55 protein-coding genes, 1 pseudogene and 2 other annotated features (2 of these 58 cut by a window edge) are annotated in these 57,671 nt (G+C 37.8%); of the genes and pseudogenes, 9 read left to right on the top strand and 47 right to left on the bottom strand.

Features of this window, described 5'->3' with window-relative positions; genetic code table 11:
• Positions 1-754, top strand: the 3' portion of a protein-coding gene (locus ACHZEU_RS21090; protein WP_279495626.1) for a polysaccharide deacetylase family protein. The gene continues 98 nt to the left of window position 1, outside the view; only the last 754 of its 852 coding nucleotides appear in the window; its start codon lies off the left edge, out of view; its stop codon occupies positions 752-754.
• Positions 755-827: 73 nt separating this feature from the next.
• Here ACHZEU_RS21090 and yajC read toward each other — a convergent pair whose 3' ends face one another.
• From yajC to ACHZEU_RS21055, 7 genes are all read right to left on the bottom strand, one after another.
• Positions 828-1,094, bottom strand: a complete 267-nt coding sequence (gene yajC, locus ACHZEU_RS21085; protein ID WP_004226696.1) for a preprotein translocase subunit YajC — start codon at positions 1,092-1,094, stop codon at positions 828-830.
• A 253-nt stretch (positions 1,095-1,347) separates the two neighbouring features.
• Positions 1,348-2,493 (bottom strand): tRNA guanosine(34) transglycosylase Tgt, encoded by a 1,146-nt coding sequence (gene tgt, locus ACHZEU_RS21080; RefSeq protein ID WP_016991901.1) that lies wholly within the window; start codon positions 2,491-2,493, stop codon positions 1,348-1,350.
• A 57-nt stretch (positions 2,494-2,550) separates the two neighbouring features.
• Positions 2,551-3,591 carry a tRNA preQ1(34) S-adenosylmethionine ribosyltransferase-isomerase QueA gene (queA, locus tag ACHZEU_RS21075; RefSeq protein WP_279495627.1) on the bottom strand — a complete coding sequence of 347 codons (1,041 nt, stop codon included), beginning with the start codon at positions 3,589-3,591 and terminating at the stop codon, positions 2,551-2,553.
• A gap of 17 nt (positions 3,592-3,608) precedes the next feature.
• Positions 3,609-4,613 carry a Holliday junction branch migration DNA helicase RuvB gene (gene ruvB, locus ACHZEU_RS21070; protein ID WP_004226692.1) on the bottom strand — a complete coding sequence of 335 codons (1,005 nt, stop codon included), beginning with the start codon at positions 4,611-4,613 and terminating at the stop codon, positions 3,609-3,611.
• Between the two features lie 18 nt (positions 4,614-4,631).
• Positions 4,632-5,252 carry a Holliday junction branch migration protein RuvA gene (gene ruvA / locus ACHZEU_RS21065; RefSeq protein WP_048395174.1) on the bottom strand — a complete coding sequence of 207 codons (621 nt, stop codon included), beginning with the start codon at positions 5,250-5,252 and terminating at the stop codon, positions 4,632-4,634.
• A gap of 111 nt (positions 5,253-5,363) precedes the next feature.
• The gene (locus ACHZEU_RS21060) at positions 5,364-6,143 is read right to left on the bottom strand and encodes a phosphotransferase (RefSeq protein ID WP_054550030.1); all 780 of its coding nucleotides are present in this window, start codon (positions 6,141-6,143) and stop codon (positions 5,364-5,366) included.
• An 88-nt stretch (positions 6,144-6,231) separates the two neighbouring features.
• Positions 6,232-7,263, bottom strand: a complete 1,032-nt coding sequence (locus ACHZEU_RS21055) for a LysM domain-containing protein (protein WP_279495628.1) — start codon at positions 7,261-7,263, stop codon at positions 6,232-6,234.
• A gap of 141 nt (positions 7,264-7,404) precedes the next feature.
• Between ACHZEU_RS21055 and ACHZEU_RS21050 the strand changes: the two genes are divergently transcribed.
• Positions 7,405-7,938 (top strand): transcription repressor NadR, encoded by a 534-nt coding sequence (locus tag ACHZEU_RS21050; protein ID WP_054550028.1) that lies wholly within the window; start codon positions 7,405-7,407, stop codon positions 7,936-7,938.
• Between the two features lie 127 nt (positions 7,939-8,065).
• On the opposite strand, the gene ACHZEU_RS21045 is transcribed toward ACHZEU_RS21050, so the two are convergent.
• The 40 genes and pseudogenes from ACHZEU_RS21045 to ACHZEU_RS20850 all read right to left on the bottom strand — a co-directional run bounded on the left by ACHZEU_RS21045 (position 8,066) and on the right by ACHZEU_RS20850 (position 50,254).
• Entirely contained in the window at positions 8,066-8,458 is a 393-nt protein-coding gene (locus tag ACHZEU_RS21045) for a thiol-disulfide oxidoreductase DCC family protein (RefSeq protein WP_404803732.1), read from the bottom strand.
• A gap of 24 nt (positions 8,459-8,482) precedes the next feature.
• Positions 8,483-9,361: a prephenate dehydratase gene (pheA, locus tag ACHZEU_RS21040; protein ID WP_048395164.1), complete on the bottom strand. Its 879-nt coding sequence runs from the start codon at positions 9,359-9,361 to the stop codon at positions 8,483-8,485.
• Between the two features lie 165 nt (positions 9,362-9,526).
• Positions 9,527-9,982 carry an ACT domain-containing protein gene (locus tag ACHZEU_RS21035; RefSeq protein WP_004226679.1) on the bottom strand — a complete coding sequence of 152 codons (456 nt, stop codon included), beginning with the start codon at positions 9,980-9,982 and terminating at the stop codon, positions 9,527-9,529.
• Between the two features lie 24 nt (positions 9,983-10,006).
• On the bottom strand, positions 10,007-11,296 hold the full coding sequence (gene obgE / locus ACHZEU_RS21030; RefSeq protein WP_404803731.1) for a GTPase ObgE: 1,290 nt from the start codon (positions 11,294-11,296) through the stop codon (positions 10,007-10,009).
• A 5-nt stretch (positions 11,297-11,301) separates the two neighbouring features.
• Positions 11,302-11,829: a Spo0B domain-containing protein gene (locus tag ACHZEU_RS21025; RefSeq protein ID WP_048395160.1), complete on the bottom strand. Its 528-nt coding sequence runs from the start codon at positions 11,827-11,829 to the stop codon at positions 11,302-11,304.
• Between the two features lie 177 nt (positions 11,830-12,006).
• Positions 12,007-12,306: a 50S ribosomal protein L27 gene (rpmA, locus tag ACHZEU_RS21020; RefSeq protein ID WP_016991892.1), complete on the bottom strand. Its 300-nt coding sequence runs from the start codon at positions 12,304-12,306 to the stop codon at positions 12,007-12,009.
• Complete coding sequence (locus ACHZEU_RS21015) at positions 12,303-12,659, bottom strand: ribosomal-processing cysteine protease Prp (protein ID WP_016991891.1); 357 nt, start codon at positions 12,657-12,659, stop codon at positions 12,303-12,305. Before ACHZEU_RS21015 ends, rpmA begins: the two co-directional genes overlap by 4 nt.
• 16 nt (positions 12,660-12,675) lie before the next feature.
• The gene (rplU, locus tag ACHZEU_RS21010) at positions 12,676-12,984 is read right to left on the bottom strand and encodes a 50S ribosomal protein L21 (protein ID WP_004226667.1); all 309 of its coding nucleotides are present in this window, start codon (positions 12,982-12,984) and stop codon (positions 12,676-12,678) included.
• 14 nt (positions 12,985-12,998) lie between these two features.
• Positions 12,999-13,076: a sequence feature (ribosomal protein L21 leader region), on the bottom strand.
• A gap of 45 nt (positions 13,077-13,121) precedes the next feature.
• Entirely contained in the window at positions 13,122-13,733 is a 612-nt protein-coding gene (locus ACHZEU_RS21005; RefSeq protein WP_048395158.1) for a stage IV sporulation protein FB, read from the bottom strand.
• Complete coding sequence (locus ACHZEU_RS21000) at positions 13,723-14,277, bottom strand: peptidoglycan DD-metalloendopeptidase family protein (protein ID WP_016991889.1); 555 nt, start codon at positions 14,275-14,277, stop codon at positions 13,723-13,725. Before ACHZEU_RS21000 ends, ACHZEU_RS21005 begins: the two co-directional genes overlap by 11 nt.
• Before the next feature lie 93 nt (positions 14,278-14,370).
• Positions 14,371-15,168, bottom strand: coding sequence for a septum site-determining protein MinD (minD, locus tag ACHZEU_RS20995; protein ID WP_004226660.1), 798 nt, complete (start codon positions 15,166-15,168; stop codon positions 14,371-14,373).
• Position 15,169: 1 nt separating this feature from the next.
• The gene (minC, locus tag ACHZEU_RS20990; protein WP_004226657.1) at positions 15,170-15,838 is read right to left on the bottom strand and encodes a septum site-determining protein MinC; all 669 of its coding nucleotides are present in this window, start codon (positions 15,836-15,838) and stop codon (positions 15,170-15,172) included.
• A 27-nt stretch (positions 15,839-15,865) separates the two neighbouring features.
• Positions 15,866-16,390 carry a rod shape-determining protein MreD gene (gene mreD / locus ACHZEU_RS20985; protein WP_054550026.1) on the bottom strand — a complete coding sequence of 175 codons (525 nt, stop codon included), beginning with the start codon at positions 16,388-16,390 and terminating at the stop codon, positions 15,866-15,868.
• Positions 16,390-17,304, bottom strand: a complete 915-nt coding sequence (gene mreC, locus ACHZEU_RS20980; RefSeq protein WP_048395155.1) for a rod shape-determining protein MreC — start codon at positions 17,302-17,304, stop codon at positions 16,390-16,392. The genes mreD and mreC overlap by 1 nt, the downstream gene beginning before the upstream one ends.
• A gap of 13 nt (positions 17,305-17,317) precedes the next feature.
• Complete coding sequence (locus ACHZEU_RS20975; protein WP_048395153.1) at positions 17,318-18,337, bottom strand: rod shape-determining protein; 1,020 nt, start codon at positions 18,335-18,337, stop codon at positions 17,318-17,320.
• A gap of 580 nt (positions 18,338-18,917) precedes the next feature.
• Positions 18,918-19,589: a DNA repair protein RadC gene (gene radC / locus ACHZEU_RS20970; RefSeq protein WP_175400705.1), complete on the bottom strand. Its 672-nt coding sequence runs from the start codon at positions 19,587-19,589 to the stop codon at positions 18,918-18,920.
• Positions 19,590-19,622: 33 nt separating this feature from the next.
• The gene (locus ACHZEU_RS20965; RefSeq protein WP_404803730.1) at positions 19,623-20,216 is read right to left on the bottom strand and encodes a Maf family protein; all 594 of its coding nucleotides are present in this window, start codon (positions 20,214-20,216) and stop codon (positions 19,623-19,625) included.
• Between the two features lie 98 nt (positions 20,217-20,314).
• Entirely contained in the window at positions 20,315-20,959 is a 645-nt protein-coding gene (locus tag ACHZEU_RS20960) for a hypothetical protein (RefSeq protein WP_004226648.1), read from the bottom strand.
• 168 nt (positions 20,960-21,127) lie between these two features.
• Positions 21,128-22,378, bottom strand: coding sequence for a bifunctional folylpolyglutamate synthase/dihydrofolate synthase (locus ACHZEU_RS20955; RefSeq protein WP_404803729.1), 1,251 nt, complete (start codon positions 22,376-22,378; stop codon positions 21,128-21,130).
• A complete protein-coding gene (locus tag ACHZEU_RS20950) occupies positions 22,375-23,655 on the bottom strand; it encodes a bifunctional folylpolyglutamate synthase/dihydrofolate synthase (RefSeq protein ID WP_404803728.1) in 1,281 nt (426 codons plus the stop codon). Before ACHZEU_RS20950 ends, ACHZEU_RS20955 begins: the two co-directional genes overlap by 4 nt.
• Positions 23,656-23,789: 134 nt before the next feature.
• On the bottom strand, positions 23,790-23,921 hold the full coding sequence (locus ACHZEU_RS20945) for a hypothetical protein (protein WP_404803727.1): 132 nt from the start codon (positions 23,919-23,921) through the stop codon (positions 23,790-23,792).
• A gap of 60 nt (positions 23,922-23,981) precedes the next feature.
• Complete coding sequence (locus tag ACHZEU_RS20940) at positions 23,982-24,188, bottom strand: hypothetical protein (protein ID WP_404803726.1); 207 nt, start codon at positions 24,186-24,188, stop codon at positions 23,982-23,984.
• A gap of 257 nt (positions 24,189-24,445) precedes the next feature.
• Positions 24,446-27,091: pseudogene (locus tag ACHZEU_RS20935) on the bottom strand (valine--tRNA ligase).
• 80 nt (positions 27,092-27,171) lie between these two features.
• Positions 27,172-27,429, bottom strand: a binding site (T-box leader).
• Positions 27,430-27,702: 273 nt separating this feature from the next.
• Positions 27,703-28,377 carry a valyl-tRNA synthetase gene (locus ACHZEU_RS20930; protein ID WP_404803725.1) on the bottom strand — a complete coding sequence of 225 codons (675 nt, stop codon included), beginning with the start codon at positions 28,375-28,377 and terminating at the stop codon, positions 27,703-27,705.
• Between the two features lie 170 nt (positions 28,378-28,547).
• Positions 28,548-28,994, bottom strand: coding sequence for a CoxG family protein (locus ACHZEU_RS20925; RefSeq protein WP_048395138.1), 447 nt, complete (start codon positions 28,992-28,994; stop codon positions 28,548-28,550).
• A gap of 546 nt (positions 28,995-29,540) precedes the next feature.
• On the bottom strand, positions 29,541-30,833 hold the full coding sequence (gene hemL, locus ACHZEU_RS20920; protein ID WP_259419348.1) for a glutamate-1-semialdehyde 2,1-aminomutase: 1,293 nt from the start codon (positions 30,831-30,833) through the stop codon (positions 29,541-29,543).
• Positions 30,834-31,814: a porphobilinogen synthase gene (gene hemB, locus ACHZEU_RS20915; protein ID WP_048395134.1), complete on the bottom strand. Its 981-nt coding sequence runs from the start codon at positions 31,812-31,814 to the stop codon at positions 30,834-30,836.
• Positions 31,811-32,572: a uroporphyrinogen-III synthase gene (locus tag ACHZEU_RS20910; protein WP_279495632.1), complete on the bottom strand. Its 762-nt coding sequence runs from the start codon at positions 32,570-32,572 to the stop codon at positions 31,811-31,813. Before ACHZEU_RS20910 ends, hemB begins: the two co-directional genes overlap by 4 nt.
• Positions 32,562-33,494 carry a hydroxymethylbilane synthase gene (gene hemC, locus ACHZEU_RS20905; RefSeq protein ID WP_054550018.1) on the bottom strand — a complete coding sequence of 311 codons (933 nt, stop codon included), beginning with the start codon at positions 33,492-33,494 and terminating at the stop codon, positions 32,562-32,564. Before hemC ends, ACHZEU_RS20910 begins: the two co-directional genes overlap by 11 nt.
• Before the next feature lie 18 nt (positions 33,495-33,512).
• Positions 33,513-34,340: an inner membrane protein YpjD gene (locus ACHZEU_RS20900; RefSeq protein ID WP_004226624.1), complete on the bottom strand. Its 828-nt coding sequence runs from the start codon at positions 34,338-34,340 to the stop codon at positions 33,513-33,515.
• A 182-nt stretch (positions 34,341-34,522) separates the two neighbouring features.
• Positions 34,523-35,887: a glutamyl-tRNA reductase gene (gene hemA, locus ACHZEU_RS20895; protein ID WP_048395129.1), complete on the bottom strand. Its 1,365-nt coding sequence runs from the start codon at positions 35,885-35,887 to the stop codon at positions 34,523-34,525.
• Positions 35,888-36,084: 197 nt separating this feature from the next.
• Positions 36,085-39,003, bottom strand: coding sequence for a VWA domain-containing protein (locus ACHZEU_RS20890; protein WP_404803724.1), 2,919 nt, complete (start codon positions 39,001-39,003; stop codon positions 36,085-36,087).
• An 18-nt stretch (positions 39,004-39,021) separates the two neighbouring features.
• Positions 39,022-40,470, bottom strand: coding sequence for an S-layer homology domain-containing protein (locus ACHZEU_RS20885; protein WP_404803723.1), 1,449 nt, complete (start codon positions 40,468-40,470; stop codon positions 39,022-39,024).
• Between the two features lie 183 nt (positions 40,471-40,653).
• Entirely contained in the window at positions 40,654-42,315 is a 1,662-nt protein-coding gene (locus ACHZEU_RS20880) for a hypothetical protein (protein WP_404803722.1), read from the bottom strand.
• A 143-nt stretch (positions 42,316-42,458) separates the two neighbouring features.
• A complete protein-coding gene (locus ACHZEU_RS20875; RefSeq protein WP_081011007.1) occupies positions 42,459-42,632 on the bottom strand; it encodes a YjfB family protein in 174 nt (57 codons plus the stop codon).
• A gap of 135 nt (positions 42,633-42,767) precedes the next feature.
• Complete coding sequence (yihA, locus tag ACHZEU_RS20870; RefSeq protein ID WP_054550015.1) at positions 42,768-43,349, bottom strand: ribosome biogenesis GTP-binding protein YihA/YsxC; 582 nt, start codon at positions 43,347-43,349, stop codon at positions 42,768-42,770.
• A gap of 4 nt (positions 43,350-43,353) precedes the next feature.
• A complete protein-coding gene (gene lon, locus ACHZEU_RS20865; protein WP_404804606.1) occupies positions 43,354-45,678 on the bottom strand; it encodes an endopeptidase La in 2,325 nt (774 codons plus the stop codon).
• A gap of 230 nt (positions 45,679-45,908) precedes the next feature.
• On the bottom strand, positions 45,909-47,180 hold the full coding sequence (gene clpX / locus ACHZEU_RS20860; protein WP_404803721.1) for an ATP-dependent protease ATP-binding subunit ClpX: 1,272 nt from the start codon (positions 47,178-47,180) through the stop codon (positions 45,909-45,911).
• A 681-nt stretch (positions 47,181-47,861) separates the two neighbouring features.
• Positions 47,862-49,151, bottom strand: a complete 1,290-nt coding sequence (gene tig, locus ACHZEU_RS20855; protein WP_404803720.1) for a trigger factor — start codon at positions 49,149-49,151, stop codon at positions 47,862-47,864.
• 119 nt (positions 49,152-49,270) lie between these two features.
• Positions 49,271-50,254 (bottom strand): hypothetical protein, encoded by a 984-nt coding sequence (locus ACHZEU_RS20850; RefSeq protein ID WP_404803719.1) that lies wholly within the window; start codon positions 50,252-50,254, stop codon positions 49,271-49,273.
• A 214-nt stretch (positions 50,255-50,468) separates the two neighbouring features.
• Between ACHZEU_RS20850 and ACHZEU_RS20845 the strand changes: the two genes are divergently transcribed.
• The 7 genes from ACHZEU_RS20845 to ACHZEU_RS20815 all read left to right on the top strand — a co-directional run.
• Positions 50,469-50,933: a hypothetical protein gene (locus tag ACHZEU_RS20845; RefSeq protein WP_054550014.1), complete on the top strand. Its 465-nt coding sequence runs from the start codon at positions 50,469-50,471 to the stop codon at positions 50,931-50,933.
• Between the two features lie 240 nt (positions 50,934-51,173).
• A complete protein-coding gene (locus tag ACHZEU_RS20840) occupies positions 51,174-52,016 on the top strand; it encodes a DUF2785 domain-containing protein (RefSeq protein ID WP_054550013.1) in 843 nt (280 codons plus the stop codon).
• An 826-nt stretch (positions 52,017-52,842) separates the two neighbouring features.
• A complete protein-coding gene (gene qoxA / locus ACHZEU_RS20835; protein WP_404803718.1) occupies positions 52,843-53,748 on the top strand; it encodes a cytochrome aa3 quinol oxidase subunit II in 906 nt (301 codons plus the stop codon).
• Between the two features lie 61 nt (positions 53,749-53,809).
• Positions 53,810-55,753 carry a cytochrome aa3 quinol oxidase subunit I gene (gene qoxB / locus ACHZEU_RS20830; protein ID WP_404803717.1) on the top strand — a complete coding sequence of 648 codons (1,944 nt, stop codon included), beginning with the start codon at positions 53,810-53,812 and terminating at the stop codon, positions 55,751-55,753.
• A 1-nt stretch (position 55,754) separates the two neighbouring features.
• A complete protein-coding gene (gene qoxC / locus ACHZEU_RS20825) occupies positions 55,755-56,354 on the top strand; it encodes a cytochrome aa3 quinol oxidase subunit III (protein ID WP_404803716.1) in 600 nt (199 codons plus the stop codon).
• A complete protein-coding gene (qoxD, locus tag ACHZEU_RS20820; RefSeq protein WP_004226585.1) occupies positions 56,354-56,638 on the top strand; it encodes a cytochrome aa3 quinol oxidase subunit IV in 285 nt (94 codons plus the stop codon). Before qoxC ends, qoxD begins: the two co-directional genes overlap by 1 nt.
• Positions 56,639-56,885: 247 nt before the next feature.
• Positions 56,886-57,671: the 5' portion of a DUF6612 family protein gene (locus ACHZEU_RS20815; protein ID WP_404803715.1), read on the top strand. Its footprint extends 72 nt past the window's final position; only the first 786 of its 858 coding nucleotides appear in the window; its start codon is at positions 56,886-56,888; its stop codon lies off the right edge, out of view.

Below are 57,671 nucleotides of genomic sequence, written 5' to 3'. Positions count from 1 at the left end.
TATGTACCATCATTTAGAGGACAATATAAACAATACTACAGTTATTTCACCCAAAAGCTTCGAAAATCAAATGAAATTACTTAAAATGGAAGGCTATCAGGCCATTTCTGCTCAGCAATTATATGATTACTTAAACGACCAAGCGCCGTTACCTCAAAAGCCCGTGTTAATTACTTTTGACGATGGGTATTTTAGTAATTATAAAAAAGCTTACCCGATATTGAAAAAATATGATATGCATGCAGAAATCTTTGTGATTGCAAGCCGAATCCTAGAGATGAATGGAAACAATTACTATCCAAATGAAACAGCAAAGATGAGTTGGGATCAATTAAAGGAAATGAAGGATTATATTACAATCCAGAGTCATACTTGGGACTTACATTATAAATTACCTTCAAAAAATGGTAAACTAAATGGCGCAGTATTTGGTCCTAGTATTGTAAATGGGCAACTAGAGAGTCAGGTTGAATATGAAGAAAGGGTAAGAAATGATTTTATTCATTCAAGAAAAATAATCAAAGAAAAGTTAGGATATGAACCAATAGCAATAAGCTATCCTTATGGGATTTACTCACCCTCCACCATCAAATTAGCCAAGGAAGCTGGCTTTAAGATGGCCTTTGTCATACAAAATAAACATGTGAAAAAAGGCGATTCCCTATTTACGTTAAGCCGAATAACGATTAATGGCAATGATACTGGTGAGGCATTCATTCATAAATTAAAAACTACAACTGCAAAAAACATCTAAACACTGTCTTCTAATATTGTATAAAAAAGACTTACAATATAGCTATCGCCTATTGTAAGCCTTTTCTTCTTTGTTACTGATTGTCATTGACAATTCGTCCAATTGCTTGACGGTCAAATTTCACTCGTACATTGTCAGCAATTTTTAATGTCACTGCTGTGTCTTCAATTGCATCAATAACACCGTGTAAACCACCAATTGTAATGACTTTATCTCCACGTTGCAAACTACTTTGCATATTTTGTGTTTCCTGCTGTCTTTTTTTAGCTGGACGGATTAAGATAAACCACATTGCAACGAACATTAATAATATTGGTGCTAATCCTAATAATTGATCCATAATAGCATCTTGCCCCCTTTCCAAATCTCACTTTTTTAGTATAGACTATTCCACCATTAAAAAGCGATGGACAAGCCCAAAAATTTTCTCAATTACTAATATTTTTTCTATGATTGACAATATTTTGCTAGAAATATTCACTTTTTACAAAGTTTTGAATGATTTGCAAAACTATTGCTATTGAATATGGACATTAGGGGATGCCTAATGTCCTTTTTTAATTTAGCGCATGTAATAATCCTATTCGTCTAGTTTAAAAGTTTTTTGCATCTGGCCCATTAAAGCCGTATTTTTCAAAGAACTCTTCACGGAAATCACCAAGGCGATCTTGACGAATTGCCTCACGTACTTGCTCCATCAATTTTAATAGGAAGTGTAGATTATGATAGGATGTTAAACGAATACCGAACGTTTCTTCCGTGCGAATAAGGTGACGAACATAGGCACGAGAATAATTTTTACATGTATAGCAGTCACAGTTCGGATCAATCGGCCCAAAGTCACGTGCATATTTTGCATTTTTCACTACTAGACGTCCTTCTGATGTCATCAGGGTTCCATTACGTGCAATACGTGTTGGCAGTACACAGTCAAACATATCGATCCCACGAATTGCCCCATCAATTAAAGAATCGGGTGAACCAACACCCATTAAATAACGAGGTTTATTTTCAGGCATCATTGGCGTAGTAAATTCTAAAACGCGGTTCATCACATCTTTCGGTTCTCCAACGGATAATCCACCAATTGCATAGCCTGGGAAATCTAGTTCTACTAACGCTTCTGCTGAGCGGCGGCGTAAATCTTCGTACTCTCCACCTTGAATAATGCCAAATAAACCTTGCTCCTCTGGACGCTGATGTGCTTCCTTACAGCGTTTTGCCCAACGAGTTGTTCGATCAACTGATTTCAGCATATAGTCATGTGTCGCAGGATACGGTGGACATTCATCAAAGGCCATCATAATATCAGAGCCTAAATCATTTTGAATTTCCATTGCCTTTTCTGGGCTCAAAAATAATTTATCTCCATTGAGGTGATTACGGAAATGAACTCCTTCCTCCTCAATTTTTCGGAATTGACTAAGTGAAAATACTTGGAAACCACCTGAATCCGTTAAAATTGGACGATCCCAGTTCATAAATTTATGAAGTCCGCCTGCTTCTTTGACAATATCATTACCTGGACGAAGCCATAAATGGTACGTATTGGACAGAATAATACCGGCATTCATCTCTTTTAATTCTTCTGGTGACATGGTCTTCACCGTTGCTTGTGTACCAACAGGCATAAATGCTGGTGTTTCAAAGGAGCCGTGTGGTGTATGGACGATGCCAAGACGTGCTCCTGTTTGTTTACATGTATGAAGTAGTTCATATCGAATTGCTGGTTGTGTCATAAAATAAATAATCCTTTCTTATCTGAAGTAAAAACAGTACTCCGATTTTATCCACTATTATTTTTTGGGACGTATAAACATAGCATCACCAAAACTAAAGAAGCGATATCTTTCTTCTACAGCTTGCTGATAAGCACTTAAAATGGTCTCACGAGTAGCTAGCGTACTAACAAGCATGACTAGTGTTGATTTTGGTAAATGGAAGTTTGTGATTAACCCATCCACCACCGTAAAATTGTAGCCTGGATAGATGAAAATAGACGTCCAACCTTGTTCTGCTCGCACTTCTCCCTCATATTTAGAACCAATTGTCTCTAATGTACGAGTAGAGGTTGTCCCAACAGCTATTACCTTGCCACCGTTACGCTTTACGCGATTAATTGTATCTGCTGCTTGTTCTGTAACACTATAGAATTCTGCATGCATTTCATGGTTCTCAATCGAGTCTACACTAACGGGACGGAAAGTGCCAAGACCGACATGTAGGGTAATAAAGACAACCTCTACGCCTTTAGCCTTCACTTGAGCTAATAGCTCCTCTGTAAAATGCAGCCCAGCTGTAGGCGCTGCAGCAGAACCACGCTCTTTGGCATAAACGGTTTGATAACGATCCTTATCCTCTAGTTTTTCACGAATATAGGGAGGTAATGGCATTTCACCAAGTTGCTCTAATATTTCATAAAAAATACCATTATACTGAAATTCAAATGTACGTCCGCCATGTTCAAGCTCACCTGTACATGTAGCTGTTAATAAACCGTCACCAAATGTGATGACTGTTCCTACTTTTACACGCTTTGCTGGTTTTACAAGTGTTTCCCACTCATCTGTACCAGCCATTTGCTTCAGTAGCAATACTTCTATATGTGCACCTGTTTCTTCTTTTACACCCATTAAACGAGCAGGTAAAACTCTTGTATCATTTAGTACAAGACAGTCTCCAGCATGTAGCTCGTCTAATACATGGGCAAAATGGAGGTGCTCCACTTTATTTGAGCCCGGTGTCACGACCATTAATCGACTTGCTGTACGATCCACTAATGGTGTTTGGGCAATAAGCTCCTCTGGTAATTCAAAATCAAAATCTTCTACACGCATGAAAATAACTTCCTTCTTTATGTTTGTTGGGGATACTCATATCCAAAATGTTCGTAGGCTAAATGTGTGGCTACTCTTCCTCTCGGGGTACGTTGAATAAGGCCAATTTGCATCAAATAAGGCTCGTATACATCTTCTATCGTAACCCGTTCCTCACCAATTGATGCAGCAAGAGTATCTAAGCCTACTGGGCCTCCTCGGAATCGCTCAATCATATTGGTTACAAGTTTATGGTCAATATGATCAAGCCCTCTAGGATCTACTTGTAACAGCTCTAATGCTTGCTGTGCAAGACCCTCCGTTATCATACCATCTCCAAGCACTTGTGCATAATCTCGCACTCGTTTCAATAAACGATTGGCAATTCGAGGTGTTCCACGTGAGCGTCTCGCCATTTCCATTGCTGCTACTTGCTCTATTTCTACCTCAAATAAATGTGCACTTCTCACAACAATTTCAGCAAGCGATCGGTCATCATAATATTCTAGGCGCAGCAACACACCAAAGCGATCTCTTAGAGGAGCTGATAAAGCACCCGCTCTTGTTGTTGCACCTACAAGGGTAAAGGGAGGTAAATCAAGTCGTACAGAACGTGCTTCAGGACCTTTTCCTACCACAATATCTAAGCAGAAGTCTTCCATTGCTGGATATAATACTTCTTCAATAGCACGGGGCAGTCGATGAATTTCATCAATAAATAAAACGTCCCCAGGCTCTAGTGAACTTAAAATAGCTGCCAAATCTCCTGGACGCTCAATCGCAGGGCCACTTGTCATGCGTACGTTAACATTCATCTCATTTGCGATAACAGCCGCTAAGGTCGTTTTACCAAGTCCTGGAGGTCCATATAACAACACATGATCTAAACTTTCTTGGCGAAGCTTTGCCGCTTCAATGAATATTTGTAAGTTTTCCTTTACTTTATGTTGCCCAATATACTGTGCTAATTTTTGAGGACGTAAAGATAACTCAAACTGCTCATCATAGCTCCCTGCTTCACTTGCCATCATACGTTCAGACATGCACCTTTCCTCCTTTCCTTATTTTAATTTTAGCAGTAGTTGCAATGCTTGTTTCATAAAGGCATCTGTCGTTTCAAGTTTATCGTTATCCTCTAGCTGTGGTTTAATTTTTTCTAGCTCTTTTTCAGAATAGCCAAGAGCCATTAAGGCAAGTAGGGCTTCTTCTAATTCATGTTTATAGGCATGCACACCAAACAAAGGTAATTCATCTTCTGCACTAGGTAATTCAAGTGTATCTAATAATGAACCAAGTTTGCCCTTCAAGTCGAGGATCATTTGACGTGCTGTTTTTTTACCAACTCCAGGGAACTTCACTAAAAACGCTTCGTCCTCCCGCTCAATTGCGCTAATAACCTGTTGTGGATTACCTGTAGCTAAAATCGCTAAAGCGCCCTTTGGTCCTATTCCTGACACTAAAATAAGCTTACGGAATAACTCACGCTGATCTAGGTTAGGGAAGCCATATAAAACTTGCGCATCCTCTCGCACATGCAAATGAACATATATCTGTTGCTCAAGGGCAGATGTTCGAAAAGCAAATGGATTGGGCGTATTAAGTTGCCACCCAATCCCCTGTTGTTCCAGCACAATAAATTCAGGTGTAATACGAGTAATTTGTCCTTTTAAATAATCATACATCTATAATCCCTCACAATCATCGTCTTCGATTATAGCATATAGCGAACGAATGCTCGACAAAAAGTAGCGTCTAAACTCCGTTCGCAGACAAAAATGACCGCCAATTGACGGTCATTTCTTGACAAATCTATCAATATCGTACCACAGTTTTGGCCAATAGGTGAGGGCTCGTTTTGTAAATGGTACTAAATAATCTAAAAATACTAGCTGTTGCTCTAGTGGTAAATCTATAGCAAACAGCCATTCTCGTAATAACTCATTTGGGTATTTCAAGCGATGAAGCTTTCTTTTATCCAGTCGTTTCAGCTCAGGTAACTCTGCAAAAATCTTTCCAAGATCATAATCTACAGCAGGTAACACACGATGTAACCATAAAATATACTCGTCATCCGCTTCACCAAGGTGCGCTAAATCAAAATCAATTAAACGTAATTGTCCATCGGAGCACCATAAAAAATTATGATGAACTACATCCCCATGCAATAGCGTAATCTCTTTTTCAGGTGCATCTTCCAATGCAATCAATTGTAATGACTTATCACTATAATGCAATATTTGATCAATTTCTTCTTTCGTTAAAAATGTTCGAAACTCATTTCTTCTACTTTTAAAACGCATATGACGCATTTGCCATTTTAAAAGCTGTGAGTAGGTATGCAAGCCTGGCACGCGCTGCCACGCAATCTTTTTATGTGTGTCATGTAAAGCGATTAATAGTCTAAGAGATTCATTACGATCTTTTTTATGCGCAAAGTTAGCCCCGTGGCTTCCTTCTTGCCACATTTGCACAATTAACTGCTCATCATCGCTCTGAACTAATGGTAGGATCAAAGAAGGTTCCATACGTCCTAATTGGCGATGAATGGTTCTTACCTTCTCCGCAATTTCCACTTGCTTTGCACGTTTGACAAAATAATTTTTCGATCGATATTTATATTTCCAAATATTTGGCTTTACTTCTTCTACAATATACGCTTTTTCACCATCGATAAGGCGTCATCCCGCCTGGGAAATAATGCGGAGACATCCAAGGACCTGCTGCTGATGGGCATGGTGGTGGACAATGTGTCGGACATGGTGGTGGCGGGCAATGACAAGGGTCCATTTGCCAATTTGGCATCATCATTGGTTGTGTGCCACAGCCACAAGATTGACCCATGTTCATATCAGGCATCATCATTGGTTGTGTGCCACAACCACAGGATTGCCCCATATTCATATCGGGCATCATATCCATTTGTGGCTTTTGGTGATCTTGCGTATGGAAGAATGGTGATGTGGACTCTAAAAAGTCTTCCATTCCACCTACTTTATGATCTGGCATGTCATAGGACATTGGCTGCTGTGGCATCGTATAATGCTCGACCTGCGGCTGCATTGGCATCGGCCACCACATCTGATGATAGATTGGCTGATGGCAACTTGAACAATGTGGTACGGCAGGCATTTGTGGCATGATATGCATTGGTGGATGTGGTGCTGGTTGTGGCATTGGCATTGGCTTTGGTTTAGCTACAGGCGGTGGTGGCGGTGGTGGTGGCTGTATTTGTACAGGTGGTGTTGTAACATTTTGCTCCATTTGTGGCATCACCAATTGCTGGTGCCAATTCATTTCCACAGGCTGCGGTACCCACATCGGCTGTTGTGGCATCTGCATTGGCATTGGCATCGGTATTGGTATCGGTATCATTTGTGGTTCTGGCATTGGCATAGGAGCTGGTGGTGGCGGTACAATTGGCGGTGGTGGTGGCATTGGTCGCTGTACCTCTTTTTTAGGACTTTCTTTTGGTGTCTCCTTATGCACTTGTGTTTCCTTTTTCGGCATTTCTTTATGTGAATCTCTATGCGGCTCTTTGTTTATTTTTTCAGGCAATATAATTTCCATGCCTGGAACAATATAATCTGGGTTGGCAAGATGGACATTGAGCCGCTTCAAATCTTCAAACGAAATGCCGTACTCTTTCGCAATCTTCCACAAGGTATCTCCCTTTTGAACAATATGAATACGCAATTTTTTCCTCCCTTCCTCTCTACGTATCATATGTTCAATGTTTCATTTGGATACAAAAATTTCAGCAAGTTAGAAAAGCTTCATGGTACACTAATTCATAAGGAACGCTGATTCCTTTATTACGAGCAGGGGTGATCTCTTATGAAAAAAATGTTAGGCGAAGAACGCCGACTGCAACTATTAGCGCAATTAAAAAAAAATAAAGCACCTATAACTGGGACAGACTTAGCAAAGTTCGCCAATGTTTCTAGACAAGTAATCGTCAATGATATGACTTTATTAAAGGCAAGAAATGAGCCCATTATTGCCACAAGCCAAGGTTATCTTTATATGCATCAAGAACAAATACAGCAAACCGTTGAACGAACATTCCCTTGCTTGCATACATCAGAGCAGACGGAAGATGAATTAATGACGATTGTAGACTGTGGCGGAACCGTCAAAAATGTCATTGTCGAACATCCAATATATGGTGAACTGACAGCCTCTATCATGGTATCCAACCGCCATGAGGTGAAACAATTTATCGAACGTGTGAATGCCACACAGGCCAACTATTTATCTGCTCTCACTGGCGGCATCCATCTACATGTCATCACAGCACCCTCTGTTGAAGTTTTAACATTAATTGAGCGAGCTTTACAAAAAAAGGGCTACTTAGTGTCAGATCAATGAATAGTAAAAGCACCGTCTGAAAAATTGATTTCAAACGGTGCTTTCTGTTTTTTAATGCTGGTATTGTCTCGTTAAGCGCGGGCTTCCGTCCGCAGCTATTGTTCCCTTAAAGGCGAGTATTTCCCTATCAGGAAAGAAATCTTTGACGTTGAGCAGGCGTAGGCAATAAGCATTCACTTTTTTTTCCAAACAAACGATAGCGTTGCTTTGCAAATAATCGATATAATGCATTGCGAATAAATGGTGGTACAAGAATGAAGGCGTAGAAACAAGGCCACAATCCATCAAATTTACGGCAAATGTTTAACGCAGCGGTAGATTCAACAGACACTTTCCCTTGTTCAATAAGAATTACACTATCTATATTCTTTGGTATATGATATTGAATGAGAAGCGATTGACCAGCCTCGCTTTGCAGCGATGCAAATTGAAAATAGCCAGCTTGATCATGTTTGATGATAAATTGAACAGTGCTATCACAAAAATTACAGACACCATCGAATAAAATAATCCCACCCATCTTCTTTCCTCCTCCTTCACATTACTATGCTTCGTCTGATGTTACATAAGTAAAATAGGTACCCAGTGACTTTACTTTGCAGCCTAGCGCAGCTAATTCTTCCATTGCCCCACGCATCATCGGTTCCTTTTCATCTGCTAATACATCAATCATAAAGAAATAATCACCTAATCCAGTTTTTAATGGACGTGATTCGATTTTACTTAAATTTAGCTGACGCCATGCAAAAACAGAAAGCACCTGATGTAATGCACCTGAACGATCTGTTGGTAAGGTAATCATAAATGTTGTTTTCGCTTGCCCATCTGATAGCTCTTGTGGCAATCGTTTATTTTGCTTAGACAGTACAAAGAATCGTGTATGATTAAAATGAAAATCATGGATATTCTGCTCCACTATTTCAAGACCATATTTTTCCGCTGCTGCTGCATTTCCGACTGCCGCTATACACTCTTGTGGATTCTCTGATACATATTTCGCTGCTGCTGCAGTTGAAGTTGTTTGGTGTAATGGTACATGACTAAAACGATAAAATAAATATTTATGACATTGAGCTAGTGCATGCGGATGAGAATAAACACCTTCGATTGACTGCCAATCATCCTTCTGCGCTTTATTGACCATTAAATGCTGCTGAATTTTCAGCAATAACTCTCCAGTTACATAAAGTGTTGCCTCATGGAATAAGTAATCTAATGTTAATGATACAGAGCCCTCTAGAGCATTTTCTAGCGGCACGACAGCTAAATCTACCTTTCCCTCTGCAACAGCCTCTATACATTCTGGAATCGTGGCACACGGTACGAGCCACTCATTTGGAAAAGTAGCCTTTGTTGCTAAGTATGTAAATGATGCTTCTGGTCCTAGATAGGCGATTCGATTTTCCCATTGTTGCTTTGTCATTGCAAATACCTCCTTTATGGCACAATAAGGAGCAGTCCCACGTGATGAATAACGCTTGGGACAGCTCCTTATTTGAGCTTTGTTATCGTATCTTTACCCATTGGGGTTATTCAAGACGATGTTTGTCATTTTGTCAAAAATTAAAGGATTGAACACTCTCTGTGCTTATAATGCTCCAGAACTAATTACTTCCGCTGATTCCACAAAATCTAAGCGTTTTAATTGCTGGATAAGATCATCAAGATCACAAGTCATGCTTGTTACATCTAATGACAATGTAACATTAGCACGTCCCTGAATAGGGATTGTTTGATGAATCGTTAAGACATTACAATGTGTAATTGTCACAGTTTCTAAAAGCTTGGCAAGTGTTCCTTTTCTATCTTGAAGCTGTAAAAAGACTGTTAAAATGCGTTCCTGCACAATTGAATGAAAAGGAAAAACCGCATCACGATATTTGTAAAACGCACTTCGCGATAAATCCACCTGCTTTACCGCATCCCAAATGGAAGATACTGAACCACTTGATAGTAAGTGTTTCGCCTCCAAAGTTTTTTGCATTGCATCCGTTAAAACATCCTCACGAACTAAATAATATCGCTGATTCGCAACATTCTTCATACGCTTCCCCCTAAAACTCATGTCTTAATCGACAAATTCAAATTCAAACTCTTGTAGGCGTACTGTATCGCCATCTTGTGCTCCACGCTCACGCAGAGCCTCGTCCACACCCATTGCACGCAATTGACGAGCAAAACGACGTATACCATCCTCACGGCTAAAGTCTGTCATTTTAAATAAACGCTCAATTGCATAACCACTAATAATAAATGTACCATCATCATCACGTGTGATTTCGAAATCTTCACCTTTTGCCTCATGCTTGTACATTACGGTTGCGTCTGATTGCTCCTCTAGATCATCATATAGTGAGAATTCAGGCGTTACTTCTAATAGATCGGCAATGGCAAAAAGTAGCTCTTTTAAACCTTGACGTGAAACAGCAGAAATTGGGAAAATTTGAACGTCTTCTCCAACCTTTTGACGGAATGCTGTTAAATTCTCTTCTGCATCTGGCATATCCATTTTATTGGCTACGATAATTTGTGGACGCTCTGTTAAACGAAGATTATATTGTTTTAGCTCTTCATTAATTGTTAAATAATCTTCATATGGATCGCGGCCTTCCATCCCTGACATATCAATGACATGAACGATAACGCGTGTACGTTCGATATGTCGTAAAAATTGATGACCTAATCCAACTCCTTGATGTGCTCCTTCAATAAGCCCTGGTAAATCAGCCATCGCAAAGCTTCGATGGTCATCCGTTTCAATCATGCCTAAGTTCGGTACAATTGTTGTGAAATGATAAGCACCAATTTTTGGCTTAGCCGCGGAAACAACAGATAAAAGTGTTGATTTACCAACACTTGGGAAACCAACTAACCCTACATCTGCTAAAACTTTTAACTCTAATATAACATTTAATTCTTGTCCTGGCTCACCTTTTTCAGAAAGTTCTGGCGCCGGGTTGGCAGGTGTAGCAAAGCGAGAATTACCTCGTCCACCTCTGCCTGCTTTCGCAATAACTGCTCTTTGCCCATGCTCGACTAAGTCAGCAATAACGGCATTTGTTTCTTCATTCATAACCACTGTGCCTGGTGGTACTTTAACAATTAAATCCTCCGCATTTTTACCATGCATGCCTTTACTCATCCCATGCTCGCCGCGAGGTGCTTTAAAATGGCGTTTATAGCGGAAATCCATTAATGTTCGTAAGCCCTCTTCTACTTCAAATACAACGTTACCACCGTGTCCACCATCTCCACCAGCTGGACCACCATTTGGTACATATTTTTCACGGCGAAAGGCTACCATACCATCTCCGCCATCGCCACCTTTAACATAAATCTTTACGTGATCGACAAACATTTAGTTCACTCCCTATTTGCACTCAAGACATATTGCCAGCGTGTAGTTGTCTGCTCAATTGTTTGAATGTCGAATTGTTTCAAACCTTTTTCGGTGAATGCATCAGCACTCCATAACCCATTTAGCGTGAATGTCACGGCAAATGTATGATCGTCAACACGTACATCAAGCGTTAGGATCTGCTCTGTAAATGGATCTAATGTATCATAAACATGCATAACTGTTTTGTTTAAATAATCTACAACTTCCTGATCAATATCATTGGTCACAGGCTTTTTTATCTCACCGCTTAGCTTCCAAGCTAATGATGGGTAACGCCATCCTGCTGTTTGAAGCCATTCAATTGTTTGTGGTAATTGTAGTCGATTGAGGATAGAAAATACTCGTAATTGTTCTGAATAATGTTGAATAAGTTTTTTCGATTCCTCGATTCTACCTAAATCTAAATTCATGCGAATCAGTTGCAGTTGATTCACATAATCATGATTTGCAAAACGTAATACTTCACTAATGGTTAGTGATTGATTGTTCATCCCATTCACTCCAATAAAGTTATCCTTACTAGTATAACAAGTTTTGCTGTATTTTTCCCTTAATTCTTTAATCAATTATACCTTGGTGTCATTGCGTCCAATCGGCTTTTTTGAAATTTAGCCAAAAAAAGGACTGCAATAAATGCAGTCCTCCGCTTTATGTTATCTTATAAAAGATTAAGCTTCTTGTGTTGTTGGATAAACAGATACTTGTTTGCGATCGCGACCTAAACGTTCAAATTTAACAACGCCGTCAACTTTAGCAAATAGTGTATCGTCACCACCACGACCTACGTTTGTACCTGGGTAAATTTTTGTACCGCGTTGACGGTAAAGAATTGAACCACCTGTTACGAATTGGCCATCAGCACGTTTTGCACCAAGTCGTTTAGACTCAGAGTCACGTCCGTTTTTAGTAGAACCTACCCCTTTTTTCGATGCAAAAAGTTGAAGGTCTAATGCTAATAATAATTTCATCGAGTTCCACCTCCTACTTGGTTGTAGTTGATTTGGATGTATTGTCCGTAATTTTGCACCATAGAATACACTTGGGCAGTCATTACTTGAACAATTAACTGTAGTTTTGCATCTACTTCAGGCTCTATGTCTGATGGTAAATCTACCTTGAGATAGCCTCCACCTTCAGCAGCTTGTTCGATTTCTGGCTGAATTTGTAATAATGCATAAATAGCATTCACTGTACCGATGGCTATAGTTGATGCTCCTGCACATACTAAATCCTTACCAGATTCATCATAACCAGCATGTCCTGAAAATTCGAATGCTGACACATGTCTATTTTCATCGTGATGAATCGTAACTTGTATCATTCGCTATACCTCACAATTAAGCGTTGATTGCTTCAACAACTAATTTTGTGTAAGGTTGACGGTGACCTTGTTTACGACGGTAGTTCTTTTTAGCTTTCAATTTGAAAACAACGATTTTTTTCGCACGGCCTTCTTTAACAACTTTAGCTGTTACAGTAGCACCTTCTACGAATGGAGCGCCAACTTTAACGTTTTCGCCACCTACGAATAAAACTTTATCAAAAGTTACAACCTCATCAGCTTCTACGCCTAATTTTTCAACATAGATTTCTTGACCAGCTTCTACTTTGACTTGTTTACCACCAGTTTCAATAATTGCGTACATTTTACTGCACCTCCTCTTAGACTCAGACTCGCCTGTTTCATAAGGTGATCTTACTAGACACTTAAACCTTTACAGAGCGGTTGTAGTAGCACGGGTGCTACAAACAATAACATTAAAATATTACCACACGAATTTTTTCAAGTCAATCTATTCATAACATATTTTTCAAAAGCAACTCGATATTTTCGATAACGCCATTCTTTCAACACTTGCAACCAAATGAATAAATTTATGATGGCTAAAAAAATAGATTGTGGCAAGAACTTGAAAGTGACAAGTAATAGTATAGTAGCTACGATGAATGATAACCAATAATATAGCTCTATCACGTGAGCTCTTGGATATTTTAAAAATAGGCAGGCTAACAATATCCTTCCACCATCTAACGGTATGATGGGTACAATATTTACAGCCAATAACACGAGTTGTACATTTATAAGCTTAGTAGCGAGTAAATCAGGCATAAAAAAAGCGAGGCCAATCCCAATAATCGTAGCGATTGGCCCTCCTAATGCAATCCATAGGAGTGACGAAGCTTGCACAACCGCTGGATTTTCAAATTGAATTTCTCCCCCGTATGGTGTAATTACGCAGGATTTCACCTTCACTCCACACATTACTGCCGCAACTAAGTGACCAGCCTCATGCCACAGTAAGGAAAACAGAATGATCGCGTAATAGGCTAACTGGCCACTAAAAATCATGACAAATACGAGAGGGATACACAGAAGATGTAATTTAATCCTCATTGGTCTCCGTCGTTTCAAGCCATTGTACAATTTGCTCTAAATCATAATGGGCATCTCCCTTTTCGATGGACACATAAAGTTGACCCGCTTCTTTCATGCCAATTAAATCATTTGCTTGAATAGATGTGTATGGTAGTTGAGCTAAACTATCTAACATACCATAGGAAACGGTTGTACCATCTTCATAGCTGATGGTCATGGTCTTACCTGTGTACTTTGTATGGCCAGTAAAAACGACTAATCCATTTTGACCAGCATAGATAGGTAAGCCAACATCATACTGCAATAGATAGCCTTCTTTAAATACTTGGGCATTCGCAAATGTTAAAAGATCTGCTTGCCCTACATCACTAGAAACCATGATGGTCTCTTTTTCTTTTTCGAACCAGCTTTGCCCGAGCTCACTTAAATACGTTAAATCAGCAGAGGTTGTAACAAGCTTCCGAACAGGTGTATCCACTACACCCTGGTCCTCTAAACGAATTACAAGCATGATCGCCGCCACAAGAAGTATCGTGACAAACCATTTCCATTTTTTAAACAAGCCCTCATCCTTTTTTCCTCACTATATGTGATTGCATGTCCAAACATGCACAAGAAAAAACCTTCTCGTACAATTGCACGAAAAGGTTTTAATTTATTTTGAGAAAAGGGCTTTAAGTTTTGAAAACATCCCTCTTTGCTCATCTTGTATAGCCATTAATGGCACTGATTCACCAAGAATACGACGGGCAATATTTCGATAGCCTAATGACGCTTTATTTGAGGGGTCCATTACAATTGGTTCACCTTTATTAGAAGATGAAATGACACCTTCACTGTCTATAATAATGCCTAATAAATCAATAGATAAATGAGTTGTAATTTCATTGACATCCAGTGTGTCACCACTCTTCATCATATGTTGTCGAATACGATTAATGATGAGTTTAGGTGCTGTTATCTCTTCCTGCTCCAGTAAACCAATAATACGATCTGCATCACGAACAGCAGAAATTTCAGGTGTTGTGACAACAATCGCATGATCTGCACCAGCAACAGCGTTACGGTAGCCTTGCTCAATTCCCGCTGGGCAATCGATTAATACATAATCATAGTCTCTTTTCAATTCCTCTACTAAGCTCTTCATTTGCTCAGGGGTAACAGCATTTTTATCTGTTGTTTGAGCAGCAGGTAATAAAAATAGTTTCTCATCTACGCGTTTATCCTTAATCAATGCTTGATGAATTTTACAGCGTCCTTCCACCACATCGACTAGGTCATAAATAATACGATTTTCAAGGCCTAAAATCACATCTAAATTACGTAGGCCAATATCTGTATCCACTAAACATACTTTTTTACCTTGTAGAGCCAATGCAGTCCCAAGGTTAGCCGTTGTCGTTGTTTTACCGACACCGCCTTTACCTGAAGTTATGACGATCGCTTCTCCCACACTAGCTTCCTCCCTTAGACACATTTAACAATGGTCGAATATTTTTTAAGGCATGAATTTGATCGTACGTAATGCGTCCATCGTAGCCAATAAATGCACAAGTCATTTCTACTTGATTAATCGCTTTTACATGTTCATCTGACATTACCTGAACTTGATCGGCAATCATGATATGCGTGGCTTCAAATCGAGATGCTGCAATGATTGCTTCTTTATTGCCTTGCATACCAGCATGTGCAATCCCTTTAAGTCTACCTAGGACATATACATTACCTCCAGCCTCAACACGACCGTTTGGATTGACATTTCCTATGATGGTAATATCCCCGGATGAACGCAGAATTTGTCCTGATCTGACCACTCCTATATATGTATCTTGTTGGCTTTCAAACATCTTCTGGTTGCTTTCGTGGACAGTCAGTACTTCACTTTGCACCTTCGATACAATAAGCTGTTCTGTTTCTTCTATAATTTTTATAAGTTCATTTAATTGTTCTTCAGTACAGTATCGATAGCCTAAGTATAATTGTACATCAACTTTACCATCGATACCGCCCTCTAAAACCTTATTCTTTAATTCTTCCACTAGTTCACCATACGCACATTGGTCGTCTAGGCGTAGTACAAAACCGTCCTTCGTTCCCTTCATATTAACTAACTGTTTTTTCATGAATGCCTCACCTCACGTTGTTCTTTGTTAAGAAACCTCACGTGCTCTCTGTAAGACACGCGCATTAATTAGATACTTGAAGGCCCACCCAAGAATCATTAAAAATAAAGCATTCGCAATGATTGTTGGTAGTAGTCGTGAACGTAAGAAATCCGCTAAAGGAATTGCTGTAAAATCGATTAGGAAAAAGAATTGATAGAGAATAAATTCTAAAATCGCTACTAGTATAACTGAAATTGTAGTTGTTACAACTAAGTGCTGATGTATAACTTTCACGATAGACCCTGCCAAAAAACATATAAGTGGATAAAGTACTGAATATAATCCAATAATATCAATGTAAAACACATCATACAAGACACCAAAAAAAAGTCCATACATTACCGCACGTTGACGGCTGTAATAGATGGATATAAAAATAAGGTATAAGATTAAAAAACGCGGTACCAGAAAATAGACTTCCCCTTTAATTTCAATCGGGGAAAGCATAGCAAATTCTGGTTCTAACAGGAATAGTAAAACCGCTACAGAGGGGATGAGAAATCGAACCATCACTCCGCCTCCTCTTCACTTGCCTCTTGCGGATTCGATAAATCCTCATTCGTTGCATTGCCATCTGATCCATCAATACTTGTGGATGTTCGCTTGGCAATCACAACATGCTCTAAAATTGAAAAATCAGCAGATGGTTTGACATACGCCATTTTCGTTAAACCAAAGTCATCTGTACTAACTTCCGTAATTTCTCCTATCGGCACTCCCTTAGGGAAAATACCACCAAGACCTGAAGAAACTACTTGCTCGCCTTCTTTCACCTTCATGCTAGAATCGATTCGCTTCATAATGAGTTCATTACGTTCTTCATCAAAGCCCTCGATTAAACCGTATGCTTCTTTTTCTCCTAGCACCATCGCGGAAACACGATAGTTTGGATTATTTGTATTTAAAAGCTCTACCTCAGATGTGAAAGGTGTAACTAGGGTAATTTTCCCCACTAACCCTTTCGCGGTCATAACTGCCATATTTTTTTTGACTCCATGAGAAGACCCTTTATCTAAAATAATTTTCTCTTCCCACTGGTCAGGATTTCTAGCAATCACTGTTGCTTGAATTGGATTAAATGCCTTTAAGCTCTCAGTTTTATCCAAAAGCTCTCGAAGCTTGTTATTCTCTGATTTTAAATCCGTAGCCTCAGCTTGTACAACTGCAAAATCTTCTAAGCGTGCTTTTAAACGTTTATTTTCTTCGTACGTGTTTAAGAGGGAGTCAATACTATTAAAAACACCATTAATATAATTCGCCGGCTTCGCAACAAGCGATTGTGCGAAACCGACAGTATCTTTAATAATTTGCTCTGGTAAAGTTGCATTCGTCCGATCACGTAATGAGAAGCTAATCAATGCCACAAGAAAAACCATGCCTATGAGCAGCAAAATTACTTTCTTATTGAAAAAAAAGTGTGGCATTGCCTAAACCTCCTTACCCTTTAACTTGTTGTTGACGAATTAAGTCGATATGATCTAATGCCTTACCTGTACCAATCGCTACACAGTCTAAAGGATCTTCTGCAATGAATACTGGCATATTTGTCTCTTGACTGATTACTTTGTCTAAGTTTGTTAGCAGTGCCCCACCACCAGTTAATACAATACCGCGCTCCATTACATCAGCAGATAATTCTGGAGGTGTTTGTTCTAATGTTTTACGAACACCGTCAATAATAGAGGAAACCGCTTCACGTAATGATTCAGAAATTTCCTGTGAAGAAATTTCAATTGTTTTCGGTAAACCTGTTAACAGGTCACGTCCTCTAATATCCATTCGTGCTTCTGGTCCTTCTGCCAATGCCGTACCAATTTCCATTTTTACGGCTTCCGCTGTACGTTCACCAATTGTTAAATTATACGTTTTACGGATATACGAAATGATGGATTGATCCATTGCATCACCACCAACACGTACAGATTCACTCGTTACAATACCACCTAAAGAAATAACGGCAACTTCTGTTGTACCTCCACCGATATCAACAACCATTGACCCTGTAGGATCCCATACAGGAAGATTTGAACCGATTGCTGCTGCAAATGGCTCTTCGATTGTGAACGCCTCTTTTGCACCTGCTTGTCGTGCAGCATCAATAACAGCACGCTGCTCCACTGAAGTAATACCATAAGGTACACAAATCATAACATTTGGTTTTTTCCAGTTGCCTCCAGAGTTTTTACATGCTTCTTTTAAATAATACTCAATCATTGCTGTTGTAATATCGAAGTCAGCAATAACGCCATCTTTCATTGGACGAATCGCTACGATTGAGCCAGGTGTTCGACCAATCATATTTTTCGCATCATTACCAACGGCAACAATATCCCCTGTTTTTGTATTTTTTGCTACAACTGAAGGTTCACGTAATACGATTCCCTTTCCTTTAATAAACACTAATGTATTCGCTGTGCCGAGGTCAATCCCGACATCTTTGCTTCCTAGTCCAAACAAATTGTGTACTCCCTTTCTATATAAGCCATACTTTCGTTGACATCCAATATATTTGACGACAATGTATAGGAAATTGAATTGTGTAAATACACAATTGACTCCTTTCAACGTCCATAACACCTGTCAAATTTTTTTATCTCCATCAGTTGGTAGTTTACACCTATGAAAAAACTACACACTCATTCACCTCACCACCAATTTTGATGGGAGTCCTCCCTGAATAAAGATAAAATTCATACCGTTCATTATAACGGAAAAACGCAAGAATTTGTAGTATCACATACTTCATCTCACAGAAAAGATACTATTTTAATTCCCTCTTAAACTAAAAATAGTACGTATAGATTAGCATATAATTTTTATTCCCATAAGACAATGTGTATCAGGCTACCAATTTTTGTGAAGATAATTGCTTTTCTATGAATACATTAACGTTATGTAAGAAAAAAGGTTCGCCAATATACCACAAAAAAATACAAAAATTTTATGACTGGTTATAATTAAGGTCATTTATAGTAATAGAATCTTCTATACAACAAAATGGATTCATCATAAAAAACTCTGCATATTGTATGCAGAGTTAAAAATATCCTTTTTCCTTTAAACTAATATATTGATGGTCGCCGATGATGACGTGATCAATTAACTCTATCCCTATAATATAGCCTGCTTCAACAATTCGCTTTGTTACTTCAATGTCCTCCGTGCTCGGTGTTGGCACCCCACTTGGATGGTTGTGGGCACATATAATAGAAGCGGCAGACCTTTTGACAGCTTCTCGAAATATTTCTCTAGGATGAACGATGGATGCATTTAAACTGCCAATGAAAATCGTTTGCTTATGAATAATTTGATTTTTTATATTTAAAAAAAGCACAACAAAATGCTCCTGATTAAGCGAGGTCATATCAGGCATTAAGTAAGTTGCTGCATCTTGTGGAGAACGTATTGTGAATTTCTCATCATTATGTTTTTGAGCCAGTCTTCTACCAAGTTCAACAGCAGCCATTAATTGAATGGCTTTCACCTCGCCTATTCCTTTAATAGCCATCATTTCTTCGATGGTTGCATGCTTCAAATGATGGAGTCGTTCAAAAACATTTAACACCCTATTTGCAAGAACAAGCACAGATTCTTCCTTTGTGCCTGTCCTCAATAAAATAGCGAGTAGCTCTTGATTCGATAAACTCTCAGCTCCTTGTCGTAATAGCCGTTCACGGGGACGATCCTCTATATTGACATCTCGTATCATCAAAGTTGGTAAAGCGTCTTCTAGCAAAAATATTCACTCCTTCGCAAATTGGACTATCTGTAGATCCACCAATTKCGAAAACAAAGTTGCAAGTGGTAAACCTACAACATTGTTATAATCWCCTKCAATKCTTTTAACTAATAGTGTACCAATCGTTTGAATGCCATAACCACCCGCTTTATCAAAAGGATCTCCTGAATCTACATAAGCTTCGATTAATTCCTGCGATAGACGGTGGAAAACAACTGTAGTCTCTTCCACAAAGGTCGTTTCCTTTCCATTCGGTTCGATTATAGCGACCGCAGTCATCACACTATGTTTGTTATTTGACAAACGTAATAAGTGAGAAATAGCTTCCTCACGCGTTTTAGGTTTATGTAGTAGCTCTTGATTGTAAACAACGATTGTATCTGCACCAATAATCGTGGCATTAACTGCTTTTTTGGCTACATCACGCGTCTTCAATAAAGCTACTCCTTTTACATAATCCTGCATTGTATGAGCTTGTACACTTGTTTCTTCCACTTCACTTGTCAAGACTTCAAACGGGAGTGCTAGCATGTTAAGCAATTCCTTGCGCCTAGGGGAAGCAGAAGCAAGGACAAGCTTATGATTTGTTTTTAACATTATCTGATCATTCCTCCTTATCCTTATGATACAGAAGAATGCACAATTTGAAAATTTTCAAAAAAACAAGATAATGAAGATTTCATTATTATTTATTGTTAAAACTTCACTTGAAGACACGTATTTTTAGATTGGTAATGTGCAAAAACATGCAGACGAATGATGTTGATATCGTTGGAAATAGTAGAGGCCGCTGCGCCAATGGACTGCCAATCCTCAGGTAGCGTTGAGTCCTTGCCATTTTCCTTAAAATTTAATTTTGCGGCATTTTTATCTGCTAAAGCAGTTGGTAGTTCTGCCAAGGTAGGTTCTTTACAGCTTTCACCACTGACGCTAAATGCCTTTTTAAAGGTTGCGGGGTCCTGTAAAAATTTTAGCTGACTTTCCTCCGTCACCATGCTTGTCCACACATAAAACTTGTCATCAACTTGAACGATCGCGCTCTCTTTTAAGGCAGGATACTCAGCAACAAATGAACTTGCGCTCTCATAGTTTGAATACACGCCAGCTTGGCTTGCATAAAACATCGATGCATTAGATGTATTGGTTGTCTCCCCGGCAGTTGGAATCGTTTCTGTTTGTGATTGATTATTTGCCACTTCACTACCATTTTTCTTTAAAGGTAACTGTGTGCTGGCTTGTAAAACGCCCAGAAAAATTGCTACACCTAATAGACCAACAAATCCACCAATAATCATTGCTCGAAATATTTGTTTTTTCATCACATGACTTACAATTTTCATTCAACTATCACCTCATCCTTCCACCTATCTATGCCAACATCATATGATATTATATGTACATTCCAAAGGGTAAATGCGAATTTATTATTTTTTGATACGGAACTCATTGCAATCCTAAATTTGCAGCCATAAAAAAACTAGGACTCCCTATCAAGAGCCCTAGTTATTTCATTGTTTTAATCTATGACGAACCTCTGTTAATAAATATAACGAGCCTGCTACAATGGTTCTCTGCTGTCTATGTGATTGTGCCTGTATAAAGGATGCATAGTCAAGCAAGGTTGTTTTCGCTGTTGCATGAGAAAGTTTGACCATTTGATGGGCTGGCATTGCTCGTGAATTAGCAAAATCGACGAAGTAAAAGTCATCACTCACCTGCTCTAGAATTCCGAGAATCTGCTCAACATCTTTATCTGCTAGTATGCCAACGACAAATGTTATCTGCTCATTTGGATATTCACACTGAATCGTTTCTATTAATTTTTCAGCACTTGCAGGATTATGCGCACCATCCAATATAACGAAAGGCTTTATTTCTTCAAAGCGTCCCAAAATAGAGGCCTTTTGCACAGCTTGACGAATAGCTGTTTGATCAATAGACACGTCTAATTCTGACGCCACTTCAAAAAATGCTGTAATGGCGAGAGCCATATTGTTTCCCTGATGTGTCCCCTTCATAGAACGATTCAGGTTCGCAATTTGGAAATGCTGTACGTCATTCATATAGCTTTCTCCATCAGTTGTTTGCTTAATGGCAAAATGCTGACCTAATGCAAATAGAGTGGCTTTTTTTCGAACGGCTACTGCATCCACAACTCGCTTCGCCTCATCAGGCAAATCACCAATAATAACTGGACGTTGTTGTTTAATAATACCTGCTTTATGGTGTGCAATGCTTTCAAGCGTATCCCCTAAAAACTTTGTGTGCTCTAAAGCAATACTTGGGATAATAGAGACAATAGGTGTTACCACATTTGTACTATCCAATAAACCACCCATTCCCGCTTCAATCAGCGCAATATCCACCTGCCCATTGACAAAATGTAAAAATGCCACCACCGTCAGCAATTCAAAATCGGTTAGTTTGCCACTCAGCCCAGCCTCATGCATCTGTTGGAAAACTTGATCCATTTCAGCCTCTGTTATAGGTTGACCAGCTATTTGAATTTGGTCATGAACATCAACGATACATGGTGACATAAATTTGCCCACGCGTAAGCCATGTTCTTGTGCAATTGCCTCTAGAAATGTTAACGTAGAGCCTTTGCCATTTGTACCCGCTAAGTGGACAACACGCAAAGTTTGCTCAGGATTACCTAAATATGATAAAGCCTCTTCAATCGCTGTAAGACCTGGTTTAATGATATCATCACTTTTAACCTGCCATTTCTCTTTATAATGATCAAAGTTTGGGATCATCGTCCTTCCTCCTGTAGCCACTGTCGAGCTTGTGCTATAAAGTATAATGAGCCTGTAATGACAACAATATCCTCTTTTTGGCGTTCTTGTAATAGTGTTTGAAGGCTTTTTAGCCATTCTGTATGAACCGTTTTATTTGCATGAGTCGACAACGTCGCTAAGCTTTCAGCAGGCATTGCATTCGGTAGATCTATTTGTGTAAAAGTGATCGAGGTGGCAACAGCATCCATTAGTTCTATGCTGTTAGCATGATCCTTATCTGCTAATGCCGCKTAAATAAAKCKATAATTGTWTCTTGGATAGACATTTTTTAGTGTTTGGATCAGAGCAGCTGTCCCMTCTGAATTATGAGCACCATCTAGCACAATTTGATTCGGCCATTGCTCAAAGCGGCCTGCCCATTGCGCACATTGTAGACCTTGACAAATAGAATCATCAGTAATGACAATTGTCSCCTGCTCACRTAATGTTAGTATGGCTGTGATGGCCAAACTTGCATTATTTATTTGATGTTKACCAGCCATTTTTAATGGTACATCCTTCATCAAGACAGGGTCCTTTTCATATGTAAAATGCTGATMGTCAGTACTTTGCCAACTATTTGTCACCATGAAGTCTTGACCTAAAACATAGCACGTCSCATGTCGTTCCTCTGMMGTAGCTTTAATGACAGCCAATGCCTCCTCATTATGAACACCTACAACAACTGGTATGCCTTCCTTGATGATGCCAGCTTTTTCAGCKGCAACCTTTGCGAAAGTGTCGCCTAAAAAGGCTGTATGCTCTAACGAGATCGTTGTAATAATAGCTAAAAGCGGTGTTACGACATTTGTCGCATCCAAACGCCCTCCAAGCCCTGTCTCAATAAGCGCTATATCTACACCTTCATGTGCAAAATACTGAAACATAATGAGTGTAACTACCTCAAAAAAGCTTGGAAATTCACCATTGTAGTGTTCTTCTATAATTTTCGCAAGTTTATTGAAATAGTAGAGAAATTGCTCATCCGAAATTTGGTGGCCGTTAATGGTCATACGTTCATTAACTCGCTCTAAATGTGGAGACGTAAATGCCCCTACAGTGTAGCCTGCATGTTGAAGCATTTCTCTTAATGCGTTCACCGTAGAACCTTTACCATTTGAACCTGCTACATGGATTACTCTTAGCTTGTTGTGAGGTTCATCTAAATGCCCTAGTACTTCTCGCATAAGGACAAGTGGCGCACGTTTATGATCAACTGCTTTTAATGTAAAAATAAATTTTGTACATTCGTTCATTGTGTTAAACAAAAGAAACACTCCTTCTTACTGCAATATCTTTATTTTAGTACAAGTAACGTTTAATAACATAGCCAAATGACAAAATACAAAAAACACGCAGCTAGCAACTGCGTGTTCGTATTAATATTATTTTAGTGTACTTTGTGAGCACCTAATAAAGCACCCATATTATTTAAAATGGTTTTTGCATCACTATTTAATAATGGATGAACATCTGGGCGTTGCACTAAGTCAAAAGCATTTTTTAACGTTCTTTTTAGCATCGATATATCAAAATCTGAGCAATATTCATTAATTTTTTGGATCGTTAMTAAATCTGTTCACTATAATTTAGTGCTATCCTGTTGGGGATTACTATTTGCTAATATGTGCTTAATCAGGACACGGCCACTTGTATTCAATAAACGATAATACTTTGCTTCGGATAATTTTAAGAGATTCGTTTCGATCAATACTCTCGCGCTTACAAAGTCTAATTCATCACATGCTTTGTTGACTTTTGTAATAATGGTTGCAATATTTCCTGACATTCTCAACACCTCCATTGGCTCTTATTTTCTTTACTAATAAAGACTGTCTATCTAAAAAACCATCTATTTAGATTTGGTTTTTCACGGCTAAATAACATGAAATTAGGTTTTGTTTCCTATTAGTTCAGCGCTGCACATCATCTATTAGACCAATTTATTTAAAATAATACTATATATTTTTTCCTAATTCAATGTATATCTTTAGCTCTACATAAAAAAARCAMTGGATGAYTTTTTCGTCATCCATTGCTTCGTCTTTACATATTTTTTAATTCTTCTAAACGTTTTAACACAACTGCATGCTTGCTTTCGTAATCTGCTAATTTCTCACGTTCTGCGTTGACTAACGCTTCCGGTGCTTTCGAGACAAACTTCTCATTCGATAATTTACCTGTAACAAGCTTTACTTCTTTTGCCCATTTCTCTAATTCTTTTTCAAGACGGGCAATTTCTTCCTCAAGATTGATCAGTCCAACAAGAGGCAGGAATACCTGTGCTCCTGTCACAACAGCGGTCATTGACTGTCCTGGGGCCTCTAAACCTTCACCAATTGTTAAAGTGTCAGGATTACAGAATTTTTCTAGATATGCTTGATTATCTTTAAGTACAGCTGCTGTTGCTGCATCTTTCGCTGAAATAAACAACGGTACTTTTTTGCTCATCGGTGTATTTACTTCCGCACGAATATTACGTACTGAACGTATAATATCCATTAGGAGCTTCATATTATCTGCTTCATCAGCAAAATGAAGATCTGTGCGTACTGTTGGCCATGCTGCCACTGTAATAGATTCACCTTCGTGTGGTAAGTGCTGCCAGATTTCTTCTGTAATGAAAGGCATAAATGGATGTAAAAGACGCATTGTTTGATCTAGTACGTAAGCTAAAATAGATCGAGTTGTCTTTTTAGCTGCTTCATCCTCACCGTAAAGTGGTAATTTTGCCATTTCAATATACCAAGAACAGAAATCATCCCAAATGAAATTGTATAATTCACGGCCAACTTCGCCGAATTCATAACGCTCTGCAAGAGAGGTTACKCSTYCWRWSSWYTCATTTAAGCGCGTTAAAATCCATTTGTMAGCTACAGATTTTTCACCAGTTAAATCGATCTCATCATATGTCATACCATCCATATTCATAAGCGCAAAACGTGATGCATTCCAAATCTTATTGGCAAAGTTCCATACTGCTTCAACTTTTTCAGTTGTATAGCGTAAATCTTGACCAGGTGATGAACCAGTAGCTAAGAAGTAGCGTAATGAATCTGCACCGTATTGTTCAATGACATCCATTGGATCAACACCATTGCCAAGTGATTTACTCATTTTACGCCCTTCACCATCACGTACTAAACCATGAATTAGCACATCTTTAAATGGACGTTGATCTGTAAACTCAAGGCCTTGGAAAATCATTCGAGAAACCCAGAAGAAAATAATATCATAGCCTGTTACTAATGTATTTGTTGGATAGTAACGTTTATATTCTTCATTTGCTTCATCTGGCCAACCCATAGTAGAAAACGGCCATAGTGCTGAAGAGAACCATGTATCTAGTACATCTTCATCTTGCGTCCAGTTTTCTGCATCTGCTGGGGCTTCTTTACCTACGTATATTTCGCCTGTTTCATTATGGTACCAGGCTGGGATTTGATGGCCCCACCATAATTGACGAGAAATACACCAATCGCGTATATTCTCCATCCAGCGGGAATATGTGTTTTCAAAACGAGCAGGAACAAAGTTTACTTTCCCTTCTTCGTCCTTTTGCAGCTCTAGGGAAGCATCAGCAAGTGGTTGCATTTTAACGAACCATTGTGCTGAAAGATATGGCTCAACAACAGCACCAGAACGTTCAGAGTGTCCTACTGAATGCATATGCTCTTCAATGCGAATTAACACACCTGCTTCTTGTAAATCAGCAACAATTTGCTTGCGGCATTCGAAGCGATCCATTCCTTTATATTTGCCAGCAAGATCATTCATTGTGCCGTCTTCATTCATTACTAGAATGCGCTCTAGATTATGACGATTACCAACTTCAAAGTCGTTCGGATCATGGGCTGGTGTCATTTTTACAACCCCAGTACCAAATTCCATATCAACGTACTCATCAGCAACAATTGGAATTTCGCGACCTACAATCGGTAAAATAACGTTTTTACCAATTAAGTGCTGGTAACGCTCATCGTTCGGGTGAACAGCTACCCCAGAGTCACCAAGCATGGTTTCGGGACGTGTTGTAGCAACTTCTACATAGCCAGAGCCATCAGCTAATGGATATTTCATATGATAGAAGGCACCTTGCACATCCTGATAAATTACCTCGATATCAGATAATGCTGTTTTTSCTVCTGRGTCCCAGTTGATAATACGTTVACCACGATAAATTAAACCTTTTTCATATAACTGAACAAAAACTGTTTTTACGGCATCTGAAAGACCTTTGTCTAATGTGAAACGTTCACGTGTATAATCTAATCCAAGACCAAGCTTTGCCCATTGATCACGAATATGTCCAGCATACTCTTCTTTCCATTCCCATGTTTTTTCGAGGAATTTTTCACGTCCTAAATCATAACGTGTAATATTATCCTCACGCAGCTTGGCTTCTACTTTTGCCTGKGTTGCTATACCAGCATGGTCCATACCTGGCAACCATAGGGCATCATAGCCTTGCATGCGTTTCATACGAATGAGAATATCTTGCAATGTTGTATCCCAAGCATGACCAAGGTGTAATTTACCTGTTACGTTCGGTGGTGGAATAACGATTGAATAGGGCTTTTTCCCACTTTCAGGCTGTGCCTCGAAGAACTTCCCTTGTAACCACCATTCATAGCGACCAGCTTCAATGGACTGTGGGTCATATTTAGTTGGCATTGAAATGTTTTCTGTCATATTGACTCCTCCTATTGTTTGAAAACTGTTGGTAAAGAAATACTATTTATTTTTTACCCAATAAAAAAACTCCTCTCGTCTAAAAGGACGAAGGAGTTTTAGTTCGCGGTACCACCTTTAATTCCAGCAGGGTTAAGATAAATATTAAATAACATATTTTCTCAGCCTATTCTACTGGCTCTCAATTCGGTAACGGTGTTTAACCGGCTTTAACTACTATTAGTTCACTAAAGCTGCTCAAGGGCTACCTTCAATTTCGTACAAATAGAAACTTCTCAGCTACCGTTTCCTCTCTGAAAATGTAGTCAAAATTTACTCTTCCCTATCATAGCATCTGTATTTGATTTTCCTTATTGTACCGCAGGATCGTGTCATTTTTCAAGTGATTTAGTCATCTTTTAGTAAGAGGAAAGTAAATAGAAAAGGAAGTGACAATTCAAATGCGACGACGCAAGTATAACCCTTGGCTTTTACCACCTTGGCTACGACAAGTTCGTTTTTATTGCAGAACCATCATCGTGCCGATTTGTGCTTTTCAGTTTATCCGTGTCATTATTGTGCCAACATCAGGTGATTTAGTCTTCTTATTACTCCTGCTTCTTCTCTGCTATTTACTTTTGAAAGACATCATTTGAAACACGAACTTTAAGCGGTGTATATTCTTCTGTTAGATCCCAAATCATAGAAKGCACTTCATGCCAAGTACTGGATTCGCGTACAACAATATGGCTTGAGGATTCTCTTAATACAGCTTTTTGGTCAACTGTTGTAGAATTCTCTTGGCGTGAAGCTGCTGCTACTGCGGCWGGTTGTTTCACTTGAAYAYTTTCTTCAATTGCAGCCAATGTCTCCTCTTGTTCGAAAGCATGTGTTGATAGGTGCGGATTGTCTAACACATCTTTTTCAACAACAGGTTCATATTCATTGAAAGCACTTGTGACTGTCCACTCAAGCTGACACATCTGATTTGTTAGACTAGGGCGAATATCCTTGACCATTAAATCTTTGACATCTGATTCTTTTGGTAAATCCACATGTAAAGGAACGGCATACTCAAAATAACCAGTATCTCCTTGAATATCAAGGGCATCAATTGTAATTAAATCTTCATTTTCCGCAAATGCTTGCATATCTTGAAAATCAAAGCGAACGTGTGCGGTGATATGATAGATGCCCATAAGTCGCAAAGAATCCTCTAACTGCATTGCCTGCCACTGTGGCTTAATTTGAACAGCTGCTATTTCAGTTGGGCAGCCATATCCAGGAAAACAAAATGTTTCGCGCATATTCCAAGTTTTGTGTTCGATAATAATCCCTCCCTTTGCATCATATGACGATTTGAAGGATAGTATGCTAGGATGTTGCCATTTGAACAGAGTTAAAAATAGATACTACTAAAAAAATGGCATGCTAGAAGTAATAGTCTAGCATGCCATTCCCATGGATGTTCGTATCATTAAACATTTACTAATTTAATTTTATTAGCTACACGATCTGTTAGCATTTGTGTTGCCTTTGGTACGATCGGTTTAAAAATTGGATTGAGAACAGGGCCAGCTAACCCGCCTGCAATGACTTCTAAGAATCCTGTCATTTTAGTATTTTCAGCGTCGATACTTTCTGCGAGGAAATAGCCATTTCCTGTGAAGTTATCAGAAAGCCCCTTTAATTCAAATGTAACTTTTGATGGTGCTATCCATTCTAAGATTGTAATTTCTACTTCAACTGTTTTTTTCAAAACGCCAACATTGCCTTTAAAAGTCCAAGTGGAGTGTTTCTCATCAATCATTTCATGTGCATTATAACCAGGGACAAGCTTTGCCCATTTTTCCATATCACTAACGAAATCCCATACATGTTCAATCCCTACGGGTACTTCGACCGTGTGTGTGCCTGTTGCCATATCAATTCACTACTTTCTTTTATGAATAGCTATATTATAAACGATATCGCCCACAATTTGGCTATGCTGAAAGATGTAATTTTGACAAAAGCAGGTCCTTCATCCAGTATAGTTGAGCGTACTTACTAGTAAATATATGCTATTGTTCCTTTTTACTCATGTATTCCTCAAGCACTATAATGCCTTCTGCTTAATCCATTAAAAAAGGTAATGTCAATGGGATATAAAGCAATTTTACAAAGCGAGGGTTTATTCCATTCCGCTAGCATCCTTTCCAGGGGGGCGTTCGTGAGTGACAACACCTCTAAATAAAATGAGTAGTGAACACTTTTACTTTATTTGAAAATCTTGCTATTAAGAAACATTTTTATGGGGTGGGGTGGAAGGTGCTTGAATCCCATGGGATAGCTAAAGAGGTGAGCCATAGGAAAGCAAGTAGCCTACAACGGAAACCATTTTCCCCTTTCGCAAAAATTCTAGTGATGGTTTTGTTTTTCAACAGCAGAAGAGCATGCTAGAAATAATTCTAGCATGCTCTATCAAATTTTATTGCGCTAATTGCGCAAATACTTTATGGAATGCTGCCACTGTTGTCGCAATGTGCTCTTCCGTGTGAGCTGTTGAGATGAATAGTCCCTCAAATTGAGAAGGAGGTAAGAAAATACCTTCCTCTGCCATTAGACGGAAATATTCAGCGAATAATTGTAAATCTGATGTTTTAGCAGAAGCAAAATCAATGACATCTTCATTCGTGAAGAAGAAGCCAATCATAGAGCCTGCACGATTAACAGTGTGCGGGATATTATATTTAGTTGCTGCTTCACGGAAACCAGCCTCAAGCTGATCCCCTAATTTTTTAAAGTAATCATACGTACCATGGTCTAAACGGGATAACGTTTCATAACCAGCTGTCATCGCTAACGGATTCCCCGATAATGTTCCTGCTTGATAAATTGGTCCAGCTGGTGCTACTTGCTCCATAATTTCTTTTTTCCCAGCGAATGCGCCTACAGGGAGACCACCTCCGATGACTTTACCTAAAGTAGTCATATCAGGCGTTACCCCAAAATACCCTTGTGCACAGCCATAATCTACGCGGAAACCTGTCATGACTTCGTCAAAGATTAATAATGCACGGTGCTCTGAAGTAAGTGCACGCAAACCTTCTAAGAAACCTGGTTGTGGAGGTACAACACCCATATTTCCTGCTACTGGCTCCACAATGACTGCAGCTAACTCTGTGCCAAATTTCTCAAAAATCACTTTTGCCCCTTCTAAATCATTATAGGCAACTGTCAACGTATTGCGGGCGATATCTGCAGGTACGCCAGGGCTATCAGGTAGGCCTAATGTGGCAACACCAGAACCAGCTTTAATCAATAAGGAGTCACCGTGACCATGATAAGACCCTTCAAACTTTAAGATCTTATCACGTCCTGTCACACCACGTGCTACACGTAATGCAGACATAGTAGCCTCTGTTCCAGAAGAAACAAAGCGAATCATTTCCATTCCTGGTAAACGGTCTAATACTAATTGAGCTAAGCGATTTTCTGTATAGCTTGGAGCACCGAAGGAAGAACCCTTCGCAGCTGTATCTGCAATTGCTTTCACTACCTCTGGATGTGTATGTCCTAAAATTAACGGACCCCAAGACAATACATAATCAATATATTCATTGCCATCAATGTCTTTAATGATTGCCCCATGGCCAGATTCCATGAAAATCGGGTCCATATTTACTGATTTAAATGCACGTACTGGGCTACTTACACCGCCCGGCATTAATTGAACAGCTTCAGCATAGGCTTGTTTTGATTTTTCGTAAGAACGTGTCATTTATTTCTCCTCCAACCAACGTGCAGCATCTTTTGCATGATACGTAATGATTAAATCAGAGCCTGCACGTTTCATGCCTAATAATGTTTCAAGCACAACTTTTTTCTCTTCAATCCAACCATTTATAGCAGCCGCTTTAATCATTGCATATTCACCTGAAACGTTATACGCAACAAGCGGTAATGGATAGTTATTTTTCATGTCTCGAATAATATCTAAATAGCTAAGGGCAGGCTTGACAATTAGGAAATCTGCGCCCTCTTCGATATCTGACTCCGCTTCACGGAATGCCTCTAGACGATTTGATGGATCCATTTGGTAGGATTTACGATCACCAAATTGCGGAGCACCATCTGCAGCATCACGGAAAGGTCCATAGTAACTGGATGCATATTTGACTGCATAGGACATAATCGGGATATGTTCAAAACCAGCTTCATCCAGACCAGCGCGAATTGCCGTTACAAAGCCATCCATCATATTTGATGGAGCAATGATATCAGCGCCAGCTTTTGCTTGTGATATCGCCGTGCGAGCTAAAACATCTAATGAAGGATCATTCAAAATTTGATCGCCCTCAATTAAGCCACAATGTCCATGATCCGTAAATTCACATAAGCATGTATCCGCGATGACTAACAACTCAGGATGACGTGTTTTAATGAGTCGAGTCGCTTCTTGCACAATGCCATGATCATGAAATGCACCTGTTCCAACCGCATCCTTTTCAGCTGGCAAGCCAAATAAAATAACTGCAGGAATACCTAATGCTACAACCTCATCCACCTCTGCCTCTAGTTTATCTAATGAAAATTGAAAAACGCCAGGCATTGAATGTACTTCATTTTTAATATTTTCGCCTTCTATTACAAAAATAGGATAGATCAGGTCCTCTTTATGTAAGTATGTTTCTTTTACCATTGATCTCATCGTTGCATTGGCACGCAAACGACGGTGTCTTTGAAATTGTAGTTTTGTCATGATTTGTCCCCTACTTTCATAATTTCTTCGATGACTGCTTGCATTGTATAAACGCTTGGCATAATATCCACAGTAGCACCGTATTGTTCAAGAGCTGCTTCCGTAATATGACCGATGGCTGCAATGCGAGCTGCTTCCCAGCCAATATGTGGAACAACTTCCATTGCATACACGTCAACTGCTGAAGGACTAGCAAAAATCACTGTAACATTTTGATGTTGCTGGATGTAACTGACAATAACAGATGTTTGATCATGTCGTTCTATCGTTTCATAGACTGTCCATTCTTTTAATTCAAAAGGCAATCCATCCTTCAGCGTACTTTTCGCCTTTTCTCCTCGAATAAACAGACATCTCGGTTGATCACCCGCTACACTCGGAAATTCTTTAACGAAAATATCAGCACTAAATATGGAAGGCATAAAGCTCACTTGAAATCCTAAATTTTCTAATGCTGTTGTTGTTTTAGATCCAATGGAAGCTATTTTTCCTTTGAAATGACTTGCATTAAATTGATGTCGAAGCATTTTACTAGCAAAAGCTTCTACAGCATTTTGACTAGTAAAAATCAACCAATCATATTGCTTAGCGCGGTTCAATAGTTCAGGATCCTTGCTATCTAATCGTTCACAAGTTTCAATTAATGGGGCTACGATGGCATGTCCACCTAAAGCTGTTATATTTTCGACAATGGTTGTTGTCTTAGATGTGCCTGTTAAAAGTATGGTTTTACCCTTTAGAGGTAAATTACTGGGCATCTTGCTCTGCCTTTACACGCTGAATTAAATCGAAAGCTCCCTGTTTTGTTAAACTAGCAGCTAGTTCTTCTCCAATTTTTTGTGCATCTGTGCCAACTACTGTTTCCTTATACACAACAGATGCATCTGGAGCAGCAACAAGGCCTGTTAATGTAATTTCTTCCCCATTTGAAGTGGCATAACCAGCAATCGGAACTTGACAACCACCATCCATTGCAGCTAAAAATGCACGTTCTGCATGTGCTTCTTGCCAAGTGAATGAATCAGTCAACTTACCTAATTCGGCTAAAAGCTCCGCATCATCGGCACGACATTCAATGCCAAGAGAACCTTGCGCTACAGCTGGTAGACATTGTTCGACAGGTAAAAACTCAGTGACTACATCATCACTCCACCCAAGGCGTTTCAAACCAGCCGCTGCTAAAATAATGGCATCATATTCTTCTGTTTCAAGCTTAGCTAAGCGTGTATCAACATTTCCACGAATCCATTTAATTTCGATATCAGGACGTACTGTTAAAAGCTGAGCACTACGACGTAAAGAACTTGTCCCAACGACTGCTCCCGCAGGAAGGTCAGCAAATTTAACATGCTCTTTCGAAATAAATGCATCACGAGCATCTTCACGTGGTGGAATACAACCAATCACTAGCCCATCTGGCAATACAGCAGGCATATCTTTCATAGAATGAACAGCAAAGTCAATTTCTTTATCGTAAAGGGCTTGTTCAATTTCTTTTACAAACAACCCTTTCCCACCTACTTTTGAAAGCTGTACATCTAAAATTTGGTCACCTTTTGTTACAATCTCTTTTACTTCAAATTCGAATGGTGCACCAGCCGCTTTTAATTCATTAATGAACCAATTTGTTTGCGTTAGCGCTAATTTACTTCTCCTAGAACCTACAATAATTTTTCTCAACAGTCTCCAACCTTTCTTCTAATACCATAAATGGAATCGCGATAAACTACTACCTAAGAAGAAGTTTACAACAACTAATAGATAGGCATAAATATGTACCCATGCATAAGTTGTACCTGTCAGCTTGCTTTTGCGATTCACATATAGGATAAAACAATACAAAATTAAAATAATGAAGGACCCTATGATTTTCGCATCGAAAATCGAAAGACTCTCTAATGTTAATAGTGCCCATTCAAACCCTAATATTAAACTTATAAATAACATCGGAATTCCAATGAAAAATGAAATATTCATCCAGCTGCTTGTCTGCTGCAAGGAAGGCAATCTAGTCCATAAATGCGACCACTTTTTCTTTTTCAGCAATCGATATAGAACGAGATACAAAATGGCAAACACAAATGTTAATGTAAAAGCTGCATAAGACAATATTGCAAATGATATATGAATAAAAAGCATCTCTGAAATTAAAGTATCCCCGACAGCTCCTGTAGGACGTTTCGGCATAAAAGTAAATATACTAGCGAATAAAAATCCTAGTATATTAATAATAAACACAGGTAAATCCACCCTTGCTATGCAATGAAGGATAATGGATAACGTCACGAGTAACCAGGAATAAAAAAGTATTCCCTCAGACAAGGATAAAATCGGAAAACGCTTCGTTTCCACAAACGTTAAAATGATAATGGCACTTTGAATCATCCATACAAATGAAACAAGCCAAAAAGCAATGCGTCTTGCACGTACTTGCTTATAAAAATAATCAGTAAAGTAAAAAACTAGACTGATCGCATACAAGACGATCATCACTTCATAGAGCCTCGTCATGGTCAAATCAGCCAATAGACATCCCTTCTTTGTCGTGAAATTAATAAACTATTTTAGCATAGAAAACAAAAAAACGTTTTCGTATCCTTAGTTTACCATACAGATACGAAAACGCCTCATGTAATATCAGTAGAAAATCCAATTGCGCGTAACACCCATGTACAATCACAGCTTTCTACGTGAGCGCAATAGATAATTTAGAAAGAGTACTTTGGTTCAGTAGAAGTCTGAGATACCTGTGCGCGTTCTTTGCGCTCAAGCTCTTGCTTTGTCATCTCATGAACTTCAGCTTCCACAGCATCCTCTATACCAAAAATTTGTTGGAATAAACGTAACTGTTCATTTGCTTTTGGAGAATTAGCCATTTCTTTAGCTTGCAAGATTGGCTCTTTTAACAATTGATTGATAATAGATTTTGTATGTTTGCTTAAAATTTTACGTTCACGTTCCGTTAAATCTGGCATTTTATTTTCGATACTTGTCATAGTCTCTTGTTGAATACGATTTGCTTTTTTACGTAATGCTGAGATGACTGGCACTACCCCAAGAGTAGCTACCCAGTCTTTAAATTGCACAACTTCTTCGCCAATCATATTAGTAATATCAGCAGCAGCACGTTCACGCTCTGCTAAGTTCGCTTCGACAATACCTTGTAAATCATCAATATCATATAGGAATACATTTGGTAGGTCGCCAACTCGTGGGTCAATATCACGAGGAACCGCTATATCTACCATGAATAATGGTTTTCCTTTACGTAAACGTTCCACAAATTGCATTAGCTCGTAATCAATAACATAATCAGTAGCACCTGTTGAAGTAATTAAAATATCCGCTTCTAACAAAGAACATTGTAATTCCTTCATTGATTTAGCTTCACCATGGAATTTAGCTGCTAAGCTTTCTGCTTTTTCAAATGTACGGTTAATGACAGTAACTTTCCCTACACCACTACCGTAAAGGTTCTCAATTGCAAGTTCCCCCATTTTTCCTGCACCTAAAATAGCTACATGCTTGCGTTGTAATGAGCCAAAAATTTTCTTTGCTAATTCTACGGCCGCATAGGAAACGGATACCGCATTCTCACCAATCGCTGTTTCATTATGAGCACGCTTTGCAAATGTTACTGCTTGTTTAAATAGCTGATTGTATACCGTTCCTGTTGTGCCAATCTCTTGTCCACTTAAAAAGCTTTTTTTTACTTGCCCTAAAATTTGTGTTTCACCTAGAACCATTGAATCGATTCCAGCTGTCACTTTAAATAAATGTTCGACTGCCTCATCTTCTTCACGAATCGTTAAATACGAAGAAAATGTCTCCACAGGCAAATCAAACCAGTTGGCTAAAAATTGTTTCACAAAATGACGTCCAGTATGCAATTGATCCACAACAGCATATATTTCTGTACGATTACATGTCGAAACAATTACGTTCTCTAATATACTTTTTTGCTTTTGCAGCGCTTCCATTGCTTGTGGCAGTTCACTCTCAATGAATGATAACTTCTCACGTATTTCAACAGGCGCTGTTTTATAATTCAAGCCTACTACGATGGTATGCATGAATAACACCTCACACGTTCTAATTCACAAATCTCATTATAGCACAGTTCGACAAGAGTTCATCAATAATTTGTGAACATGTCATGAAGAACTGCAATTCGTCATCTACATTAGAATTATTATAAACTAAGTGTAACAAATTATACGTGTTGTTTCAAATTAAAAAACTGCCCCCATTATCGGAGGCAGTTTTCTCATTAATTTGTTATTGTAACAGTCTTTATTGCAATCATATTTCCATCTTTATCGTATGCTATAAACTCAATCTCATCATTGACTTTAAAGTCCTGCATAGTTTGAACAGTTTTTGTTAACATATACACTTGATCACTACGCTTTTGCAAATCAAACTGGACATCTCCACTGATTGAATTAAAACGTACATTCATCTTCGCAACGTTTTGACAGTTACCATCAACTCGAGCACTCATTGTAATATAACCTTTTCGTAGCGAAACACTTGTCTCTTCAAATAAATCTTCTGGGTTGATACAGCTTGAAGCTTGCGTTTTACATAAAATTGTATCAATTAACTTCTGGAAGACTTGATGCAATTGCAAATTATCAATTGCATGGAAGTACGTTCCGCCCGTTTCTGAAGATAATTGCATTAAAGTAGCGTCATTTACTTGTGATTTTTTGCCCATACTTACTGTGTATACTTTGACACCTTGCTTTTTCGCTTCATTTATAACTTTTGTCATTTTTGATTTACTCGTTTTACCATCAGATACAACGACAATCGCTTTGGATGTTTTCGAATCGTTCGAGAATTTTGTTAAAGCAATATCGATGCCTGCAAAAATATCGGTTGCACCCTTATCTTTCGATGCTTTATAAAGATCTTTTTTCAACACATTTTCTGTTGTACCTTCTCCAAGTACTGTCGCTTTTGTATTGGTTTCAATGACTATGTTATTTTTAGCCTTTAATTGATTGATTAGTTCAATCATTTTCTTCCCACGATAATTTGTTGGATCAACAGCCTTCATGGAAGAAGAATAATCCACTACATAAGCAATTTCTGTTGCTAAAGAACAAGAGTTTTTACTGAAGTATGGATTCGTAAAAATATCTTTCGTCACTGTTTTATCTTTTAAACCCTTCAAGGACGTTGCATAGCGAGGGTCTATTGGATTGACAAGTCTTGCTTCCACTTTAGATTTGCCATATATAACTGAATCAAAGTAGGCTACAGCAGTACCTGGATTCCCTGTGTTATTTAATGGATCAGAAGTGTTCGTAATGAATGAAGCTGTTTTTTCTACTCCGTCATACTTAATTTTGACTGTTCCTTGATAATCTGTAATAGGCTCTCCACCAGGACGCACTAAAGTCACCATTACTTTTGTATAACGATCTTTTCCTGAAGGTCTTGATGCAGCATCCGCACTTTCCTTTAGGGCCTCTACTCGTTTTTTAAACGCCTCTACTTGTCCAAGTAATTTACCTCCTTGGTATTTTAATAAAACCGKSCGGTMMTMGTTWYTTAAGTTTGTGAAGATCGAATAAATCTTCATAACACTATCATAATGTTCTAATGTTAAATCTTTTTCATCTGGCATTTCTTTCATAAGCTGAATAATGGCGCCGACTGGATTAATGTTCTCTACCTGTGAGGCAATATCATCATCTATGCCCTGAACGCGATAAATAGGACGACCATCGTCAGCAATTAAATACATTATTTCCGTTTTAGCTGGCGTTGTAACAGAGTTCTCAAAACGTGTCTTTAAAAGTTCCTCAAATAAGTGAACAGAAATATCATAGTTTTCAAATTGAAGAATAGCATTTTCATAACCTAATGCCGGATATTTAGGATCAGMTCCACCGTAACGCAAATAGATGTTTTGCACATTCCCTAAAACGTCCGTCACATTTGTTTGCTGCCCAATACTAAATAATTTTTTATCTGAATTAGCATTTAGAGGAACTGGGCTATAAACATCAATTAAGTTTTGCGTAAAGAACTCTGGAATATCTTCACTTTTTGGAAATTCAGGAATCACGCTCCCATTATCATCTGTATTTGCTGGGTCGTATACTTGGTAATCAATACGCAATTCAGGCTGTGGTGCATAACGCACTTCTGCGTTTAGTTTCTCACCAACAAGACACTTCATTGCTGGGTCCGTATTATTAATCAGCTCAAAAGTTATTGTATCACGTACTGATTTAGTTAATTTTGGTGCTACCACTATAGCAGATACCGTTGAACCATCCGATTGGACAATGTCAACTGCTTCACCTGAAGTATCAACAATATTTCCGTAGGATGCCTTCACGCGGAATGAATAAGATTTATCATCAGCGATAGGATCACCATTACAAGCCTTTAAAGACACTGTAACTAGTGTGGTATCTACATTATTTGCAATTAAATCCGGTTTTTCCACCACGATACTCTGCAATGCATTATTAACATTATTTGGACCAGTAAAATCATTTGAATTATCCTTCGGCTCTTCAAAATCAGCACTACTAGATCCCATAAAACCAGGTGGTAATGTAATGCTATCATTATCACGACCAGCTGGACTACGTTTTAATCCTTGTACTGCKAAAGTACTATTTTGAACAGCACGATAGAAAAATACAGCAACATCACCCCTTGTTAATTTTGTGGATGGATTAAAGCTAGCGAATGTGTTTTTGCCTGTAGAGCTTGTAGATAAATCATTTGAATATAAATATTGAACTGCCTGTGGCTCATCTAAATCTAAGCCTTTAAAAGCCGCGTAAATTTGGGCAAATTGGCCACGTGTTACAGCTTTTGTTCGATTCGTATTTACATGTGTACCATTAAATGGTAAATAAAAATCACTGTAGAAATTATAAGCAACACTATCAATATAAGATAAAGCATAGTTACGATCTAGTTTGGCAAACATCAGAACAAGATCGCGATCTGTCACTTGATCATTTGGTAAAAAATTACTTGCACTATTTAAGGACATCAGGTCATTATCAACCGCCCATGAAATAGCTTTATAATTATTGCTATTTGTTGGAACATCTCTAATTGTTGTAGCTGCTTGCGTAACAGTAGGTGTAGCTGTCATCAGTAGAAGCATGAAGCAAAGCATAGCAAGCAATGCTTTTTTTACATATGTCATTTTTGTTCCATCCTTTCTTTAGTTAAAGAACAATATGTCATCACGMTAGTTTTGTTTTAAGTCATCCTCTAAATATTTCAAGAATCGTTCTAAAACAACTGACGCCTCTGCACGCGTTAGCGGTTTATTTGGATTAAAACGACCAGCAGCATCACCAATCATTAAGCCAAGTTCATTCGCTATATAGATGCCATCTCTCGCATAATTTGGAATCTGTTTGTCATCTGTAAATTTAGTTAAGTAACCAGGATCAGGTGCTCTATTTTCAAGTCCTAAGGCACGGACAAAGATAGTTGCAGCCTGTGCGCGATTAATAGCATTATCTGGCTTAAAGTAGTCAGCTGATACACCTTTGATTATCCCTTTATTTAACGCTGATTCAATATAACCGTAATCTTTGATAGAACGCTTCAAGTCTTTAAAAACACTTGTAGTAGGTGTCTTTTTTGATTTCTTTTCTTCAAACACACGTAAATCAACAGCTTTACCAATAGCCGTCGTAAAATCAATACGTTTCATTGGTGTATTAGGAGAAAAGAAGTTACTTGAATCTGAGTAAATACCTAGAGAATAAAGTTTTTCAATTGCTTCTTTCGCATAATGGGTTGTTAAATCTCTGAATTTAGGAATGATAAGACGTTCAATTGTCGGCATGTACTCTGTATCTAAATCAAGTGTACCTTTTTGTCCTGAAGATAGGTCGTATGTATATTCAGAAATAACATCCTTTTCACTTACGACTGCATATCCACCTTCAAAACTCCCTAAGCTACCGAGATTTTCCTCATAATTTAAAACACGTGATTTACTTGTAGATAAACGATTTTTCACATGACTTGTTTTACCATCACTATAAGAATAAACAGATTCCGTGATTTGAGTTTCTGTCGCACCCCAGAAGTTCTCATAGCCTGCATGTCGACTATCTGTTTCAATTGTTACTGTGTTTTGAACAGCATTTTTTCCTTTTCCTGTTTCAAAAGCATAGGTTTTTCTAGAAATAATATTTCCTGAGTAATAATCAGAGGCTGCACGATTATCAGTAACTGTTCCTTGTGAAAATTGATAATCGACTAAGGAATAAGTAATAGCGCCAATTGTGATTTTTTCAGTGTATTTCTTCACTTCACCATTGGATGTTTTTTGACCAAGAACTGCATAATCCACTACATCTGATTCATAGGCAATATTTCTTGTCAATGTTGCGCCATTGCTTGCTGTTAACTTCATGCTATACGTTTCAGTTAATTTACCTTTTGATTCTTTTTGAGCAATTTTAATATCTTTACTTGTCCCTTTAAAAATAACAGGTGTCCCTGAAAGGAACACAGCTTCTTCATATGTATATTCGTTTTTTACAGCACCTGTTGTTTCTAATGAAGCGGCTGATGCATTGAATGGAATAGTTGTTCCAATCAAAAAGACAGCAAGGACTAGAAACATTATTTTAGATAATTTTTTTTGCATTCGCTTTTCCTCTCTTTCACTGTGCATTTGCGTGCATAATGAAGCTTGTTTCTAATATAACTAAAAAATCTGCTCGTCTTGCGAATGTATACACAATTTAGCCTATTCGAAGTAACTTCTTCATCTTTCGATTATGAAACATATTCGCATGAGACTCGCAGATTTTTTAGTTTAATATTTATGCTAATCTACCAAAATAAAATGAGCTTTAACAAATCGATCTGATAATACAACTAAACGATCAGATGGCTGTAAGTCAGAAGCTTGAATCACCTTACCTGCTTTAATCAGTGTCGCTTGGTCAATATTCATATTAACCATTTCACCCGCTTCATACCAACGACCATTTTGCCATTGACTAACACTCTTGACATTAATGACTGCAGGATACGTAGATTTTACAGACTGTAGTTTCCCTGCAAGCATTAGAGGGGCAACAGGTTTAGCCTTGTCTAAAATATGAAGAGCTTGTACATGGCCTTCCTTCACATAGAAATAACCATAATCTCCCTCAGATAAGTAAAGTTCAATATCTGGCATGACACTATATGTTTTRTTGCCGTCATCTACCATGGCTTTCGTTGAATTACTAACTGACAGTACAATACGATCTGCTTTCTTGAAAACATTTGATTCAATCTTCATCGCATCGTCAATTTCAATTACATATCCATCTGCTTGAGATAAGCGTCCATAATATAATTCATGACCTGCGAGATTAGGTGACATGAAGCTATCACTTGTAACTTGTATTACTTGGGCATAGTGATCACGAGTAGCACCATCAGCCACGACAAAAGCAGTACCATATGCCATAAGACCAGTAGGTTCAATTAATCGTCCATTTCGAATTAAAATAGTTCCATTATGGAAATACATTGTTCCTGCTGTTTTCAGTTTCAGTAGTTGGTAATCTGTATCAACAGACAGCATTGGTTCGTAATATGTTCTCTCATTATTTTTTAATACGACAATTTTCTCGATTACTTCCTTACCAAATTGTTTAACGGTCGCATAGTATGCTTCGCTACCTATATAATTTTTCAGCTGACCTTTCTCGACTTTTGTATTCCCAACATAGATTGGTACTTTGGATGTAAAAGGCATAGTTGAAAGATCATTTGTTGTTTGAGAGCCAAATTGCCAGTTTACAAAGGCATGCTGATTTTTCACGGTAAGCTTGTTGGCATTAGGATTGACCGCTTGTATCTCGCCTTTATATAAGTTTTCAACGAGCGTACCTGTTTCACTGATAGCTACCTTTGATATGATTGAGGAAGTTTTATTTTTGAAACTTAATTTAACTCGATCCCCAACGTATAATGCACTAATATCTGTTGCAGAAGAACCTTTTTGATAATTGGTTTCTTTGTTTAAATAGTATGTCGTTTCTGCGCCAACATCTGGTTTTACCATGATAAATAAACCATTTGGATCAATACTCGTGACGACACCAGCAGTTGTTTTACCGTTACTGCTTCCTGTTGATGGTACATTTGTTTCTGTTGGTGTATGAGAGGTACCGCGAAGTTCAACAACACTTCTAAGAGAAATTTCAGCCTCGACTTCCATCCCCATCTTAAAACCCTCAATCGTTGTAGACGTATTATTAATATATAATCTAGTATTTTTATTAATATTAAACGTTACTGTTCGTCCACGATCATTTTCCAATGTAATTTTACTAAGTTGCTTTTCTATCGTACCATCAGGCTTCGTATATTCTGAAAACGTTACATCAACAAATGTCCCTGTCACTAGTTGGGCTGCTTTAGCAGATTGATTAAAGGAAAAACCAACTATCATCAGTAACGTAATCATCAGTATGTATAAATATTTTTTCAAAAAACCTGCCTCCTTACTAATTATTAGTATATCGTATTATTGGTAGTTTTTCTTATTCGAAAAGTTACATTTTAGGCCTTCTTGAATTTATTTCTAAAAACAAAAGTTGAGGTAGCTTTTAACTTCAAGCTACCTTGCCTACTTCATACTTGAATATCAATTGTATGTCCGGCTGTTGGATGTGGAGCATCTAACATTTCAACTAACTGTTCTGTATTTTGCTGTTGCATTTCCATTGCCTGTTTCGTAACAGCTAAAGATACATTTTGCATAAGTGTTGCTTGGTTCATTGCCATCGATAAAGCTGCGATATCCATCTAGTCCACCTCCTATCTAATTTATCGGACAAATAGTTTCATCATCAAGTATTTTCCCTAATTTTCTACACCACTCGATTGAAAATACAAAAACATCTATTGTCCTAACGGTTTAGATACAATAGATGTTTTTTATTACATTTTATTTTCGATTGTTTTCCAAGCTTCCTCAAAGCCAAGACCCGTTTCTGATGAGAAGACAATAAGTGGATCACTTTTTTCCATCTCCAGTGTCTCTTTGACAATTTTCTTATGTTTATCCCATTTACCTTTTGGAATTTTATCTGCCTTCGTTGCAATGATAATGCAAGGAATATTGTAATGCTTTAAAAAATCATACATCATACGATCATCAGCTGTCGGAGGATGTCGCAAATCTATAATTTGTACGACTGCTTTTAACTCCTGGCGTCCTGTAAAATAGCGCTCGATCATTTTTCCCCATGCCTCACGCTCTGTTTTAGAAACCTTTGCATAACCATACCCTGGAACATCTACAAAAAATAGCTGTTCTTCAATCTTATAAAAGTTAAGGGTTTGTGTTTTACCAGGCTTAGATGAAATACGTGCTAAAGCTTTACGTCCGATCATTCGATTTATGAAGGAAGACTTTCCTACATTCGAACGACCTGCTAATGCAAATTCTGGCAGTCCATCTTCTGGATATTGGTCTGGTCGTACCGCACTAATGACCATTTCGACATTATGGACTTTCATTTTTTTAAAAACCTCCGTCCAGCGCATAGGCTAAAACTTCATCAGCCGATGTCACTAGTTTAAATGTTAGTTGCTCACGTACACTATCAGKAATATCCTCTATATCGCGTTCATTATCCTTAGGACAAATGATTGTCGTTAATCCTGCACGGTGAGCGCTTAATGTTTTTTCTTTTAAACCGCCGATTGGCAATACACGGCCACGCAAGGTAATCTCACCTGTCATACCTACCTCGCGGCGAATCGGGCGATGTAAAATAGCCGAAACGATAGCTGTTGCCATTGTAATACCAGCTGAAGGTCCATCTTTAGGTACAGCACCCTCTGGCACATGGATATGAATATCATGTGTATCAAAAAATTCGGCATCCACATTAAGGTGTTCCATCTTCGTACGAACATAGGATAAGGCTGTTTGAGCAGATTCCTTCATTACTTCACCAAGCTTACCAGTTAGTTGTAACTTCCCTTTACCTGGTGTTAAAGAAACTTCAATTTGTAATGTATCTCCACCAACTGTTGTATAAGCAAGTCCAGTAGCGACACCCACTTGATTTTCCTTTTCAGCCTGTCCATAGCKGMAMCGMTGTTTWCCAAGTWAATCTTKTAATGATTTTGAGCTAACCGTTACGCGTTTTTTCTCACCAGATACAATTACTTTGGCAATTTTACGGCAAAGCGTAGCGATTTGTCGTTCTAAACCGCGAACTCCTGCTTCCCGAGTATAATAACGTATAATATCAGTGACTGCTTCATCTTTGATTACAACTTGCGTTTTTTTCAAGCCATGCTCTTTAAGCTGCTTTGGTATGAGATGATTTTTTGTAATTTGAGCTTTTTCGATTTCAGTATAGCCTGCAATAGAAATTACTTCCATACGATCTAATAATGGTCCTGGGATGCTACTTAAATCATTGGCAGTTGCAATAAATAACACATTAGATAGATCATATGGTTCCTCAATATAATGATCACTAAATGTATTATTTTGTGCAGGATCTAAAACTTCAAGCATAGCTGCTGCAGGGTCACCTCTAAAATCATTCGACATTTTATCGATTTCATCTAATAAAAATACTGGATTAATCGTACCTGCTTTTTTCATTCCTTGAATAATACGTCCTGGCATTGCACCAACATACGTACGTCGATGTCCGCGAATTTCCGATTCATCTCGAACACCACCTAAAGAAATACGAATAAATTTTCGATCTAAACTTTCGGCAATGGAGCGAGCTAATGATGTTTTACCAACACCTGGAGGCCCTGCTAAGCATAAAATAGGTCCTCGCAGTGAATTTTTCAGCTGACGTACTGCTAAATATTCTAGAACACGTTCTTTGACTTTTTCTAATCCATCATGATCTCGGTTTAAAATATTTTCAGCATGGGCAATATTCATGCGATCCTCTGTAGCATTTGTCCACGGTAATGAAATAAGCCAATCAATATAATTGCGAATAACACCGCTCTCAGCACTAGCTCCAGGTATTTTTTCATAGCGATCTAATTCTTTCAGTGCTGCTTCCTTTGTTGTTTCTGGCATACCAGCTTCGTCGATACGCTTCCGTAATTCTGCAACTTCTCCAGTTTTCCCTTCGCGATCTCCCAGCTCCGTTTGGATAGCTTTCATTTGCTCACGTAAATAATATTCCTTTTGCGTACGCTCCATTGACTGCTTTACTTTGGAATTAATCTTCTTTTCTAGATCCAATACTTCCTGTTCATCATGCAARMGAATAATTAMATKATCTAGTCKTTTTTTAACGSTTAGCATTTCCAAAACTTCTTGCTTGTCGGCAATTTTAAACGGCAAATGAGAAGCAATAATATCCGCTAAACGGCCAGGCTCTTCAATATCCGTTACAGTATTGATCGTCTCAGTTGTAATTTTATTGGDGGATTKTGCATATTTTTCAAAATACGTCAACAATGTCCGCATCAATGCTTGTGTTTCCACATCTTTTTCTGTTGACTCCTCTTTAATTTCAATATCGACAACCGTATACTTCTCTAAAGCACGATAGTTTTTCCACGTTGCACGAGCAACTCCTTCTACAAGGATACGTAACGTGCCATTTGGTAATTTAAGCATTTGTTTGACATAAGCAATTGTACCAACTGAATACAAATCTTGCTCTTCAGGTTGTTCATCGTGCATTTCTTTTTGTGTTACCAATAAAATCATTTGGTCCTCTAACATTGCCTGCTCAAGCGCCGCTACAGAACGATTTCTACCCACATCAATATGTAACACCATCGATGGGAATACTAAAAGTCCACGCAAAGGCAATAATGGTACATTTGTTGTTTTTTGTATTGTCACCATGCGGGCATTCACCTCCGTCAAAATTTTCATGTTAACATCCCGCGCTACTAGTATGTGTTTAAAAAGTTGATTCACACTAGATATTGAAGCGAGCCAAAAATTTCTTCAAGTTACAGCTGGCTTTATGTAGGAATGAATAAAAAGCTGACTGTCGATATGTGCGAATATTGCACAATCGAAGTCAGCTAATTACTCTCTATCTCACAACGGTAGACAGCCACGTCTATTCATTATGCTGAAGTTTTAGTGTCGCTACCTTCATCGAGTTCAGTGCCATCTTCAAGAAGCAATTTCGGTTTTTCTTTATCCGTAATTGTTTTTGCTGTAATGATACATTTTTTCACGTCTTCACGTGAAGGTAATTCGTACATTACATCAAGCATTGTTGACTCAATAATTGAACGAAGACCACGCGCACCTGTTTTACGTTCAATTGCTTCCTTAGCAATTGCCACAAGAGCATCTTCATCAAATTCAAGCTCAACGCCATCTAATTCAAGCATTTTTTGATATTGCTTGGCTAGTGCATTTTTCGGCTCTGTTAAAATTTGTACTAGTGCTGCTTCGTTTAATTGCTCCAGACTCGCAAGTACAGGTAATCGACCAATGAACTCTGGTATTAAACCAAATTTCAATAAATCCTCAGGAATCAGCTTGGACATGATAGAACCTTCATCTACATCTACTTTATTCGGATCTGAACCGAATHCTATTACTTTTTCACCCTGACGTCGTTTAATGATGGTTTCAATACCATCAAATGCACCGCCAACAATGAAAAGAATATTGGTTGTATCGATCTGTAAGAATTCTTGATGAGGATGTTTTCGTCCTCCTTGTGGTGGAACACTTGCAACTGTTCCTTCAAGAATTTTTAGGAGTGCCTGCTGAACACCTTCGCCGGAAACATCTCGTGTAATAGATGGATTTTCCGACTTACGTGCAACCTTGTCAATTTCATCAATATAGATAATCCCTTTTTCAGCGCGTTCGATATCATAATCAGCTGATTGGATTAACTTTAATAAAATATTTTCAACGTCCTCACCAACATAACCTGCTTCAGTTAAGGAGGTAGCATCCGCAATAGCGAATGGAACATTTAAAATACGTGCTAACGTTTGAGCTAATAAAGTTTTACCGCTACCAGTTGGGCCGATTAACACAATGTTCGATTTTGCTAATTCAATATCATCAATTTTACTATTCGTATTGATACGTTTATAGTGATTGTAAACTGCGACTGCCAATGCTTTTTTAGCACGCTCTTGTCCAATTACATACTCATCTAAAATCGTTAAGATTTCTTTTGGTTTTGGAATATCTTGGAATTCGATCTCCTCTTCTACACCTAGTTCCTCTACAACGATCTCTGAACAAAGCTCGATACATTCATCACAAATATAAACACCTGGACCTGCAACTAATTTACGCACTTGTTCTTGTGGTTTTCCACAGAATGAGCATTTTAAATTGCCTTTTTCATCATTAAATTTGAACAATATGTTTCACCCCTATTCAAGCAACAATCTTACAAGATTATTGAACCTTTATCAAATAAATTGTCTGCATCATTTACGCCTCAGTAATTATGCATGTGTAGATTATAACGCATCGTCATGTACTTTACTTCATTTGTCTTTCGAAGCATGCTATAGGAACCTGCTTACTTCGCCACCTTATACTGCTATAAAGTTACATTTATTCATTTCCTCCACACTACCAACTTCTTATCTCTMWTTATMAATYTACTACATTCATCMACCAASGGTATATCACTCAAAAAATAAATTTTATTTAGTTAGAACCTTTCTGAATGAAGTTAAGTTTAGCATCGTATCAATTTCGCCTTGACKCTAATAGCGHMAGGACTTCATCTAAATCCTTGCCGCATGTCAGCAGGCACTATCTTCATTCAGTCGTGGTTTAAACACACACTAAAAAGGTTAAAAGGCTTACAGCTCGCCATCTATGTGAGATGGTAGTTTTTTGTACCTGACATTATACTTTGGATACAAAACATCTGCTGAATGAAGATAAAAACTAAAACAATACTATGTATAAGTGAAGTATAAAGTGAATTAAATGTTAAGGGGACTGATTGCTAAGAGTTTATGTGATAAAACAAGGCACGGAAGAATGCCGTACCTTGTTTTTTTTGGGCTATCTAATTACACAAAATCTTATTCAGTAATTTTAGCGTTTTCTACTAAAAATTCAACTGTTTTTTGGATTTTGATGTCATTTTCAAGTACTGCTGTTCCACCTAAAGCACTTGTGATTTGATCTTTTGTCATGTTAAATTGAGCAGCCATTTTTTCTAATTCTGCTTCAATATCAGCTTCAGATGCTTCAATTTTTTCAGCTTCAGCAATTGCTTCAAGCGTTAATGATACACGCACACGGCTTTCAGCTTCTTCTTTCATTTGGCCACGTAAGTCTTCTTCTGATTGACCAGAGAATTGGTAGTAAAGGTCTAGATTCATACCTTGCATTTGTAAACGTTGACCAAATTCTTGTAACATACGATCAGTTTCAGAGTTGATCATACCTGCTGGTACTTCAAAATCCGCATTTTCAGCTGCTTTTTCTACAAGCTCATCACGAAGAGCTGCATCTGATTCTGTTTCTTTTTGAGCTACAGTTTGTTCTTTAATTTTAGCGCGTAAAGCTTCAACGCCTTCAACTTCTGGATCTAATTCTTTTGCAAATTCATCATTTAACTCAGGAAGAACTTTTGTTTTAACTTCTTTCACAGTTACTTTGAAAGTAGCTTCTTTACCAGCTAATTCAGCTGCATGATATTCTTCTGGGAATGTAACAACAACATCTTTAGATTCGCCAGCTTTAACACCAACTAGTTGCTCTTCAAAACCTGGAATGAATGAACCTGAACCGATTTCTAGTGGATAGTCTTCACCTTTACCACCTTCAAAAGCTTCTTCGCCAACGAAACCTTCGAAGTCGATCACAGCTGTATCACCTTCTACGATTGCTTCGTCTTCTTTGATTTCAAGCTCTGCTTTACGAGCTAATTGATCTTGAATTTGTGCATCTACTTCTTCATCCGTTACTTCTACTGGAAGTTTAGATACTTCTAGACCTTTATAGTCTCCTAGCTTTGGTTCTGGTTTCACTGTTACTTGTGCAGTGAATGTGAAATCTTGACCGTGTACAAAGTTTTCTGTACCAGCGATTTCTGGGTAATCAACTGGCATAATTCCAGCTTCATCAATTGCTTTTGCATAAGATTCAGGAACGATGATTTCTAATGCATCTTGGTATAGAGATTCGATACCAAAAYGTTGTTCAAACATTTTACGAGGVAKTTTACCTTTACGGAAACCTGGTACGTTAATTTGTTTTACAACTTTTTTGAACGCTTGGTCCATTGCTGCGTCGATTTCTGCAGCAGGTACTTCGATTGTAAGAGTACCGATATTACCTTCTTGTTTTTCCCATTTTGCTGACATGTATAAATACCTCCAAATAAATAATCAAGTTTAAGATGTTAGACAATTCATTCGTAACTACGATTTTGACAACCATTTTAGTATAACATAGATGTGTATAGTTTCAACTTATTTCATACCTAATGTAGTTCTGTTAGCTTTTCTAACATTTGTAAAAAGTCAATGATTTCATAGTCCATTTCTTGTACATTTCCAAGCATCGCTAAGACAAAATCAATATAACTATAGGCAACATCTTCTGCTTCGAACGGGTGCCATTCAAATGGATACGTTACAATGGCATGCTTTGCCATTAAATATTGTACCATTTCCAAAGTCGATGGGTCTTGTTCTAGCTTCACTTCTAGTATATTTTTTATTTCTCCATACTGCGGTAGCTGGTTAGGCAATACTAATTCAGTAGGATTAACAAYTTTGGTTTKATTGAATTTGGCTACTGTAACATTGATAGCTACTTCTTGTTCTACTAATAATATAAGTGCTAGACTCTGGACAAACGGATGGATCGTGGAACATTCAATAATCTCTTTCAACGGCTCTTTTAATTGTCTTACATTTGTATCCATAAGTCGATGTAAGCGAATGGATTGCTCATTTGGACTAAGTGCCCTAAATTTCTCAAGGTCATATTCTTGTTCTTCTATTAAACGTTGTGCATTTTCTTTTTTTTCTAGATTCTTAGACACTTCACTATTCAAATTTTTTAAGCGTTCAAATTTTTCAATTTGATCCTGAGGCAAAACATTTTCTTCAAGTAGCGTTGAAATTAATGACTCTACTTGATGGTATTCTTTTAACTGCATGCATACGGTAATGTACAATTCCATGATTTCTACATAAAATGACGTACCCATTGAAAATAATTGCTCACAAACATCCTTTGTCTTGCTATAGTCCTTTAATTCATACAAAGCGAAAGCATAAGCACTAAGAGCAAATTCATCTCCAGCTTCGTACACAAATGCCTTTTCAAAGCTTGCCACCGCTTTTTCATACTGAAAATTTTCAGCAAACATATGTCCTTCACGTATTAATGTTTGGACAGCGCCCGGAAAAACAACAACATTGTCATGTTTAATGACATGACGCTTTCTTTTTGTCATTTTTCTCACCTCATTGTTCTAATTTTTCATTTCTGCTATTTACTAAAAAATCCACAAGTTTCTTGTTTTTAACAAAAAATTATTGCTTTTGCATTCATATTTTGTAATAAATTGTATTATAATTAGAATAGTCTAAAATTTATCACAATTCGCAGACGCTTCCCGTTTGTTGTCTGCATCAAGAAAATCAAGTTCTTAACAAGGAGTGGAATCCATGCAATTACTTGATACAATTACAGAATTTGATCATTGTATCTCATCTGCATTCGAGGCATTATCGATTAAAGTCATTTCAATTTCTACAACGAACGGCCCTTTTCAAGATAAGCCGATAGAATTTGAACTTTTAACACGCACCAAAATAGATGTCTACACACAAGAAGCCAGCACCTATATTTTAAAAATTCAAGGGTGTATTCCTGGATCTATTGCACTTGGTCATCAAAACGAGTCTCTTTCCATTATTCCTCAAAAAGTAAACATTGAATGTAACTACAAGTTGCTACATGTTGATAAAAAAGATATGCAGCAGATTTTACAACATCCTGAACCAAATCGTCACTATAGTGAATGGCTCATTGATGCAATCAAAAATGCCAATATTCTTGTCGAGTTAAAGACAAATCAACACACGCTCACTGAATGGCCAATTGGCATTAAATCAGCAGTCATTATTTAGCTAGACAAAGACATACTTAAATAGGTATGTCTTTTTTATTGTTCACATTTTAGTTTTACCATTTTATTGCGTTTCTATCATAACAACTTTCTATAGTTTCTGGAAATAATATTGTAAAAATTATGTTTTAAAGAGGACATTCTAACTGTGCTTGATTAAAATGAAGGTTTCAAATTTATCCCTTCGAAATGAAATGGCGCTATAATATAAAATACAAAAATAAGTTGGGGGCTTTTTTACATGGATATTAAAGAAACATTACAGTCTTTTTCTACAATGACACTGTCTGAGCGTCAGACATTTATGTTCCAACATAGTGATTGGCTATTACAGGAGATGTTAGCCCATATTGGCTCAGTTGATGCCGAATTACGAGACCAGCTCATTTATCGCACCTTTGTTGATTTACTAAGTGATAATTTATTGAGTTCTCAACAACTTCAATATTTGTTTGATACAGTTACAGGTGAGGATTTTTTATATTTACATATCGGAGATAAAACAGAGGATAGTGTCTTTACTCGTTCTTTTTCTGCTTTACTAGTTGCAGGTCTTCTTGCAAAGGACGCTGAATTACTTGTTTTAAGAGATGAAGACCTACAAGTGTTCTTTAAAAAAATTGGCCGTTATTTGTTATTAGAACAGGATACGAGAGGATATGTTCAAGGAAAAGGATGGGCACACAGTATTGCACATGGTGCAGATTTAGCTACAACAACAATAAAACATCCAAAATTCGATTTACAGTATGCACCATCCATTTTACATGCATTAAAACTTGTCACTTGGAAAGAAACAGTCTTTGTTAACGATGAAGAGGAACGTTTAATTAATATAGTGGATGCATTATTGCTTCAAAATTACTCAGAGGAAGCACTGATCGAATTTGTTGAGCAGGCTTTTGATAAATTTGAAATGCATTTAATGACACAAGGTTATAATGAGCTCTTCTTTAGTGGAAGAACTTGTACCTTAAACTTTATGAAAACACTGTATTTTTCTTTGAAAATGAATAATAAAGCTCCACAGCTTCAAAATACGATTTATGGACAAGTAGCCAAATGGCTGAAGCTTGGTGATTGACAGGTAATTTTAAAAATGCTGAATTACACCGCTTAATTCTTGATAACATAAATTTTTTCTAAAATACTAGCAAACTAAGAACTGGCTTAGTTTGCTTTTTACTTTTCAAATAAAACAAACGAAGTAAAAATATGGATATTAAAGAAAACCTGTTATTATATTAACATAATTAATATTTCACTCCATTTATTCCCTCCTCGCTCATTCCTTTCATTGAAAATTCAACCTATTGTTTCCATAAAACGTCATTGCATCTACTCCTTTTTTGAATAAAAGGCAAATAAAAAATCCCAATAGGTCTGGTATGACAATGATTTTATTACAAAACAGCGTCTAAAATGTGAAATACCATTTTTCACATTTTAAATTATTTACTTAGGTAAACATCAGGAATGCAGTATTTTCAACGTTTCCACAGTGTTTAATAAATAAAACCTATAAATACCAATACTAAAATAACGATTTTTGTTCAAAAAATGTTCAAATTCAATACCGCTATACTATCATTTTCATAACAAAATTATGTTTTTTCTTAAAAACAGGGCGTATAATCCAATGTGCAAACAACGAGAGATTGTGACAATCGTAGTTAACCAAGTATGTATTTAAACGATTGCGCAAATCATTGATTTTGCTAACGCTTGCATCAGATCAATCAACACTAGATTTTATGTTTCATATTGAACCATGCCATTGTAATTTCTTATGTTGTTGATTGATACGCCAAGATAAAAGAGGTGACCTCAGTATCAACTATTTGTAAATGTGACACCGACAAAAAACACATGAATTTTATGAATAGCCGTTCTATAGAAAGGAGTCAAACATGAAGAAAAAATTAAGTTTAATGTTAGTAGCATTGAGTGCAATTGCTCTTCTTGCTGGATGTGAACCATTAACAGTGTTCAATCCAAAAGGACCTAATGCTGAAACATTATCAAACACAATTATCTTATCCATTATTACAATGGCCTTTATATTGCTAGTCGTGTATGTGCTTTTAGCCTTTATGCTTACAAAATATCGTGCATCAAAAGCAGCTGCAGATTATGAGCCTCCTCATGAAGAAGGAAGTCATCTGCTTGAAATTACATGGACAGTAATTCCAATTATTATCGTAGCATTTTTAGCTGTTGTGACAGTAAGAACAACATCTACAGTAGAAGCTCAACCAGCAGGTTATGACGATAAGGAGCCTTTAGTGATTTATGCATCATCATCAAACTGGAAATGGCACTTTAGTTATCCAGAAGAAGGTGTTGAAACAGTTAACTATGTAAACATTCCGGTGGATCGTCCAATCGAATTTAAGCTTTACTCATTTGGTCCAATTACAAGTTTCTGGATTCCTCAATTAGCAGGTCAAAAATATGCTATGAGTGATATGTTAACAACAATTCACCTTGCAGCAGATGAAGTTGGTTCATTTATGGGACGTAACTCTAACTTTAATGGACGTGGCTTTGCAGAAATGGAATTTGAAGCACAATCTATGACACAAGAAGACTTCGATAAATGGGTTGCTGATGTTAAATCGAAAGAGGCACCATTAACAGAAGAAAAATTTGATGAGCTTTTAGAGGCAGAACATGTTGGTCGCCAAAGCTTCTCATCTACACACTTAGACTTTAGACCAGCTCCAATGGAACATGGTAAACACATGAATATGGATGAAATGGATCATGGGGACATGTCTGAAGAAGACATGAATAATBAACATTCTGGTCATTAATTTGATTTTATCGTTGAACGAATCGAGACATTAATTTTTAATTCTGAAAGGAGCGCATCCAATGAGTATGGAAGAATTATTCCATCCAATGCAAGAACCGATGATTTTAGCGGCAGCTATTAGTATCGTAGTTGGTGCAGTGGTTATCGTAGCAGGCCTTACTTATTTCAAAAAATGGGGCTATTTCTACAAAAACTGGCTATCAACTGTTGACCATAAAAAAATCGGGATTATGTATATCGCAGTAGCTTTATTAATGCTATTCCGCGGTGGTATCGATGCACTATTAATGCGTGCACAAACAGCCGTTCCAGATAACGGACTTCTTGATGCACAACACTATAATGAAATTTTCACAACACACGGTTTATTAATGATTCTATTTATGGCGATGCCATTTGTTATCGGCTTAATGAACATTGTCATTCCACTTCAAATCGGTGCACGTGACGTTGCTTTCCCACGTCTAAATGCTGTCAGCTTCTGGCTATTTGCAGCAGGTGCTGGTTTATTAAACTTATCATTCATTATCGGTGGTTCACCAGACGCTGGTTGGACAGCCTACTTCCCTCTTGCAAGTACGGATTTTAGTCCGACTGTAGGGAATAACTATTATTCTTTAGCCCTTCAATTATCAGGTATTGGTACTTTAATGACAGGTGTTAACTTTATCACGACGATCATTAAAATGCGTGCTCCTGGTATGACATTAATGAAAATGCCAATGTTTTCTTGGTCAATTTTAATTACAAACATTATTATCGTATTCGCGTTCCCAGTATTAACTGTAGCGCTTGCWCTTATGATGTTTGACCGTCAATTCGGCACAAAATTCTTTGCGATGCAAGACGGTGGTATGGATATGCTTTGGGCCAACCTTTTCTGGGTTTGGGGACATCCTGAGGTTTATATCGTTATCCTACCTGCTTTCGGTATTTTCTCAGAAATCATTGCAACATTCGCACGTAAAAACTTATACGGTTACAAATCAATGGTGATGAGTATGGTGGTCATTTCCCTACTATCATTCGTAGTTTGGGCCCACCACTTCTATACAACGGCTCATGCTTTAATAGTAAAGAGGGTTTTCTCTATTACAACAATGGCAATCGCCGTTCCTACTGGGGTTAAAATATTAAACTGGCTACTCACAATGAGGCACGGGAAAATTCAATTTAMAACACCGATGCTTTATGCACTTGGCTTTTTTCCTATCGTCACAATTGGTGGGGTTACAGGGGTAATGYTAGCGATGGCAAGTGCTGACTACCAATATCATAATACGATGTTCTTAGTTGCCCACTTCCACTATGTATTAATTCCAGGTACAGTATTTGGTGTCCTTGCAGGTTACCACTACTGGTGGCCAAAAATGTTCGGTTTCCGTCTAAATGAAAAATTAGGGAAAGCTGKTTTYTGGTTCATTGCCATYAGCTTCAACGTAACGTTCTTCCCACTATTCATTTTAGGTTTAGATGGATATGCTCGTCGTATGTACACTTATTCTGAGTCTACTGGTTATGGTCCATTGAACATGTTATCGTTCGTTGGTGCTCTAGGTCTTGCAGTCGGCTTTGCATTAATCGTCTACAATATTTACTATAGCTGGAAGCATATGCCTCGTAATGAAAAGGCAGATGTTTGGGATGGTCGTACACTTGAGTGGGCTACTCATTCTCCAGTACCAGAATATAACTTTGCCGTAGTGCCTACCGTTACTCGCTTAGATGAGTTCTGGTTCGCGAAAAAAGAAGGTCGCGATATTACGGCAGGTACAATCGAAAAAATTCACATGCCAAATAATACAGGCACACCATTCTGGATGAGTGGATTCTTCTTCCTTGCAGCATTCTTCGCTGTATTTAATCTATGGATTCCAGCCATCATCAGTATGCTTGGTGTATTTGGCTTCATGATCCATCGTTCATTTGAAAAAGATCATGGTCGTTACATTTCAGTTGAGGAAGTAATGGCAACTGAGAAAAGCTTGAGAGGTGATAAATAATATGAAAATCGATTCTTCACTTCCATTAGAATATAGTACAGAGGAAAACCGTCTAAAAATCTTTGGTTTTTGGATTTTCCTTGGCGCCGAAATCGTGTTATTTGCCACTTTATTTACTGTGTATTTCACACTTCATACACGTACAGGTAGTGGACCAAATGGTGCCGAGATTTTCGAATTAACGCCCGTTCTATGGGAAACATTCTTATTATTAACAAGTAGWTWCACWAKTGGTCTTGGTGTTCATGCAATGCGTWTTGKHCGTAAAAAAGCGATGATGACATTCTTTATCATCACTCTATTACTAGGCCTTGGCTTCTTAGCTATTGAGATTGATGAATTTGTCACATATGTACACGAAGGTGCGACGATTCAAACAAGCGCATTCTTATCGTCATTAATGACTTTACTTGGAACGCACGGTGCCCACGTAACATTTGGTTTCTTCTGGGGCGTAGCTATTTTAATCCAAGTAGCGAAACGTGGCTTAAACCCACAAACGGCTAATAAAGCGTTTATCTTCTCACTGTACTGGCATTTCCTAGACGTTGTTTGGATTTTCATCTTCAGCTTCGTCTACTTGAAAGGACTGATTAGCTGATGAAGGAATTATTCCCAAAACAACATGTGATGGGCTTCGGCTTCTCACTATTACTAACAATCGTAGCTTTAGCAGTTGTAAAATTTGATATGTCTCTTAATATGGCATTTGGAATTTTACTAGTAACTGCTCTTGCACAGGCAACTGTACAATTAGTATTATTCATGCACATCGGTGAATCTGAAGATAAAAAAACGTTATATACAACAATTTTATACTCAGTATTCGTAGGTGTTGTGACAATCATTGGTACATTATTTGCTATGATCTGGGGTTATAATTGATCCATTACACTATGGTGTAAGCAAAAGGCTGTCTGTACTTATCGTCCTTGTACGATAAGTTCATGACAGCTTTTTTGTTTTATCCCTATTCATTTGGTAATTATCRYRKTYAAAGATTGCAAAAGTAGGTGTGATGTTGTTTTTTTAATAAAAAAGTAGTTCTWTTCTWACAAKTTMTKAAACTTTWCCTTKTTWAGTGMGTATAGTAGTAGATAGTGTTTTTTACCAAGAATAGGAGATGAAAGTAATGAAGAAAATTTTTAAAGTATTAGCAGTCGGAACACTAGCGTTGACACTTGCCGCTTGTAATTCAAGCGCTACGCCTACGAAAGACACAACTAATAAAAGCAAACTCACTTTAGAACAAGTGTATGACAAAGCAGTAGATCGCCAGGCTGATATTCAAAGTGCAAGTRCTAAAATGGATATGACACAGGTGACAAAGGTTGGGTCTGGTGAAGAAGCAATGGAGTTTTCAATCGACTCCAAAATGGAGATGGATATCATCGTTGATCCACTTGCAATGCATTTATCAGGATCTATGACAATGCCTGATATGATGAATGAAGGTAAAGAAACAATGGACATGCCAATTGAAATGTATATGAAAAAAGATGCAGGCTTATTTATGAAGGATTCGACAACAGATAGCTGGTTAAAGCTCCCTGATGAGAACTTTGATGCTATATTAGATCAAACGGCGGCTTCTGCTGATGCGAAGGAACAGCTAGAACAATTGAAAAAATTCATTAAGGACTTTACATTTGAACAAACGGATGATGAATACGTCCTTACATTAGATGCAAAAGGCGATAAATTCAAAGAACTAATCGATTCTGAGATTAATAAGTCTATGCAAGAAATGGGTCTAGAAGAAAATCCAATGGATCAACTATCAATTGAAAAAATTAACTACGTACTACACATCGATAAAGAGACTTTCGATACGAACAAAATGGATATGAATTTTGACTTAAAAATGGCCGTAGAAGGTGACGAATTGTTAATGAATACAAAATCAGTCGTTACGTAT

It is taken from the genome of Lysinibacillus sp. S1, assembly GCF_044986265.1.
Lineage (GTDB): Bacteria > Bacillota > Bacilli > Bacillales_A > Planococcaceae > Lysinibacillus > Lysinibacillus capsici.
Note: the sequence above shows the minus strand (reverse complement) of the source record. Positions and strands in the feature narration are given on the sequence as shown.

What these genes read in the sequence shown, in the direction of transcription:
- yajC (WP_004226696.1), bottom strand. Translation starts at nt 1,094, where the DNA reads ATGGATCAATTATTAGGATTAGCACCAATATTATTAATGTTCGTTGCA.
- tgt (WP_016991901.1), bottom strand. Translation starts at nt 2,493, where the DNA reads ATGACACAACCAGCAATTCGATATGAACTACTTCATACATGTAAACAA.
- queA (WP_279495627.1), bottom strand. Translation starts at nt 3,591, where the DNA reads ATGCGTGTAGAAGATTTTGATTTTGAATTACCAGAGGAGCTTATTGCC.
- ruvB (WP_004226692.1), bottom strand. Translation starts at nt 4,613, where the DNA reads ATGTCTGAACGTATGATGGCAAGTGAAGCAGGGAGCTATGATGAGCAG.
- ruvA (WP_048395174.1), bottom strand. Translation starts at nt 5,252, where the DNA reads ATGTATGATTATTTAAAAGGACAAATTACTCGTATTACACCTGAATTT.
- ACHZEU_RS21050 (WP_054550028.1), top strand. Translation starts at nt 7,405, where the DNA reads ATGAAAAAAATGTTAGGCGAAGAACGCCGACTGCAACTATTAGCGCAA.
- ACHZEU_RS21045 (WP_404803732.1), bottom strand. Translation starts at nt 8,458, where the DNA reads ATGGGTGGGATTATTTTATTCGATGGTGTCTGTAATTTTTGTGATAGC.
- pheA (WP_048395164.1), bottom strand. Translation starts at nt 9,361, where the DNA reads ATGACAAAGCAACAATGGGAAAATCGAATCGCCTATCTAGGACCAGAA.
- ACHZEU_RS21035 (WP_004226679.1), bottom strand. Translation starts at nt 9,982, where the DNA reads ATGAAGAATGTTGCGAATCAGCGATATTATTTAGTTCGTGAGGATGTT.
- obgE (WP_404803731.1), bottom strand. Translation starts at nt 11,296, where the DNA reads ATGTTTGTCGATCACGTAAAGATTTATGTTAAAGGTGGCGATGGCGGA.
- ACHZEU_RS21025 (WP_048395160.1), bottom strand. Translation starts at nt 11,829, where the DNA reads ATGAACAATCAATCACTAACCATTAGTGAAGTATTACGTTTTGCAAAT.
- rpmA (WP_016991892.1), bottom strand. Translation starts at nt 12,306, where the DNA reads ATGAAATTATTATTAGCATTAGACCTTCAACTTTTTGCATCGAAAAAA.
- ACHZEU_RS21015 (WP_016991891.1), bottom strand. Translation starts at nt 12,659, where the DNA reads ATGATACAAGTTACGATTCATCACGATGAAAATAGACATGTGTCAGCA.
- rplU (WP_004226667.1), bottom strand. Translation starts at nt 12,984, where the DNA reads ATGTACGCAATTATTGAAACTGGTGGTAAACAAGTCAAAGTAGAAGCT.
- ACHZEU_RS21005 (WP_048395158.1), bottom strand. Translation starts at nt 13,733, where the DNA reads ATGAGGATTAAATTACATCTTCTGTGTATCCCTCTCGTATTTGTCATG.
- minC (WP_004226657.1), bottom strand. Translation starts at nt 15,838, where the DNA reads ATGAAAAAACAGTTAGTTAATATGAAGGGAACGAAGGACGGTTTTGTA.
- mreD (WP_054550026.1), bottom strand. Translation starts at nt 16,390, where the DNA reads ATGGTTCGATTTCTCATCCCCTCTGTAGCGGTTTTACTATTCCTGTTA.
- mreC (WP_048395155.1), bottom strand. Translation starts at nt 17,304, where the DNA reads ATGCCACACTTTTTTTTCAATAAGAAAGTAATTTTGCTGCTCATAGGC.
- radC (WP_175400705.1), bottom strand. Translation starts at nt 19,589, where the DNA reads ATGATACGAGATGTCAATATAGAGGATCGTCCCCGTGAACGGCTATTA.
- ACHZEU_RS20960 (WP_004226648.1), bottom strand. Translation starts at nt 20,959, where the DNA reads ATGAAAATTGTAAGTCATGTGATGAAAAAACAAATATTTCGAGCAATG.
- ACHZEU_RS20955 (WP_404803729.1), bottom strand. Translation starts at nt 22,378, where the DNA reads ATGATCCCAAACTTTGATCATTATAAAGAGAAATGGCAGGTTAAAAGT.
- ACHZEU_RS20945 (WP_404803727.1), bottom strand. Translation starts at nt 23,921, where the DNA reads ATGCTAAAAAGAACGTTAAAAAATGCTTTTGACTTAGTGCAACGCCCA.
- ACHZEU_RS20940 (WP_404803726.1), bottom strand. Translation starts at nt 24,188, where the DNA reads ATGTCAGGAAATATTGCAACCATTATTACAAAAGTCAACAAAGCATGT.
- ACHZEU_RS20925 (WP_048395138.1), bottom strand. Translation starts at nt 28,994, where the DNA reads ATGGCAACAGGCACACACACGGTCGAAGTACCCGTAGGGATTGAACAT.
- hemL (WP_259419348.1), bottom strand. Translation starts at nt 30,833, where the DNA reads ATGACACGTTCTTACGAAAAATCAAAACAAGCCTATGCTGAAGCTGTT.
- hemB (WP_048395134.1), bottom strand. Translation starts at nt 31,814, where the DNA reads ATGACAAAACTACAATTTCAAAGACACCGTCGTTTGCGTGCCAATGCA.
- ACHZEU_RS20910 (WP_279495632.1), bottom strand. Translation starts at nt 32,572, where the DNA reads ATGCCCAGTAATTTACCTCTAAAGGGTAAAACCATACTTTTAACAGGC.
- hemA (WP_048395129.1), bottom strand. Translation starts at nt 35,887, where the DNA reads ATGCATACCATCGTAGTAGGCTTGAATTATAAAACAGCGCCTGTTGAA.
- ACHZEU_RS20875 (WP_081011007.1), bottom strand. Translation starts at nt 42,632, where the DNA reads ATGGATATCGCAGCTTTATCGATGGCAATGAACCAAGCAACACTTATG.
- yihA (WP_054550015.1), bottom strand. Translation starts at nt 43,349, where the DNA reads ATGAAAGTCCATAATGTCGAAATGGTCATTAGTGCGGTACGACCAGAC.
- ACHZEU_RS20845 (WP_054550014.1), top strand. Translation starts at nt 50,469, where the DNA reads ATGCAATTACTTGATACAATTACAGAATTTGATCATTGTATCTCATCT.
- ACHZEU_RS20840 (WP_054550013.1), top strand. Translation starts at nt 51,174, where the DNA reads ATGGATATTAAAGAAACATTACAGTCTTTTTCTACAATGACACTGTCT.
- qoxD (WP_004226585.1), top strand. Translation starts at nt 56,354, where the DNA reads ATGAAGGAATTATTCCCAAAACAACATGTGATGGGCTTCGGCTTCTCA.